Consider the following 57,047-nt stretch of genomic DNA (forward strand, 5'->3'; position numbering starts at 1 on the left):
GGGTCGCCTTCTTTTGCTTACTTTTCTTGGCGAGACAAGAAAAGTGAGCGGCTGCCGGGCCGCTCCCGGCGCGTCCTTCCGACCGGAGAATGATAAGAATTAAGCTAGAGCGCAGGAAGAAATTCCGTGCAGACTACCCAAAAGAAAATCCAAAAACTCAAACCCCAGGATCCCGCACCTTCTCCACCTGATCAAACTCCACGTTATAGAACTCACCCCCGCGCAACTCAGCCTTGCGCATATAAACCGTCTGCACGATATCGCGAGTAGAAGCATCGATGGAAACCGGCCCCCGCACGCTCTCCCAGCTCATTCCTTTCATGGCAGCCAGCAGCTTCTCACCGTCCGCATCGCCCCCGGTTTTCTTGAGCGATTCGTAGAGCAGATGCATCCCGTCATAGGCTCCAACGGAATGGAAGTTGGCGCGCATTCCCTTGTTGGCCTTGGCCATGGCATCCACATATTCCTTGTTGGCCGCAGAGGGATGCGCAGCCGAATATTGGTGACTGCTCACCACATCCTTGGCAGCTGCACCAATCCCGGCCATCAGGTCATCATCGAGCACATCGCCGGTGCAAATCAATCGAATTCCGGCAGCCGCCAATCCCCGCTCGGTGAACTGCTTCAACACGGCAGCGCCTTCCCCGGAAGGTACAAAAACGAACAAAGCCTGCGGCTTGGCGTCCTTCACCCGCTGCAGGAAGGGCGCGTAGTCCGGATTGCGCAAGGGCACACGCACGCTCTCCATGACCTTGCCACCGGCCTCGGAAAAAGTCTTCACGAATACTTTTTCAGCATCCAGCCCCGGCCCGTAATCGGAAACAAAGGTCACCACACTCTTGATCCCGTTCTTTGCAGCCCAGGAGGCCAACGGCGAAGTCACCTGCGCCAGCGTGAAGCCGGTCCGCACGATATAGGGCGAGCGCTGCGGGATGATGGAAGTCGCCGCTGCCGTCACGATCATCGGCACCTTGGCCTGCGTCGCAATGGGCGCGGCCGCCAGAGCAAGGGGCGTCAACCCGAAGCCCATCAGGACCTGCGCCTTGTCCCGCGCCACCAGCTCCTGCGCCAGCCGCTTGGTCACATCCGGAGAAACACCGCCATCATCCTTCAACAGGATCTCCACCTTGCGCCCGGCCACGCTGTCGCCGAACTTCTGCTGATACAGCTTCACCGCTGCCTCGATCTGCCGCCCGGTCGAAGCAAACGGCCCCGACATCGGCACGATCAGCCCGACTTTCAGTGCATCGGCTGCCCGTGCCATCAGGGGCGCGCCCATCGCAGCCAGTGCGGTTCCGGCCAGCACCAGGTGGCGGCGCCGGGTATCGATCATCTCGCTCATCATGTCTCCTCAGGTTTTAATTTGCATAAATGATTTACGACGCAGGACAATACTGCTTCAGAACATTACAGATCCAGCACCAGCAACGAACTGCGAGCCCGGGAACAGCAAGGCGTGAACTGATCATTGGCCGCCCTTTCCTCATCGGTCAGGTACTGATCACGATGATCAGGCTCACCCTCCAGCACGCGCGTGAGACAGGTCCCGCAGATGCCCTGCTCGCAGGACACCGGCACATCCACACCGTGTTCGCACAAAACCTGGATCACCGTGCGGTCGGCGGGAATGGTGTAGACCTGCCCGCTGCTGGCCAGCTTCACGTCAAACGCGCCATTGCCATCGGCCGTTACCGGCGCCGCACCAAAGTATTCGAAATGAATCTGCGACTCCGGCCAGCCGCGTGCACGGGCAGTCTCCACCACATGCGCGATGAAGCCGGCAGGACCGCAGACGTAAAGATGGGTAGCCGGATCAGCCTGTGACAGCAAGGCCTCCAGATCGAGCTTCTGCGCGGCATCACCATCGTCATAGTGATGCACCACGCGGTCCGCAAATCCCGACCCGACAATGCGCTCGCGAAACGCCTGGCGTGCAGGCGAACGGGCGCAGTAATGCATTTCGAAAGACGCCCCTGAAGCCGCCAGCGCCTCTGCCATGCACAGAATGGGCGTCACACCGATGCCACCCGCCAGCAACAGACTGTGCTGCGCCGGCACCAATGCAAACTGGTTGCGTGGCACGCCGATGGTGAGCAGATCACCAACCTTCAGCGCCTCATGCACCGCCACCGATCCACCGCGCGAATTGGCATCGCGCAATACACCGATCTGGTAGCGATGCTGCTCATGCGGCGCATTGCACAGCGAATACTGGCGCAGCAAACCGCCCGGCAGATGCACGTCGATATGCGCACCGGCGGTAAAACCCGGCAAGGGCGCACCATCCACCGAGACCAGCTCCAGTCCGACGATGCCGTCGGCTTCCTCGCGGCGCGCCGCGACCTTGACCTGCAATGTCGTCATCGTCACTCCTCAGGCCGCGGCAGCCTTGCCAGATTCGGCTTCGCGCGCCAGCCACTTGTCCAGCACCTTGCGCGACTGCACCCCACCAGCATCGATGTTGAGCGCCAGCAGGCGGCGCTCGGGATACTTAAGCAGATTGGCCTGCTGCAGCTCCAGCATCTCGCGGTCCTCGCCGAAGATCTTGCCCTGCCCTTCGCGGATGGTATTGGTCAGCTCCTTGTCCTCAGGACGGAAGTGCCGCGCCATGCCCCAGAAATACCAGTGCGACGTTTCGGTCTCGGGCGTGATGAAATCCACCACGATGGAAGAAGCCTTGTGCTCCGGTCCGGCCTCGTAACCGCCCTTGCCTGCATGCGCCACGCCCACTTCAATCATCACGTGGCTGGGCGGCGAGAAGCGGCAGATCTGCCAGCGATCCACCGGCACCTCATCGGCCAATCCATTGCCTCGCAAGGCCATGCGCCAGAACGGCGGCGGCATGATGTTCTCCATGAAGCGGCTGGTGATGACCTGTTCACCCTCCACCCGCGTATTGACCGGCGCTTCGTCAATCTCCTTCTGGCCGATGCTGGAGGCGTGCACATAAGTCTCGTGCGTGAGGTCCATGAGGTTGTCGATCATCAGGCGGTAGTCGCAGTTGATGTGATACAAGCCACCGCCATAGGTCCACTCGGGATTCTCAGCCCATTCCAGATGATGGATCTGCGCCGGATCGGCCTGCTCCTTGTCACCGGGCCACACCCAGACGAAACCGTAACGCTCCATCACCGGGAAGCTGCGTATGCAGGGGAAGCCGCGCACGCGCTGGCCCGGCATGCTGCGGGTCTGGCCATCGCAGCCCATCTCCAGGCCGTGATAGCCGCATACCAGCTGCCCTTCCCGCACGAAGCCCAGCGACAACGGCGCGCCGCGATGCGGACAGAAATCCTCAACGGCAGCAACCTTGCCTTCGGCACCACGATAGAACACGATCTTCTCGCCGCAGATCTGGCGGCCCAGGGGCTTGCTTTCGATTTCGTCGGGCGTGCAGGCGACGTACCAGGCATTCTTGGGGAACATGACGGTCTCCTTGGGTGAATTCCTCAACCGGCACCGGCCTTCCAAGGCCAGTGCCCTTCTTGATGGACTGCTCCAGCTTGTTCTTTTCCGCAGGCGGCTTGATCCAGATCCTGTCGGGTCTCGCATTTATCTGTTTTAATATTCAGTACACTGAATGTTAGAAAAGTATCCGCCAATCCGCAGCGCAAGTAAACGCGCTGGCGGACTTTTTTCGTTGCGCGTTGCATCAATTGATTGAGGGAAAACCTTGCGGACCGTACACTGCCGCATCGCTGTCATCACCCTGCAGCTCATCCATTACCTGATTGCATCCGACCTCATCCGCCATGCCACAGACCACGCCTCCCAAGGACGAAAGCCAGCTCATCGATCTCTACGAGCACCCCGGCCACCTGTTGCGGCGGGCGCAGCAGATTTCGGTGTCGATCTTCCATGACGAAACCGGCGGCATCATTACCCCGGTGCAATACGCGATCCTGCGCATGCTGTCGAACCATCCCGGCATTGACCAGGTGAGCTTGTCGGGACTGGTCGCCATCGACACTTCCACTGGTGCCACGGTCTGCGCACGGCTGGAAGAAAAGGGATTGCTGGTGCGCGAAGTCATTCCGCACAACCGCCGCCAGCGCGCATTGCGCATCACGCAGGCCGGCGAAGCCCTGCTGGAAGAACTGATCCCCGGCCTGCAGCGCCTGCGCAAGCGCATCCTGGCGCCCCTCGATGAAGCCGAGCAGCAACAGTTCATGCTGCTGCTGGACAAGCTGGTGCACGAGAACAATCCGCAGAGCCGTGCGCCGCTCGCACGCTTGCGCGACCAGGATTGCCAGGAAGACTGAACGCTAGGCCACTGCTACCAGCCGATCGAGTGTCTCGCCATCGTCCAGCAGGCTCTGGCTGTCCGAGGCATGCACGATGCGGCCGCGATCGAGCACGATGGCCCGCTGCGTCAGCGACAGCGCCATGCGCGCATGCTGCTCCACCACGATCACCGACATCCCTTCTTCGCTGACCAGGCGGCGGATTACCTTCAGCAGCTCCTGCACGATGATCGGGGCCAGCCCTTCCATCGGTTCATCCAGCAAGAGGATGCTGGGGCTCACCATCAGCGCGCGCGCAATGGCCAGCATCTGCTGCTCGCCCCCGGAGAGCTGGTTGCCCATGTTGTGGCGGCGCTCATGCAGGCGGGGAAAAATCGAATAAATCTTCTGCAAGTTCCATTTTCCGCCACGCTCCACCACCGTCAGGTGTTCCTCCACCGACAGCGAAGGAAACATGAAACGCTCCTGCGGCACCCAGCCCAGCCCGGCGTGCGCGCGCTTGTGGGTCGGCACGCGCGCGATGTTGCTGCCACGCCAATGGATGCTGCCGCCATGCAGGCGCGTCAGTCCCATGAGGGTGATCAACAGGCTGGTCTTGCCCACGCCATTGCGCCCCAGCAGGGCCAGGCTCTCGCCTTCCTGCATCGAGAACGACACGTCTTCCAGGACGATGGAGTCGCCATAACCGGCGCTCACCTTGTCCAGTGCCAGCAGATCAGGCATGTTCGGCCTCCCCCAGATAGACTTCCTTGACGCGCTGGTCAGCCGCAATCTCCGCCGGCGTGCCCTCCACCAGCACCTTGCCGCCGACCAGCACCGTGATGCGCTCGGCGAAGCGGAACACCAGCCCCATGTCATGTTCGATGAAGACGATGGTCACTTCACGCGGCAGCTGCGCAATCACTTCGAAGAGTTCGCGGCTTTCCGCCGAGGGAATGCCGGCGGCTGGCTCGTCCAGCAACAGCACCTTGGGCTGAGTCGCCAGCGCGAGTGCAATCTCCACCAGCCGCTGCTTGCCATAGGCCAGGCTGCGCGTGATGCTGTTGGCTTCCTGCCCCAGCTTGAGGGACTCCAGCAAGGCCATGGCTTCATCCACGACGTCGGTCTGGCTGGCCACGGTCTGGTACCACTTGTATTGCAGGCCGCGCCGCTCCTGGATCGCCAGGATCACCGACTCCAGAACCGTGAGTCCGGCAAAAAGCGTATTGATCTGGAAGGTGCGGGTCATGCCGCGCTTGACGCGTTCATGCTGGGCCAAGGCGGTGATATCCTCGCCACCGAACCATACCTTGCCCCCGCTGGGCGCAAAGCCGCCCGTGAGCAGATTGATGAAGGTGGTCTTGCCGGCGCCATTGGGACCGATCAAGGCGTGGCGCGCGCCGGGTGTGAAGGTCAGCGAGATATCGCTGTTGGCCACGAAGCTGCCCCAGCGTTTGCTCAGGCCTTTAGTGCGCAAGGTGGTATCGGCTGGATGCGGGCTCATGCGCGGCCTCCCTTGAAGAACTTGTCACGCAGCACCGCCAGCCCGCCGAGCAGGCCTCCGCGCGCGAAGAGAACGATGACGATCAGCAGCAGGCCGATCCAGAATTGCCAGTAGGCCGGATTGAGTCCGGACAGGTAATCCTGCGCCAGCATGTAGACCAGCGCACCAACCAGTCCGCCATAGAGGCGGCCGGTACCGCCCAGCACCAGGATGATGAGCAGCTCTGCCGACCGCGGGAAACCCAGCACATCCAGCCCGACAAACTGCGTGGTCTGCGCCAGCAGGGCACCGGCCACACCGGCCACCGCAGCGGCCACGGTGAAGATGACGACGAGGCGGCGATTGACATCGGCGCCGATGGCCGGCATGCGGCGGCCACCTTCGCGGATGCCGCGCAAGCCCAGCCCGAAGGGTGAATTCACCATCCGCCGCAGCACCACGAACAGCAGCAACAGCACCGCGAAACTGTAGCCATAGGCCACGCGTCCGTTGAGGTCGAACTCGAAGACCCCGAAGATCTTGCCCATCACCATGCCGGACAAGCCATCCACACCACCGGTGATGAAGGCCGCCTTGTTGGCCGCCTCGAACAGCATCAGTCCTATGCCCAGCGTGACCATCAGGCGCGTGAGGTCCGCTCCGCGTACCACCAGGAAGCTCACCAGGAAACCGGCGACGGCCGCCACGATGGCCGCCAGCAACAGCCCCGTGATCGGCTCGCCCCAGCCATGCACGGCCAGCAGCCCGGCCGTGTAGGCCCCCAGCCCAAAGAAGGCGGCATGCCCCAGCGAGACGATGCCGGCATAGCCCAGGATCAGATCCAGCGAGACGGCGAACAGGCCCACGATCATGATCTGGCTGATCAGCACCAGGTAATCGGGGAAGAGGAAATAGGCCGCCACCGGCAGCAGCCAGAAGAGGATCTCCAATGGCGTCCAGCGGTCATTGGGCAGGCGCAGTACAGGCTTGGCAGCCGCTCTGGTTGTAGTGCTCACGCTGCTCATCCGCGCCTCCGCATCAGTCCGGCCGGGAACAGGATCAGCAACACCACCATCAGGCCATAGATGACGAAGGCGCCGATCTCCGGCACATAATATTTTCCGGCGACGTCGAACACGCCCAGGATCAGCGCGGCCAGCAGCGGCCCCTTGATGGTGCCGGCCCCACCCACGGCCACCACCAGCAGGAAGTAGACCATGTACTTGACCGGGAAGGTCGGGTCCAACCCCAGTACGTCAATGCCCAGGCCGCCACCGAGACCGGCCAGCCCTGACCCCAGTGCAAAGGTCAGGCTGAACACACGGCTGACGTTGATGCCCAGCCCCGCTGCCGCCACCTGGTTGTCGACCGAGGCGCGGATCTGCGCACCGAAGCGGGTGCGCTCGATCAAGAGGCCCAGCGCCACCGTCACGATCACCACCACGCCGATCAGGAAGACGCGATACGCCCCCACATCCAGCCCCAGCAACGAGACCTGTCCGCGCAGCCAATCCGGCAGCACCACAGGCTGCTGGGTCGGCCCCCATTGCCAGGTGGCCCCGGCCACGGCCATGAAGGTCAGGCCGATGGAAAACAGCACCTGGTCGAGGTGGCTGGCCTTGTAGAGACGGCGATAGAGGGAACGTTCGAGGATCAGACCGACCGCGGCGGCCGCGATGAAGGCCAGTGGCAAGGTCGCCAGGAAAGGAACGCCGATGCGATTGAGCAGCGTCACGCAGACATAGCCGCCCAGCATGGCGAAGGCACCATGCGCGAGGTTGATGAAGTTCATCATCCCCATCGTCACCGACAGGCCCACGCTGATGAGAAACAGGAGGCTGCCGTAGGCAATGCCATCGAAGAGCACGCCAAAGAAGTTGCCTAGCATGGCACACCTCCCCGGCAAGGACGAGCGGGCGCAGCCGAACGCGGCGCGCAGTCATGATGCGAATGCATGATGCGGTTGGTCTCCTCTTCTGGCCTGCGGCTCTGTTTTTTGTGGCCGCTTGGGAATCGATATAAATTATTTTTCTATTGTGCTGCGCCTGCCTCAATTCATGCTTGATCAATTTTCACGAAGACCCTTGCGATCTTCATGGATGGCGCGACACGGTTGCCCGGCCGCGCCATCCCGAACGCATCACACGCGCTCGATCACCATCGCGATGCCCTGCCCCACGCCGATGCACATGGTGCACAGCGCATAGCGGCCGCCAGTGCGTTCCAGCTGGTAGGTGGCAGTGGTCGCCAGGCGCGCACCGCTCATGCCCAGCGGATGGCCGAGGGCGATGGCACCGCCGTTCGGATTGACGCGTGCGTCATCATCGGCCACGCCCAGTTCGCGCAACACGGCCAGCCCTTGCGAGGCGAAGGCTTCGTTGAGTTCGATCACGTCCATCTGATCAATCGTCATGCCCAGTTGCGCCAGCACTTTCTTGCTGGCCGGGGCCGGGCCCATGCCCATGATGCGCGGTGCGACGCCGGCCGTGGCCATGCCCAGGATGCGGGCGCGCGGCTTGAGCTGGTACTTCTCGACGGCATCGGCACTGGCCAGCAGCAAGGCGCAGGCGCCATCGTTGACGCCGGACGCATTGCCGGCAGTGACGGTGCCATCCGGCTTGACCACGCCCTTCAGGCGGGCCAGTGCTTCCATGCTGGTCGCACGCGGATGTTCATCCTGGGTCACGGTGATCGGGTCGCCCTTCTTCTGCGGGATCACCACCGGCACGATCTCCTGTGCCAGGTTGCCGTTGGCTTGTGCGGCGGCGGCCTTGGCCTGGCTGCGCACGGCGAACTGATCCTGGTCTTCGCGGCTGACCTTGAAATCGACGGCGACATTCTCGGCCGTCTCCGGCATGGCATCCACGCCATACTTCTGCTTCATCAGTGCATTCACGAAACGCCAGCCGATGGTGGTGTCCTGGATCGCCGCCTGGCGCGAGAAGGCACTGTCAGCCTTGCCCATCACGAAGGGCGCGCGGGTCATCGATTCGACGCCACCGGCAATCATCAACTGCGTTTCACCGGACTTGATGGCGCGCGCAGCCGTACCCAGCGCATCCATGCCGGAGCCGCACAGGCGGTTGATGGTGCTGCCCGGCACTTCCTGCGGCAGGCCTGCCAGCAGCAGCGACATGCGCGCCACGTTGCGGTTGTCTTCACCGGCCTGGTTGGCGCAGCCAAAGATCACGTCATCGACGGCCTTCCAGTCCACCTGCGGATTGCGCTCCATGAGCGCGCGCAGCGGCACCGCGCCCAGGTCATCAGCGCGCACGTCCTTGAGCGCGCCGCCGTAGCGGCCGATGGGGGTGCGGATGGCGTCACAGATAAATACGTCTTTCATGCATTCCTCACAGCGAAAACTGCAAACAAGTTAAGCGGAATCAGGCGGCCGGGCGCAGCGGTGCGCCGGTCAGTTCCTGCAATTGCGCAAAGGACAGGCCCTCGACAATCTCGCGCACCTGCAGGCCTTGCGGGGTCACGTCGATGACGGCCAGGTCGGTGTAGATGCGGTTGACGCAGCCGATGCCGGTGAGCGGATAGGAGCAGGCCTCCACCAGCTTGCTTTCGCCGGTCTTGGTCTGGTGGTCCATCATCACGAAGACCTGCTTGGCACCGATGGCCAGGTCCATCGCACCGCCCACGGCGGGGATGGCATCCGGTGCGCCGGTGTGCCAGTTGGCCAGGTCACCCTTGGCCGAGACCTGGAAGGCGCCCAGCACGCAGATGTCCAGGTGGCCGCCGCGCATCATCGAGAACGAATCCGCGTGATGGAAGTAGGAACCGCCGGTCAGGAGCGTCACCGGCTGCTTGCCGGCATTGATGAGGTCTTCGTCTTCTTCGCCGGGGGCCGGGGCCGGGCCCATGCCCAGTACGCCGTTTTCGCTGTGCAGGAAGATTTCCTTGTCCGCCGGCAGGTAGTTGGCGACCTTGGTCGGCAGGCCGATACCCAGGTTCACGTAGGCGCCCTCGGGGATGTCCTGCGCCACGCGGGCGGCGATCTCTTCACGGGTAAAGCGCTTCATTGCTGTGCCTCCTTGGTTTGCACGATCCGCTGCACGAAGATGCCGGGCGTGATGATGTTTTCCGGATCGAGCTGGCCCAGTTCCACCACCTCGGTGACTTGCGCAATGGTGACCTTGGCCGCCATCGCCATGATGGGACCGAAGTTGCGCGCCGTCTTGCGATACACCAGGTTGCCCCAGCGGTCACCGCGCAGCGCCTTGATGAGCGCGAAGTCGGCATGGATGGGCGACTCCAGCACGTAGTGCTTGCCATCGATGAGGCGGGTTTCCTTGCCTTCGGCCAGCATGGTGCCGTAGCCGGTCGGGCTGAAGAAACCGCCGATGCCGGCACCGGCGGCGCGAATGCGCTCGGCCAGGTTGCCTTGCGGGGTCAGTTCCAGTTCGATTTCACCGGCACGGTAGAGCGCATCGAAGACGTGGGAATCAGTCTGGCGCGGGAAGGAACAGATGATCTTCTTGACGCGCTTGGTCTTGAGCAGCGCCGCCAGACCCGTATCGCCGTTGCCGGCATTGTTGTTGACGATGGTCAGGTCGCGCGCGCCCTGGGCGATGAGCGCATCGATCAGGGCCGAGGGCATGCCGGCATTGCCGAAACCACCGATCATGATGGTGGCGCCATCATGGATGTCAGCCACCGCCTGCTCCAAAGAGTCAGAAATTTTATTGATCACGTTGCTCTCACTGTAGATGCGGCGCTTCCAGCTGCGCCTGCGGATTGCCTCGCTGACCTTGGTCTTGCCGTTCAGCCAGGCGGTTGGGACTCGTCTCTGCCGGTGTGGACGGGCATTCCGGAGGTATTTGCAGCGTGACGTTTTCTGCACCAGAATGTTCGATCACCGAACTAATGTTTGATTTTCGCACAAAAAGAGTTTAGCGATCCGGCTTGACGGCCGTCAAGAAAAACCCGCAGGATGTGTTCGCTTGCCGCACAAAACGTTAAAATCCTGACGCACTGAGGTATGGCGGGAAATCCGAGCTGCCCCGCTGATGCATCGTCCTGAACCATCCGACCAGAGAGTCCATTCGCGCCCATGTCCACCGCCCCTGCTGCCAAGACCCGCAAGACCGCCGCCAAGAGCACCGCTGCCGTCAAGGACGCCAAGCCGCTCAAACCCGCCCCGGCCGCCAGCCGGCGCAGCAAGGCGAGGGATCAGGAGCCGGCGGCCAGCGCGCCCGAGGCTGAACGCGAGCTGACCATCGCCGAAGAAATCGATGCCCTCACCGACCCCAGCTTCATGACCTCGCTGGCCCGGGGCCTGGCGGTGATCCGTGCCTTCAGCGATTCGCGCCGCAGCCTGACCATCGCCCAGATCAGCCAGAAGACTGGCATCCCGCGCGCTGCCGTGCGGCGCTGCCTGCATACCCTGAAGCAACTCGGCTATGCCGATTCGGACGTCAACAATTTTTCGCTGCGCCCCAAGATCCTGACGCTGGGCTACTCCTATTTGTCGTCCACCCCGCTGACCGTTTCTGCACAGCCCTACCTGAACAACATCAGCCGCACGCTCGGCGAGTCCTGCTCGCTGGCCGTGCTGGACGACAATGAAGTGCTCTACGTCGCTCGCTCGGCCACTTCGCGCGTGATGTCGGTGGCACTCAATACCGGCAGTCGCCTGCCCGCCTACTGCACTTCGCTGGGCCGCGCCATGCTGGCGCACCTGCCGGATGATCAGCTCAAAGCCTACTTCGAGAAGGTCAAGCTGCGCGCCCTGACCGACAAGACCGTGGTGTCGCAAAAGCGTCTGCGCGACATCCTGGCCGGTGTGCGTGCGCAGGGCTATGCGGTCATCGATGAAGAACTGGAAGTCGGCCTGCGCTCCATCGCCGTACCGGTACGCGGCGCCTCCGGCAATGTGCTGGCCGCACTGAACGTGGGTGCACAGGCCGCGCGCGTGTCGGTGGCACAGATGGAAGAAGAGATCCTGCCGGTGCTGCTGCGTGGCGCACAGGAATTGTCCGTGCTGCTGCCGTAAAAAACAGGTCCGCACTCCCCACCGGGAGGCGGACCGAAGACAAAAACAGACCCTGCCTTTGCCATGCTGCGGATGTCGGCGCCCCCTAGGGCCTGTTCACATTTAATCTGCGAGATGCGTTGCCCCCAGAAGGCGGGCTGGCAAGGCGCGCGTCAGGGCTGGTGGTGGTGCCACCAGCCCTGACGTGCAACGCGGCCAGCGCGCCTTCTGGGGGCAACCCTCCGGGAGAGGCCGCCAAGCGTCGCCTGCCGTTGTTGCAGCTCCTTGCCGTGGCACCACCACGGCGCGTCGCCGCGCCTAGGCAGCCAACGCTTGGCGACCTCTCGCACTCGCAGATTAAATGTGAACAGGCCCTAGCATCCGGGTGCGCCATCCTCCTCAAGACTGCTTTTCCATCACCGATCAGAATCAGAAGGTGTGACGAATGCCCGACATCACACCCAGCTGGTTCTTGCCCGCACCCACCGACCCGCCGGCATCGACGGCCACGGCCGACGTACCGCCGTTCTTGATGTAGCCCAGCGAAGTGTAGAGCGCCGTACGCTTGGACAGGTTGTAGGTCAGGCGTGCCACCGAGAGGGTGACATCGTTCGGGCTGTTCTTCACGTCCAGGCGCGAGACCTGCGCATCCAGCACCAGTGCGGTGGTCAGCGGATAGCTCACACCCAGGTAGTAGAGATCGGAATCGGTATTGGTGTTGTTGGCTGCGCGGGTACGGCGATCGACCACGCCGCCGCCGATCTTGACATCACCGATCATGAAGTAACCGTTCAAGGTGATGCGCTGATCGCTGTTGTCGCTGCTGGTGAGGCCACCGGAGGCGCCGGTGTTGCCATACAGGATGTCATAGGAGGAAGTCACGCCCCAGCCCTTGCCGTCGTAACCCAGCAAGCCCGTAACCTGGCGGCAGGCCTTGCTGTTGCCGGCCACTTCGCCGGCACAGTTGGTGGCGGCCGGACCGCCGGTGGCCGAGGTATCGCGTCCGAAGCTGTAGGTCGCGCCCAGCGTGAAGCCGCTGAAGCTGCCGAGGTAGCCGATGGAATTGTCGCTGCGGGCATTGGGCAGATAGGGGTCGATGCTGCCGATGGCGAAGATGTTGGGACCCATCACGTCCGTCTTGAGCTGCGAGATGTAGGTCATGTTGATCTGGCGGCCCAGGGTGACCTGGCCCCAATCGCTCTTCAGGCCCACATACGACTGGCGCCCGAAGATGCGGTTACCCTGTCCCATGGCGCCGGTGTCGGGAGCAAAGCCGCTTTCCAGCACGAATATTGCCTGCAGTCCGCCGCCCAGATCTTCCGTACCACGGAAGCCGATGCGCGACGGGAAGCTGCCCGTCAGCGACGGCATCTTGAAGACCGAATTGCCGTTGGCATTGGCGTTGGTGGTGTAGACCACGCCGGTATCGATGATGCCGTAAATGGTCACCGAACTCTGCGCCATGGCCGAGCCCGCCGCACCCGCGGTCATTGCACATGCGGCAGCGGCCAGGGCCACTGCACGCAGGGTGGTTGTTCTTGTCATTGCCATCTCCTCCTGATTTCATTGAATGGTGAATGGCCGGCTCGCTGCCGGCGTACGCCCTCCTCCAGGCGCACGCCAGCGATTCGCTGCTCGCCGGCCGGGTGACTTCCCTTGATGTCAGTCCCTTCGATTACCTCAACTGCCTGTTGCGAATTCCCGTCGCCGACGCGGCATCTTCCGGAAGCGCGGGCAAAAACGCCCCCTGCCCCATGGTCAACGCCATCGGCATGCGTGTTGCTGCGGCGTTTTCCACGCCACTTTGTAAATGCGAGTTGGTCGATGCCGACTAGCGGACATCGCAGAATGAAGCGTCTCGTCTCTGGCTTGTTTCTTATTTTTTATAACTTTTATTAGCCGTTCGGTAACCGCACATCGGTTTGTTTACCGAACGGATGGTGCGATACTATTGTCGGCACCGACGCTTTGTCAACAAGGCGAGCCAAGGAAGGGAAAACGATACGTCGTCCGTCCGCAACAGTCGGACCGGCGATGCGACAATCAGGACGGCAGCAGAACCGCCCGCGCAGCATCGCTCACTACAATCACAAAGGAGACTGAAAAATGAGGTTGAAAAAACTCGCAGGATTGGCCGTGATCACGGCCTCCGTCAGCTTGCTGACATCGCTGGCGCACGCTCAGGAAACCATCAAGGTCGGCCTGATCGCCGCCTTCTCCGGCCCCTTCGCCGATTACGGCAAGCAGATGGAAGGCGGCATCAAGGCCTACATGGCGCAGCATGGCGACACGGTCGCCGGCAAGAAAATCCAGGTCATCATCAAGGACACCACCGGTCCCTCGCCCGAGATCGCCAAGCGCCTGGCACAGGAACTGGTGGTGCGCGACAAGGTGGATTTCCTGGCCGGCTTCGGCCTTACGCCCGAGGCGCTGGCGGTAGCGCCCATCGCTGAACAAGCGAAGAAGCCGATGATCGTCATGAACGCGGCCAGCTCCGTCATCACCACCAAGTCCAGCTACATCGCGCGCTTTTCGATGACGCTGCCGCAGGTCTCGGGCCCCATGGCGACCTGGGCGCTGAAGAACGGCATCAAGCGCGTAGTCACGCTGGTGGCCGATTACGGGCCGGGCATCGATGCCGAGACCGCCTTCAAGACCAACCTGCTGGGCGGTGGCGGCCAGGTCCTGGAATCGATCCGGGTGCCGCTGCGCAATCCTGAGTTCGCGCCCTACATCCAGCGCATCAAGGATGCCAAACCGGAGGCCGTCTTCATCTTCGTGCCGGCGGGCGAACAGGGCATCGCCTTCATGAAGGGCTATCGCGAACGCGGACTGGCCGAGGCCGGCATCAAGGTCATCGCCACCGGCGACCTGACCGACGACCACGTGCTGCCCGCCATGGGCGACTCGACGCTGGGCGTGATCACCACCTTCCACTATTCGGCCGCGCATGATTCGCCGGAGAACAAGGCCTTCCTCAAGAGCTTTGCTGCCGCCAATCCGGGGGCGGGCCGTCCCAACTTCATGGCGGTGGCGGCTTACGACGGCATGAACGCCATCTACGAGGTCAGCAAAAAGCTGAACGGCAAGATCGATGGCGACCGTGCCATGGCCATCCTCAAAACCATGAAGTTCACCAGCCCGCGCGGCCCCATCGCCATCGACCCGGCCACCCGCGATATCGTGCAGACGGTCTACGTGCGCAAGGTGGAGAAGGTCGGCAGCGAGGTCTACAACGTCGAATTCGACAAGTTCGAGAACATGAAGGACACCGGCAAATAATCGCCTGTCGATACTTCGTGGAAACGCCGGTGATGCAGTGCACACCGGCGTTTTTCTTTGGGCCGCCCGCAGCCATGCAGGTTGGCGCGCCATCGGTCACCGACACGTCATCGTTGCGACGCGATGCAGCAATTCCTGCTGCACGCCTCGACACATTTTTCGTTCGTTAATCGCCCGCTTTTACTTTGTTCGCACAACACGAAAGTCACATGGGGCTTGCGTTTACCTCCACTTTACTTATACTGAATAAACGTTATAACTTATAACTAATTCAAACGCCGACCACGGCATGACCAGAGACAGCATGAACCAGCACAGCGACCTCCTCGACATCCAAGTTCACGGCGCCATTGCCGAGATCGGACTCAACCGCGCCGCCAAACGCAATGCCCTCAACGACCCGCTGGTGCGCGCCATCCGCGACTGCTTCCAGGATCTGCCGGAGGGCGTGAAGGTGGCCATCATCCACGGCATCGGCGAACACTTCTGCGCCGGCCTTGACCTCTCCGAACTGCGCGAGCGCGACACCACCGAATCCCTGCATCACTCGCGCATGTGGCATGCGGCCTTCGAGCAGATCGCCTTCGGCCGCGTACCGGTGATCGCGGTACTGCATGGCGCGGTCATCGGCGGCGGACTGGAGCTGGCTTCGGCGGCCCACATCCGCGTGGCCGAACCGAGCGCCTTCTACGGCTTGCCGGAAGGACAGCGCGGCCTCTTCGTCGGTGGTGGCGGCTCGGTGCGCATCTCGCGCCTGATCGGCGTGGCCCGCATGGCCGACATGATGCTGACCGGCCGCGTGCTGACGGCCGAAGAAGGCCACCAGGCCGGCATCTCGCAATACAGCGTGGCCGCCGGCACCGGTCTGGACAAGGCCCGTGAGCTGGCCGAACGCATCGCCCGCAATGCGCCCATGACCAACTACGGGATCATGCACGTGCTGCCGCGCATCCATGACCAGTCGATCCAGGATGGGCTGATGACCGAATCGCTCATGGCCGCCGTGGCCGGCAGCGATCCCGATACCAAGGGCCGCCTGGCGGCTTTCCTCGATCACAAGCAGAACAAGGTCAAGCCGACCTGAGCACGACCACAAAGAACAAAGCATCGCAGAAGAATCGGCCCTGCATGGCCGGACAAGAGCCACCACAGCGGCCAGCAAGTCAGTAATACAGCGCAAGACCACAACAACACAGCTGCCCGGCCACGACCGGGCGGGTGACACAACAGAGACATGTATGAACACTCCTCCTCGCTATCGCAGCTTCAGGTTCGGCATCGGCGGCGTTGACGTCGTGCCGGGTGCTGAGGGCATCTCCATCGTCAAGACCCGGCAGCCGCTGGGCGACTATCCCGCGCGCCTGACCGACAAGCTGATCCACTGGGCCACCGTCGATCCCGACCGCACTTACATGGCCCGCCGCGACAAGGATGGCCAATGGCGCCGCATCAGCTATGGCCAGGCCCTGCAAAGCGCACGCCGCATCGGCCAGGCGCTGCTGCAGCGCGGACTCTCGGCCGAGCGCCCGCTGCTGATCCTGTCCGAGAACGACCTCGAACACGCCATGCTGGTGCTGGGCTGCCACTATGCAGGCGTGCCTTATGCGCCGGTATCGTCGGCCTATTCGCTGCTCTCCAAGGATTACGCCAAGCTGCGCCATGCGGTGCAGTTGCTCGCGCCCGGCCTGATCTTCGCCGCCCATGGCGAGAAGTTTGCCGCGGCCGTCAATGCGGTGGCACCCGATATCGAATTCGTGGTCACCGAAGCACCGCCTGCCGGGCGCGAATGCACGCTGTATGCGGAACTGGAAGCCACCCGCGCGGGCGACGAAGTCGAGCGCGCCTATGCCGCCACCGGTCCGGACACCATCGTCAAGTTCCTCTTCACCTCGGGCTCGACCAAGATGCCCAAGGCGGTCGTCAACACCCAGCGCATGATGTGCAGCAACCTGCAGATGATCGTGCAGACCTTCCCCTTCCTGGCCGAAGAGCCGCCCATCCTGATCGACTGGCTGCCCTGGAACCACACCTTCGGCGCCAACCACAACGTCGGCATCGTGATCTACAACGGCGGCACCATGTACATCGACGAGGGCAAGCCCACGCCGCAAGGCCTGGCCACCACCCTGGCCAACCTGCACGAGATTTCGCCGACCGTGTATTTCAACGTGCCGGTGGGCTGGGAAGGCATCGCCCACGCGCTGGAGAAAGACCAGGCCCTGCGCGAAAAATTCTACAGTCGCCTGCGCATGCAGTTCTATGCCGGTGCCGCCCTGGCGCAACCGGTGTGGGACAAGCTGCACGCCACCGCCGAAGCCACCTGTGGCGAACGCATCGTGATGTGCTGCGGCCTGGGCATGACCGAGACCTCGCCTTCGGCGCTCTTCGTGGCCGACCTGGAAGTGCAGGCCGGACAGATCGGCATCCCCACGCCGGGCATGGAAATCAAGCTGGTCCCCAATGGCGACAAGATCGAGATCCGCTATCGCGGCCCCAACGTTACCCCGGGTTACTGGCGCGCGCCGGAACAGACGGCCGAGGCCTTCGATGAAGAGGGCTACTTCCGCTCGGGCGATGCAGTGCGCTGGCTGGACCCGGCTCATCCGGATCGCGGCTTCATGTTCGATGGCCGCGTGGCCGAGGACTTCAAGCTCTACACCGGCACCTGGGTCAGCGTCGGCCCGCTGCGCGCGCTGATTGCGCATGAAGGTGCACCCTATCTGCAGGATGCCGTCATCACCGGCCAGGACCGCAATGAAGTGGGCATGCTGATCGTGCCCAACATCGAGCGCTGCCGCCAGCTGGCGCGCCTGCCTGCGGAGGCCTCGCGGGCCGACGTGCTCAATGCGGCACCGGTACGCGATTTCTTCCAGGGTCTGCTGGAACGCCTGCAAACCCATGCCACCGGCAGTTCAACCCGCGTGGCGCGCGCGCTGGTCCTGATCGATCCGCCGTCCTTCGACCGTGGCGAAATCACCGACAAGGGTTCGATCAATCAACGTGCGGTGCTGACTCACCGCGCCGCCCTGGTGGAAGCGCTCTACGCCGGCACCGACCCGGCCGTGCTGACCGCACAGGCCGCGCTCTCCCCCGCTCACTGAGGAAGCAACAGACATGGCACAAGCAGCGTTCTATTCCGGCTTCAAGGACATCTGGCTCGTCGGTGGCGTGCGTACGCCCATGGTGGATTACTGCACCAGCTTCAGCCAGCTCTCGCCCACCGACATGGGCATCAAGGTGGCGCGCGAAGTACTGGCCCGCACCGGCATCGCCGCGACCGACATCGGCTCGGTGGTGGCCGGCAACATGGCGCCGGGCGATGCCTACCAGTACATGCTGCCGCGTCACATCGGCCTGTATGCGGGTGTGCCGATCACTACTCCGGCCATCATGGTCCAGCGCATCTGCGGCACCGGCTTCGAACTGATCCGCCAGGCCGGTGACCAGATCGAGCGCGGCTACACCGAGACCGCGCTGATCGTGGGCAGCGAATCGATGACGCGCAATCCGATTGCCGCCTTCGGCCATCGCACCGGTTTCAAGCTGGGCGCACCGGTGGAATTCCAGGACTACATGTGGGAAGCGCTGGTCGATCCGGCCCCCGGCATCACCATGCCGCAGACCGCCGAGAACCTGGCGAAAAAATATGGCATCACCCGCGCCGAGGTCGATGAATACGCCGCGTATTCCTTCGAGCGCGCGCTCAAGGCACAGGCGGCCGGCTTCCACGCGGGCGAGATCGTTCCGGTCGTCAACGAGACCTTCCGCCTGGATGGCTACCACGACCGTCACATCAAGCTGCAAGGCAAGATCAGCGAAGCCGCTACCGACACCCATCCGCGCCCTTCGCCGGTAGAGGTGCTGGCCAAGCTGCGCACGCTCTACCCGGATGGCGTACAGACCGGTGGCAACTCCTCGGCGCTGGTCGATGCAGCGGCCGCCACCATCGTCGCCTCGGGCGATTACGTACGCCGCCATGACAAGCAGCCGCTGGCACGCGTCGTCGCAGCCGCTGTGGCCGGTGTGCCGCCGGAAATCATGGGCATCGGCCCGGTGCCGGCCATCCGCACCCTGCTCGAACGCAATGGCCTGACGGTGGCCGACATCGGCTGCTTCGAGATCAACGAGGCGCAAGGCGCGCAGATCGTGGCGGTGGAACGTGAGCTGGGCATCGATCGCGACAAGCTCAACGTCAACGGCGGTGCCATCGCCCTGGGCCATCCGCTGGCCGCGACCGGCGTGCGCCTGTCGATCACGGCCGCGCGCGAGATGAATCGCCGGGGTGCGCGCTACTGCGTGGCATCGGCCTGCATCGGCGGCGGCCAGGGCATCGCCCTGCTGCTGGAAAATCCTTCGGCCTCCCACTGATCCGCTCATTCGACAAGGACACATTTCATGCAACTGCAAGGACAAGCCGCCCTCGTGACGGGCGGCGCCTCCGGACTCGGTGCCGAGACCGCGCGCCAGCTGGTCCAGGCCGGGGCCCGCGTTTCCATCCTGGACGTCAACATGGAAGCCGCCCAGGCTTTGGCCGAAGAACTGCGCTGCCACGCCGCACGCTGCGACATCACCGACAGCGCGTCGGTGACAGCAGCCCTCGATGCCGCACAGGAAGCCAACGGCGCACCACGCATCCTCATCAACTGCGCCGGCATCGGCGGTGCCAAGCGCATGGTCGGCAAAGATGGCAGCCCGATGCCGCTGGAAGATTTCAGCCGCATCGTCAACGTCAACCTGATCGGCACCTTCAATGTCATCCGTCTGACTGCCGCCCGCATGGCCGCGGCCGAGCCGCTGGCCGAGGGCGAGCGCGGCGTGATCGTGGCGACCGCCTCGGTCGCGGCTTTTGACGGGCAAGTCGGGCAAGCCGGCTATGCGGCGTCCAAGGGCGGCATCACGTCCATGACCCTGCCGCTGGCACGTGATCTGGCGCAACACGGCATCCGCGTGGTGACCATTGCACCGGGGCTGTTCCTCACGCCCCTGCTCTACAAGCTGCCGGAAGAAGTGCAGCAATCGCTGGCCTCGTCCATCCCATTCCCCAAGCGCCTGGGCAAGGCCGAGGAATATGCGCAGCTGGCCTTGCATATCGCCACCAATCTTTCGCTCAATGGCGAAGTGATCCGGCTCGATGGCGCATTGCGCCTGGCACCGCGCTGAGCACCGAGGAGAACGCATGAGCAAAACCATCATTCATCCGGTACGCGTGGAATTCGGCGATTGCGATCCGGCCGGCATCGTGTATTTCCCCAATTTCTTCCGCTGGTATGACGCGGCCTCGCGCAACTTCTTCCATGAATGCGGCGTGCCGCCCTGGCGTGATACGGAAAAGACACGCGGCATCATCGGCACGCCCGTGGTGGACATCAGTTCGCGCTTCGTGCGCCCGGCCACCTATGGCGACCGCATCGAAGTGCATTCCACCATCGTCGAATGGAATGACAAGACCTTCGTCATGAAGCACGAGATCAAGCGCGATGGCGAACTGCTGTGCGAAGGCCGCGACGTGCGCGTCTTCGCCATTCGCCATCCGGAGGATCCGGCGCGCATCAAGGCCATCCCCATTCCGGAAGACATCAGGGAGATGTGCAGTTAAGCAATACGGCAGCAAGCGAGAGGCGGCAACAAGCCGCCTCCGCCCACATCGAGCATTCGAACCATAACTACAAAGGAGACGGAGATGAAAACCAAACTGGCAATCAAGGCAGGGGTACTGGCAGCGATGCTGGCCTGTGCAGGGGCCGCACAGGCCGAGCTGACCATCGGCGTGGTGATGTCGCTGACCGGTCCGGGCTCGGGCCTGGGCATTCCGGCCAAGAACGGCTTTGCCCTGTGGCCGGAGACCATCGGCGGCGAGAAGGTCAAGCTGATCATCCTCGACGATGCCACCGATCCCACCCAGGCCAGCAAGAATGCGCGCCGCCTGGTGGCCGAGGACAAGGTCGACCTGCTCATCGGTTCGGCCGCGGTGCCGCCCACGCTGGCCGTAGCCGACGTGGCGCTGGAATCGCAGACGGTGCAGCTGGCCATCTCCCCTATCGAGACCGCTGAAGGAAAAGACGCCTGGACCTTCCGCCTGCCGCAATCCACGGCCGTCATGGCCGGTGGCGTGGTGGAGCAGATGAAGAAGATGGGCGTGAAGACCATCGGCTTCCTCGGCTACTCCGATTCCTACGGTGAAAACTGGCTCAAGGAAGTGCAGCGCCTGGCCACCGCCGCCGGCATGAAGATGGGCACGGTGGAACGCTTCTCGCGGGCCGACACCAGCGTGACGGCGCAAGCGCTGCGCGTGGTCAGTTCCAATCCGGATGCGGTGCTGGTGGTGGCCTCGGGCAGCGGTGCGGCCATGCCGCACAAGGCGCTCATCGAGCGCGGCTACAAGGGCAAGATCTTCCAGACCCACAGTGCCGCCTCGCGCGACCTGATCCGTCTGGGCGGCAAGGATGTGGAAGGTTCCTACGTCATCTCCGGCCCGGCCGTGGTGCCGGAGGCGCTGCCTGACAGCAATCCTTCCAAGAAACTGGCGATGGATTTCGTCACGCGCTACGAGAAGCAGTTTGGCGCAGGTACCCGCAACCTCTTCGCGGCCCATACCTATGACGCGCAGCTGGTGCTGCAGAAGGTGGTCCCGGAAGCGCTGAAGAAAGCCAAACCCGGCACCCCCGCCTTCCGCGCCGCCTTGAAGGAGGCGCTGGAAACCTCCGGCCCGATCCAGATCTCGCAGGGCACGCTGAACTACTCGGCCAAGGATCACTTCGGACTGGGTGACGATGCGCGCATCATGCTGACCATCCAGAACGGCAACTGGAAGGCGGTCAATCCGTAATCCGCCTGTCCTGTCCGCGCGGCGGCGCGAGGTCTCCAGCTTGCGCCGCCGTTTTCCAGCCTGACGTTTTCTGCACCACACCCGAAACATGGACTCCTCCATTGCCGCCATCCTGACCCTGGATGGCCTGACCAACGGCATCGTCTATGGCTTGATCGCCATTGCCCTGGTGCTGGTCTTCACGGTCACCCGCATCCTCTTCATCCCGCAGGGAGAATTCGTCGCCTATGGCGCGCTCACCCTGGCCATGCTGCAACAAGGCCAGCGCCCCGGTCCGCTGTGGCTGCTGCTGGTGCTGGCCGTGTGCGCGGCCGGCATGCAGGCCGCGCAGCTCTTGCGCGCAGGCCAGGCTGCGCTGTTGCCGCGCACCCTGCTGGGCACGCTGGGCGTGCCGCTGGCCATTGCCGCCCTCGTCTGGTGGGCCGCGCCCCAGCAATTCGCGCTGCCGGTGCAGGTGCTGCTGACCCTGCTGCTCATTACCGCACTCGGACCGCTGATGTACCAGGTGGTCTATGAATCGATGGCCGATGCCAGCGTGCTGCAACTGCTGATCGTCTCGGTCGGCATCCACCTGGCCATGACCGGACTGGGGCTGGTGTTCTTCGGGGCCGAAGGCTTCCGTACCCCGGCCTTCTGGGATGAACGCTGGAACCTGGCCGCGCTCACCCTGAGTGCCCAGACCGTGGTAGTGGTGGTGGCCGCTGCCGCGCTGCTGGTAGCGCTGTGGCTGTTCTCCGGGCGCACGCTGTATGGCAAGGCGCTGCGCGCCACGGCGGTCAATCGCCTGGGCGCACGGCTGATGGGAATCTCCACGACGCTGGCGGGCAAGTTGTCGTTTGCCGTCGCGGCGTTTATCGGTGCTCTGTCGGGCGTATTGATCGGCCCGATGAGCACCATTTTTTATGACTCGGGTTTCCTGATCGGTTTGAAGGGTTTCGTCGCCGCCACCATCGGTGCGCTGGCGAGCTTCCCAGCCGCCGCAGGGGGCGCGCTGCTGGTGGGCCTGCTGGAATCCTTCAGCTCCTTCTGGGCCAGTGACTTCAAGGAGGTGATCGTGTTCCTGGCGCTGTTGCCGATCCTGCTGTGGCGCTCGCTGGTCACACCCGCGCATGACGAGGACGAGGAATGATGATGAACAAACGACTCCCTCTCTATGCGCTGCTGGTCGTGCTGGCGCTGTTCCCGATCCTGCCCACGCCGCAGTTCTGGGTGATCCAGGCCAACTACATCGGCCTGTATGCGCTGGTGGCCATCGGCCTGGTGCTGCTGACCGGCATCGGCGGCATGACCTCGTTCGGGCAGGCGGCCTTCGTCGGCATGGGTGCCTACACCACCTCGTATCTGACCACCGTGCATGCCGTGTCCCCTTGGCTGACGCTGCCGATCGGCCTCTTCATCACGGGGGTCTCGGCCTATGTGCTGGGCCGCATCACGCTGCGCATGTCCGGCCACTACCTCCCGCTGGCCACCATCGCCTGGGGCATCAGCCTGTACTTCCTGTTCGGCAAGGTGGACTTCCTCGGCAAGTATGACGGCATCTCCGGCATCCCCGCGCTGCAACTGGCGGGGTTGGACCTGGCCAAGGAACGCCACCTGTATTACCTGATCTGGGCCATCGTGCTGGCCGCCGCATGGGTCTCGCTGAACCTGCTGGATTCGCGCGCGGGACGCGCCATCCGCGCCCTCAAGGGCGGACGTTCGATGGCCGAGGCCATGGGCGTGGATACGGGGCGCTACAAGATCCTCATCTTCGTCTTTGCCGCGCTGCTGGCCTCGGTGTCGGGGTGGCTCTTTGCGCACATGCAGCGCACCGTCAATCCCTCGCCCTTCAGCTTGGCGATGGGCATCGAATATCTCTTCATCGTGGTGGTCGGCGGCATTGCCCATATCTGGGGTGCGCTGCTGGGCGCGGGCGTATTGAAACTGCTGTCGGACCAGTTGCAGGTACTGCTGCCGGCACTGCTGGGCGATGGCGGCAGTTATGAAAGCATCGTCTTCGGCCTGATCCTGATCCTGTTGCTGAAATACGCACGCGGCGGCCTGTGGCCCTGGGTACGCGCGCTGTGGCTGCGTGCCTTCCCGGCCGTCCCGGCACCGCTGCGCGTGGCGACCGCCGCGCCGATGGACAAGCGCAACGGTCCGGCGCGTGGTGCACCGCTGCTGGAGGTGGACCAGATCAACAAGCGCTTCGGCGGACTGGTGGCGGTCAATGACGTGTCCTTCAAGGTCAAGGCCGGTGAGATCGTCGGCCTGATCGGTCCCAATGGCGCGGGCAAGTCCACCACCTTCAATCTGGTCACGGGCCTGCTGCATGCCAGCGGCGGACGCGTCAGCTTCAACGGGCGCGACATCGCTGGACTGCCGGCGCGCGCCATCGCACGGCTGGGCATTGCCCGCACCTTCCAGCACGTGCGCCTGCTGCCGGGCATGACGGTGCTGGAGAACGTGGCCCTGGGCGCGCACATGCGCAGCCGGCAAAGCTTCCTCAGCAATACGGTCAATGCCATGCTGCATCTGGAACGCGCCGAAGAGCAGGCGCTGCTCGATGAAGCCGCGCGCGCCCTGCATCGCGTCGGCCTGCAGCACCTGATGCATGAGCAGGCGGGCAACCTGGCACTGGGCCAGCAGCGCATCCTGGAGATCGCCCGCGCCCTGTGCTGCGATCCGCTGCTGCTGTTGCTCGATGAACCGGCCGCAGGCCTGCGCCATCTGGAAAAGCAGGCGCTCTCCAAGGTGCTGCAGGAACTGCGCGCCGACGGCATGAGCATCCTGCTGGTGGAACATGACATGGAATTCGTCATGGAACTGACCGACCACATCGTGGTGATGGAATTCGGCACCAAGATTGCCGAAGGCACACCGCAAGAGATCCAGCGGCATCCCGCCGTGATCGAAGCCTACCTGGGTGGAATCGAATGAGTGAACTGGTCCTCGACGTCGCGCAACTGCGCGCAAGCTATGGCAAGGTGCAGGCGCTGCACGACATCAACCTGAAGCTGGAACGCGGCAGCATCGCCACCGTGATCGGGCCCAACGGCGCGGGCAAGTCCACGCTGCTCAACGCCATCATGGGCGTGCTGCCGGCGCAGGGCACGGTGCGTTATCAAGGCAAGCCGGTGGAACGCTGGAGCCTGGAACAACGCGTGATGGCGGGCATCGCCCTGGTGCCGGAGCGGCGCGAACTGTTCTCCACCATGAGCGTGGAAGACAACCTGCTGCTGGGGGGATTTCGCCGTCTGCGCTTGCGGCAGGCACAGCCGCTGGATCAGCTGGCGACCGTCTTCGAGCTGTTCCCGCGCTTGAAGGAACGCCGCGCCCAGCAGGCCGGTACGCTCTCGGGCGGCGAGCGCCAGATGCTGGCCATCGGCCGCGCCATGATGGCCAAGCCGGAACTGCTGATGCTGGATGAACCCAGCCTCGGCCTGGCACCGCGCATCGTCAAGGAAATCCTGCATATCGTTTCCGAACTGCGCACGGCCGGTATCTCGGTGCTGCTGGTGGAACAGAATGCGCGCGCGGCCTTGCAGACGGCCGACTATGGCTACGTGCTGGAACTGGGCAAGGTCACCATGCAGGGCGAGTCCGCGAAACTGGCGGGCGATCCGCAGGTGATCCAGGCCTACCTGGGATTTGGCAAGAAGGCGGAAGCCGAGGTGGTGGCGGCTTCCTGAGGCTTGACGTTTTCTGCACCACGGTATGTTAAAAACACATAGAACGAGGAGACCGAGATGAAAAAGATTTTCCTGCTGCTGGCCGCCCTGACGCTGTCCTTCCAGGCGCATGCGGCCAGTGACGCCGACAACACCACGCTGGTGCCGCCGCAACCGAAGCTGGCCTTCCTGGCGCGCTTCTCGGTGGATCTGGTGGCGCCGATCTGGGAACTGGGGAAGACTTCCGACCTGGGCCGCCGCCGCATCATCCCCATCACCGGCGGCAGTTTCAAGGGACCGCTCATCAATGGCGAGATCCTCAACAACGGTGCCGACTGGCAGACCGTGACCGCCGATGGCCTGGCCATCATCGATACCCGCTACCTGCTCAAGCTCGATGACGGCGAGCTGGTCTACCTGCAAACCCGTGGCGTGCGCTACGGTCCGCCGGAAGTGATGGCCGAGGTCGCCAAGGGCAAGCCGGTCGATCCTTCGCGCTATACCTTCCGCCTGTTCATGAACTTCGAGACCGCCTCCAAGAAGTACGACTGGCTCAACCGCGCCATGGGTGTGGGCTACGCCATGCGCCTGGGCAATGCGGTGGTGTATGACGCCTACCTGCTCAATTGAGATGGACGGAGCCGATGACGATGCACTACACGCCCCCGCTGCGCGACTTCGCCTTCGTCCTCGATGAAGTGCTGCAGGCCCCGCAGGTCTTGCGGGCCTTGCCTGCGCACGCCGAGATCGATGGCGAACTGATGATGCAGGTACTGGAAGAAGCCGGACGCTTTGCCGCTGACGTGGTCGCGCCCTTGAACGGTATCGGCGATCGCGAGGGTTGCAGTCTCGAAAATGGAACGGTCACAACGCCCCCCGGATTCGAGCGCGCCTATGCGCAATTCTGCGCGGGCGGCTGGCCGGCCCTGGCCTGTGCGCCCGAGCACGGCGGCCAGGGCTTGCCGCATGTGCTGGACTGCGCGCTCTATGAAATGCTGAGCGCGGCCAATCATGGCTGGACCATGTATCCCGGCTTGCTGCATGGGGCCTATGCCTGCCTCGCGGCGCACGGCTCGCCTGAGCTGCAGGCGCGCTATCTGGAAAAGATCGCCAGCGGCCAATGGCTGGCCACCATGTGCCTGACGGAAGCGCAGGCCGGCAGCGACCTGGGGCAGTTGCGCACACGCGCCGTGCCGCAGGAGGACGGCAGCTATCGCCTCAGCGGCGACAAGATTTTCATCTCAGGGGGCGAACACGACCTGACGCCCAACATCATTCACCTGGTACTGGCCCGATTGCCGGATGCGCTACCGGGCAGCAAGGGGCTGTCGCTGTTCCTGGCGCCGCGCGTGCTGCACGATGGCAGCCGCAATGGCGTGCACTGCACCGGCATCGAACACAAGATGGGCATTCATGGCAGCGCCACGTGCAGTCTGCATTTCGAGCAGGCGCAGGCGTGGCTGGTCGGTGAAGCGGGACGCGGACTGGCGGCGATGTTCGTGATGATGAATGCGGCGCGCCTGCATGTAGGCGCGCAGGGACTGGGGCTGGCTGAAGCAGCCTGGCAGCGCGCCAGCGCTTATGCGCGTGAACGTCGCCAGTCGCGCGCACCGGGCTCATCCGGCAACGACCTGATCGTGCGCCATCCTGCCGTGCAGAAGCTGCTGATGGAACAGCGCTGCCGCATCGAGGGGGCGCGGCTGCTGACTTGCTGGGCCGGGCTCTTGCTGGATCTGGCCGAGCATGATCCGGATGCGGCCCAGCGCCGCCGCCATCATGAACGGCTGGAATTCATCACGCCGGTCATCAAGGCCTTCCTGACCGACCAGGGATTTCAGTGCGCCAGCCGTGCGCTGCAGGTCTTTGGCGGACACGGCTATGTGGTCGAGACCGGCATCGAACAATTCATGCGCGATGCCCGCATCACCATGATCTATGAGGGGACCAACGAAATTCAGGCGATCGATTTCCTGATGCGCAAGGTACTGGGCGATGAGGGGAAGCGGCTGGATGATTTCCTCACGCTGGTGCGTGCGGACATCGAGGAGGGAACCCTGCTTGGCGATCAGGCGCGATTTCTTGCGAACGCTGTGGATAAATTAAAGGGGTTCGCCAAGGGTATTGCCACGGCGGCGGTGCAATCGCCCTCCCTGCCCTACTACGTGGCCGATGAAATGCTGCGCCTGACCGGCCATGTGGCGCTGGGCTGGATGTGGCTGCGCGCCGGCCGCCGGGCGCTCTCGGCCATGGCCTCGGACGCGGCCTGGTACGGCGGCAAGCGGGATGCCGCGTGCTATCATTTCGCCTTTGTGTTTGCGGAAGTCCACCAGTTGTCCAGCGTGATCGAAGGCTGCCTGGCGACCGGGCTGCCGCCCCTTCCTACCGACCTGGACCACCATGCTGCCCAAGAAGCCGGCTGATTTCGATTCCGACGACGATGCAGCGCCAAGCGCGCCGCTGGACCAGCAACTGCTGCTGAGCCTGGTCGGCTACAACTGCCGCCGTGCCTACATCACCATCATGCCCTTGTTCGAAAAGCGGATGGCGAAGTTCGAATTGAGGCCAGTGGATTTCACGGTGCTGAGCCTGCTGAAGGCCAATCCCAACATCAACCAGAAGCGCCTGTCCAAGGCGATCAACGTCTCCCCGCCCAACCTGGCGACCTTGCTGGACAAGCTGGAGCAGCGCGGCCTGGTAGTACGCCAGCGCAATCCGCAGGATCGCCGTTCACAGGTGCTGGCGCTCACGCCGGCCGGCATGCGCATGTGCACCAAGGCCGAACAGACCGCCATCGAGCTGGAGCTCAAGGCCACCGAGATGCTTTCGGACGGCGAACGCGCTCAGCTCATCGGCTTGTTGCAGAAGATGTTCCTGCCGCAGTAAGCGGCATTTCTGATTCCATTCTCAACGCAGGAACACCAGCTCGGCGTAGCTGGGGTTGGCGTGCGCGCGCTGGTATTGCTTGAGGTCTTCGATGACCTGAGCGCGGGTCAGGCCTTGATGTTGCTGCTGATCGGCAGCGGCGGTGCGCGTTTGCTGCGCCGGAATGCTGATGGTCGAGGCGGGCTCGGCCTTGGCCGGTTCGGCGGCATAGGCTGCCTGTGCCGAGATGGCGGCTACGGCCAGCGTGGCGGCCAGGACGCGTTGGCGTGTGAAGATCTTGTTCATGTTCTGCTCCCTGGAATGCAAGCGGATGCTGCACGATGCGTATCGCTTATGGATGCTTCATTCCCATGCAGACATTCTATTGTTTCCATTCCGATGGAAAAACCGGTGATCCGGCAATGCTCTGTTGCGGCCGCTGAAAGAATGCTTTCAGGCATCTTGCCGATTTGCCAGCACTGGTATGACAAATGATGAGTTGCACGGCTTTTACCCGCCTCCATCGGGCTTTCCCCGCGACCAGCCACCCTCAGAATTGGTAAATCTTATAAATAATTTTCAGGGAACAGGCATGAAAATCGGTACCCGTCTTGGTGGCTCCTTCCTGCTGGTCACGTTGCTGGCTTGCTTACTCATTACGGCGTCTCTGCTCACGCTGACCCGGATCGGCCAACACTGGGGTGATTTTTCCGGCACGGTGCTGACCAAGCAGGACTACGCCACCCAGGGCTACATCAAGCTGGGCGACGGCGTACAGAACTTCAAGAACTACGTGGTGCGCGGCAAGGACTATGACAAGCACTTCCTGGCGGATATGGATGCCATTGCCCGCCTCATGAGCGACTACCGCAAGCTGGGCGTGGACAACCCCAAGGAAGAAGAGCTGCTGCAGAAGATCAGCACGGGCGAACGCAATTACCGTGAAGCCGTGGCCAAGGCGCAGGGGATGAAGGCGGCCGGGGCCTCGGTCAACGAGATCGATGCGTCCATCAGTGGTGCAGACAAGGTTCTGGGAGCAGGTTTCGCGGGCCTGCTGGCGATTGCGCGCGAGAACGCCAATGGCACTGGCCAGGAAATCTCCGGCGCCATCCGCAACGGCGAAGTGGTCGAGTTGGGCGTAGGCGCGGTGGTGGTGGTGCTGGCCGCGCTGCTGGCGCTGCTCGCCACCCGCTCGATTACGCGCCCCATCGGCGAAGCGGTGACCATCGCCAAGACGGTGGCGGCAGGCGACCTGGGCAGCCGCATCGAGGTCACGCGCAAGGATGAGACCGGCGAGCTGCTGCAGGCCTTGAAGGACATGAACAGCAGCCTGCAGCGCGTGGTCGGCGGTGTGCGCACCGGCAGCGATACCATCGTGACGGCCTCGACCCAGATCGCTGGCGGCAACCTGGACCTGTCGGCGCGCACGGAACAACAGGCCAGTTCGCTGGAAGAGACGGCGGCAGCGATGGAACAGATCACCTCCACCGTGCGCCGCAATGCCGATCATGCGCGCCAGGCCAATGCGATGGCGGGCTCGGTGTCGGAAGTGGCCTCGCGCAGCGGGCTGGTGGTATCGGACGTGGTGAGCACCATGGAAGAGATCCAGGCTTCTGCTCGCGAGATTGCGGACATCATCAGCGTGATCGACGGCATCGCCTTCCAGACCAATATCCTCGCGCTCAATGCGGCGGTGGAAGCGGCGCGTGCCGGCGAGCAGGGGCGCGGCTTTGCGGTGGTAGCGTCGGAAGTGCGCAGCCTGGCCCAGCGTTCGGCGACGGCGGCCAAGGAGATCAAGGATCTGATCGGCAACTCGGTGGAGAAGGTGGAAGCGGGCAGCCAGCTGGTCAGGAATGCCGGCGCGACCATCGAGGAACTGGTGGTGAGCGTGCGCAGCGTAACGCAGATCATGAGCGAGATCTCGGCCGCCAGCGGCGAACAGGAAGCCGGGATCGAACAGGTCAACCAGGCCATTGCGCAGATGGATACGGTGACGCAGCAGAATGCGGCGCTGGTGGAAGAAGCCGCGGCGGCCACCGAGGCGCTCAAGGAACAGGCGCGCAGGCTGGCGGAGTCGGTGAGCGTGTTCCGGTTGGGGGTGGGGAGGATGGCTTGAAAGGGGAAAGATGCGGCGTGCAACTATCGGAGGTGACCTGGCACGGGTTCGCTTTCAGGCGCTTGAAGGCAATCAATCCGACCTCCGCGCTGCTCAATCCATGATGCTGTGCCACATCGCGCCCAGCTCCTCATACTTCTTCATGACGTGGCGCTGGGCGGCGTCATAGATACGCTGTGCCTCGTCGGCTTCGCGCTTGATCTCGGCCATGGTTTTCTTTTTCAATGCGCTGGCCTGGTCTCTTGCCGCCTCGGCAGCAGCCTGCAATTTCTTCCTGGCCGCTTCAGCCTGTTCCTGGATCTCCCGCTTGGCCGCCAGTGCCTTGTCCTCAACCTCGCGTTTGGCGCGCGCGGCGGCATCCTCGACGGCATGGTAACCACTGACAATGCGATCGCGGGCGCGATCATAGGTACGCACCGTGTAATCCTTGATGTCACGCGCGTCTTCAGCCATGTCCGCAGCACGCTCCCCCACCTTGCGCTCGACCAGTTCCCCGATCTTGCGCGTGGCTGAGTCGCCCTCGCCCTGCAGAAACACCTGACGGAAGCGGGCATAGCCACCGGTGATGAAAATCGGTTCGTGCTTGCCCGCCACCCGGAAGCCGGCGCGGGAATCATGGATATAGTCATCGAAGAGCGTTACCGAGGCGGCCGGCGGCACCGGGCCTGCGCACATGATGTCGTAGAATTTTTTCTCTTCCGCAGTCAGGCGCTCCTTGGCCGCATCCGTCAGGACGCCCGCCAGCGGCGAAACACGGCGCACATACTTCCGGGCCATCTGCCCCATGCGCTGATCCAGATCCAGATTGCCACGCTCACGCCAGTCACGGATCATTTTCCCGAGTTCGACATCGGCCTCCAGCAGATCCTTCTTGTCGGAGGTCCCGGCATCCCGATAGAAGCGCTTGCTCAACAGCAAGCCGCCCTTCCCCTCATGCAGAGATCCTCTCCACCGAAGATACTGACGGGTATGGGCCTGCGTAAATTCGCGAATGCTGCCGGCCTTGATGCCGTTACCTGCCAGCCAGTCGTTGTAGGCCTTGACCAGGCGCGCATCGGTGGCGAAGCCCCGGGCGCTGGCAGGATCTTTGGCCAGCTCGGTCAGTGTCAGCAAAGGCACGCCGCCTTTGAGTGCGGCAAAGTGCATGTCAATGAGGGGAATCTGCGAAAGCTGTGGTGACAAGCCCCAGTCAGGCATGGATTTACCCTGCTCTCCCGGCAGATAGCCGCCACCCACGTCAGAGTGCATGCCGGGATAGCCGACATTCTTCCACCCTGTGGAGGACTCCAGCGGAAAACTGGCGCGTTGTTCGTGCAGCGCCACGAAATGCGCACACTCTTCAACCGCCGGCAGAATGGATTGCGTATTGTGCGCCCAGGCCATGTGGCCGAAGGTGATCGGCGTTACATCTCCGATGCCGACCGAGGCGACCGTATCGAAGATACCGAGGAAACCGATGCGAATTGGCACACCGGCGATTTCGAAGGCGCCGCCGGAAGGCGTGAAGAGTTCGTGCAGCCAATGCGTGAACGCACGAGCCTCAGCCGCTCCTCGGGAAAAGCCGAATACCGAAACGTTGATCTGCACGATCTTGCGCTGGCTGGATTTGACCGCGGCCGCCAGCTTGTCGATGATCTGCTTGTAGATGTCGGCGCGGCGCATCTGCTCCGGTGCGTTCAGCAGATAGCCGGGGATATTCCACTGTCCGACTTTCATGTCCGCCGTCGCTGCATAGGCGTTGCCACCCGCCAGCATGGAAGAACTCATGAAGTTGACGAGTTCGCGTCGTTGCCCGTTACCGCTGAAGAGACCGCTTCCTGTCAGATAGTTGTGGATTGCATCAAGCAGATAAGTGACGCCCCAATTGATACGGTCAGCGCCCATGAAGCCAAATGCGTTCCCGCCGATATCCGTTCCCAACTTGCTGGCATCGCCGATCTCTGCAAACGGGGTTCCGACGCCTTGCATGTAGATCTTGTAAAAGCCGTTGCTGGTATCACCGATGTAAGCGTCATAGAGGCGCGCGACATTGCTGTGCTTGTTGCGCTCTCGCTGCGTCTTGGTCTGCTTGTCTTCGACCCACTTGTCGTTATTGCCGGTGCCATCGAAGAACAAACCGACGAATACCTGTCCCTTGCACGCGGTGCTACCTGGCGCACGCAAACAGGCCAGTGCCTTGGCACGCTGCGAAGCCTCCCTGGCGGAGAATTTGCGTTTGCCATCCGATGGCACGGCCTTTCCTGTGTACAGCATGCTCATGATCAGTTTCCTTGGACTAGCTGGTCGCGGGCTTCATTTGGGCCTCTTCGCCCTTGAGGGGATAGTCGGGATGCCATGGGGCCAAATTCGTCACGAAGACCTTGACCTGCCCGCTCCGAAGAAAATGCACCGCAAAGTGACCGGCATTCTCCGGTGTGTATTGCGGGACCGGCACAGTCCAGGACGGCTCCTGCTTTTCTCCGGCACTGTTGTAAGTGCGGACATGGATGGTCGCCATGAGACCCGGCTTCCAGTCATGCGGCACACTGATGCAGCAAACTGCACCGCCACCTGATCCGGCAGCAATATAACCGCCACCAGAACGCATCCCGGGGATGACGGTGACATCAAAGTCTTCAATTCCGTGAGCGGTATGGTTGTAGGCCTGCATATCCATCGCCTCTGTGCGTTCCGGCGGCTCTCCGCATCCATTGAGAAGAAGCAGCAGAGCAAGGAACATGGGACGTACAAAAGAGCCCATGGGCATTCTGAAAAGATATTTCATTTAAATTATTTATCAATATCCAAGTAATTCACGGCTCATGCAAAAGACGTTCGCAGTCAATCTTCATCGAGCCCGGGCATCCGCAGCGTTCTCCCACAACGGCTGCCCGCTATCGTACACACGTTGCGGAAGCCCGATGAGAGCATCGCTGAATGCATCCGAGGAAGCCGGCGGATGCGCCATCACCTGCTTGAACTCGGGCTGTTCGAGACCCTTGCCCGAGGTGTACAAGGCCAGCAGCACGTAGGCGGTCTGGCGATCGATATCCTTCAGACCTGCAGAAACCGCCCGCTTCTGGTATTGCGCGACGAAGCGTTCCAGTTTTTTCGGTTCCACCAATGCCGTTTCATCGGGAATGACGAACTTAAGATGGGCCACCAGGGCCTTCAGATCGTCATTCGTCTGGGCATGCGCGGGCGGGCAGGACATGGCGAGCAGGAACACCATTCCCAGTACCAGTGCCCACTGCGGAAAAACAATCCGCTTCTGCCAGTGCTCATGCGACATGCTCATTCTCCCAAAGAGGTGGCCCCGCTTCCCAAACTTCCTCAGGCATGGCCTGCAAGGCATCGAAATAGCCTGTCAGGGAAGCAGGCGGATTCTGCATCAAGGCCTTCACGGCCGGATGCTCAACGCCAGCGCCGCTGGTGTAGAGCGCCAGCAATACGTACTGCGTCTGCCGATCGATATCATCCAGGCCAGCTTCGCGCGCACGCTGCTGATAGGCGGCGACGAATTCCACCAGCGTGCGCGGCGGCAATGCATTCGTCTCATCAGGGATCACGAAGCGCAAATGCGTGAGCAGGGCATCGAGATCACCGGCATCCACCAGCAGCCCGAACTGGCGGTCATCCAGCGTCACCAGCGGTGCGTCCAACGGCAAAGCCCGGCTGGGCGGCTGCACCTGCTCGCTCTGATAGAGCGTCCGGGCTTCGCCGAAACGGTCCACGAAAGCCAGGCTGAGCATGCCGCCGGTAAAGAGCGCCAGTTGATCCTTGGTCAACGCCTGCATCCAGATCGGCAGGATACGCGTGTCATACCAGCGCATCATCATGGCCTGTCCATCGCTCAGGCCCGCGTGATGGAAGTTGCGCAGATGCGCTGCAAAGTCATGCAGGCCAAGCGTACTTTCATACCAGCTCAGGCAGGGTGCGGCAAAGCCCAGCTGCGAAACCCAGCGCACAAGCACAAGCGCGCGCTGCTCATCCAGTCCGGAGAGGGGAAGCAGCAGAGGCGCAATCTCAGGCAGGGCTTCTTCGCGCTTGCCCTCGAACAGCGAGGCATAAGGGACGTGCATGGACTGCAGCTTGAGATGACTCGCCTCGGCCTGCGCCGTATCGAGCAGAAGGAAGGCATGGTGGCTTCGTTCACGACATGCCTGCGCCCAATGCAACAGCGCCAGCGGATCGTCATGTACATCACTCATACCATCACTCCCGGTGCGCCTTGTTTCATCGCATTGAGGATGCAGTCCTTGCAAACGCTATTGGGCATGGCCGGCATCGGTACCTCCTGCCGCACCGGCCCCTGGAACAGCTTCTGCGCAGCATGAATGGTGAGCTTGCCCGGACACTGCACGGTAATATTGCCGCCCTCGATAGTAATGTTGGCGCCACCCGCCGTAGACAGGGTAATCTTCTTGGCCGCCGCCCAATCCACGCTGGCATTGGCACTCACCACGCTCACCTGATCACGCGCCTGTAGCGCCAGCGTATCGGCTTGCGCTTGTACATCGATATTCTGTTGCGCGGCGATCATCTGCAAACCCGTTCCACCCTCGCCCGCTGCAACGGCCCCGGCCAGTACACCCAAGGCCTGTCCGCTGCGCAGGCGCAACTGGTTGCCGCTCACGTGCTGGCTATCGTGGCCGGACATCAGGCTCACCGTCTCGCCATTGGCCAGTTGCAGATGCTGGCCCGCGACCACGCCCAGGCCTTCCTTGGCGGCGATGCCGATCAGGGCCGAGGTGCTCTGCGGGACCTTGCCCTCGCCCGTCTGCGTGTTGACGGCGGCCACATCCTCGCCGCTCTTGTCTGGCGCGCCATCGACCATGCCGGCGGCCGCCGTGCGAATGGCTTCGAGGGGTGCAGCACCGTCATTGATGACGCTGGCATTGGCCTGCGCCGGGCCGACATGGCTGGCCATGGCGACGGTCTTGTGGGTCACCGCCGCCTGGTTGAAAGTCTTGCCCAACAACGTGGCCTGCTTCAGCAGGGCCATGCCGCCGGTATTGTCGCCCGCCGGATCGCGGCTGGTCGCAGCATGTTCGATCCGGTAGCTGGAAAACAGGATGCCGCTGCCCGCACGTAGTGCGCCATACGCATCGGTGCGCAGTTCCGCCCCCGTACCACGGAAGCTGCCGCGATAGTTGTCCGCCGCATGGATCAGGTGACCGAGATTGAGTTCGGAGGCCGCCTGCGAGGTCTTGAGCTGGATGCGGCCCTGGGCATCGGTATCGTCGAACAGCAACTGGTTGTAGCCGGCCCCGCCAAATTCCTTGGAACGGATGCCCCATTGCGCAGCGGCATTGCGATGGCCTTCGCCATCCTGACTGCCGCCGTGCCAGGTCGGCGCATTGCCGCCGGCCAGATTGCCCTGGCCACTGGGAGAAAGATCACTGGCACTGGTGAAGACCTTGTTGCGCTCCTGCTCGCCACCCTGCGCGGCTTCGCCTCCGGGCGTGGGTGCGGCAGAACCTTCACCCTGGCCGTTGTAGAGCGCGCCCAGAATGACCGGCCGATCGATGTCGTCTTCCAGAAACTGCACCAGCACCTCCTGTCCGATACGCGGCAGGAACTGCATCCCGTTGCCGCCACCGGCCGAGCGCTGTGCCACGCGCACCCAGCAGGTCGCGGCGGCATCGTTGTTGCGGCCCTGCCAGTGGAAACGGATGCGGACCCGGCCCAGGCGGTCGCAATGGATTTCATCGGCACCGTTGGCGGTGCTCTCGCCGTTGGGTCCGACCACGATGGCACTCTGGCTGCCTCGCGCGGTGGCACCCGCGTGACGATACAGTCCGGTGCCATCCGCCAGCACCGGACGCCACACCACATCGGCACGGATCGCCTCGAAGGCATTGGCATAGCCGAGCTTGCGGGCCTGGGCGATCACGGCATCGAGATCGGCACGCTCACTCACGGCCACTGAATCAGGCTGGAAACTGCCCTGGACGGTTTGTTGCAGGGACTGGCATGCCGCCAGGCATTCTTCCAGCAGCGGCGGCAGCGGGCCGAACAATTCGGCCAGCCCTTCCTGTGCATCCTTGGGTAAATTATTTACGCCAGCACTCACCACCGACAATACGGCGTATTCAGGTGCTTTGCCGGCCGCTGCAGACAAGCCCAGGGGACCTTGGGTCAGCGTGAAGCGGGTGCCCGGACGCAGCGTGCGCACCGTGCTGCGTGCCTGCCACAGTTTGTTGCGGGCCTCACTGGCTTCCAGGTGCAACTGGGCGTAGCGATCCGCTTCTGCGGCATTGCGATAGGCATACAGACCAGGGCTGTCATAGCTCTCCAGGCGCGGCGCATTCTGGTGGCCGAACGCATGGCGGGTCGGCATGCTGGTGGCGACCGCCTGCTTGCTCTTGTCATCGTAGGAGAGCAAGGTGAAGGAGGCCGGTTGCAAGGCGCGGCGCGCGGCCAGTGCCTGGATGCTGTCCTGCTCCTCGCGTGCGCCGCCGGCGTGGAAGCGGATACCCTGCCCGCCGAGGCCGGCGGCACTGCTGGCGTCTTCAGGGAAAGCGGTATTGCGGGACGAATCCGCAAACAGCACCAGACGATGGCCGGCGCTGGCCTCGCCGGATTCCTCGACACGCCACGACAACCCCTCGGCCGCCAGCACGCGGCTCACGAAGTCGAGATCGCTCTCACGGTACTGCACCGTGTAGCTGCGCGGTGGCAGGTCCTGCAGGAAGGGCATCACGTCGTCCGACCAATGCCAGTCGGCATGCGGGGTATAAGCAGCGAAGACATCCTCGATGATCTCGACAACACTCTTGTCCTGCCACACGCGGCTGTTGCGTGATTGGCTGAGAAGCCAGATCCACGGCACCAGCCGCAGCCGGTAACGGGCAAAACCGCCCTCACTGCCGAGCTTGGCGGCTTCGTTCACCAGCCCCGAGAAACTGGCGCTGGAGCCATCCGAGAGGCTCACCTGCAAGCTGGCACGCTGACCGATCAGGGTGTTGAGCGACAGTCCGGCATTCAGGCTCAGGACGATCACCTCGCGTACCCCGACGGCGTGCAAGCCTTCCGAGGCGGCGAAGGCCTCCACCAGCAGGTCGCCGGCAGCGACGCCCTCTCCCAGGGAGAGGCGGTAGAGACGGGTCGCGCTGGTGAATTGCACCAGCTGGTTCAGCAGCTCAGACATCGGTCACCGGTTGGTCAGAATAAGGAACACGTTTCAGATCAGGAGGGGCCACACTGCGCAACGCAAGCCGAGCCCGGTTCAGTTATCGGCCTGCGGCACCTTGCAAGCGGGATCGCTATCCCAACGACCCGAACAGATGCGCCAGCGGCAGAATTCACCTTCCACGAAGCCCAGCGCATGGCAGCGCTGCAGCAGCGAGGCGGTGCTTTCGCCATTCTTGCGCTCCACCACGTCGACGTTGCGGGCTTCCTTGGACTTGGTGTTGTTGGCGTGCGCCTGGGCGGACTTCTGCGGACTGCCATCTGCACTGGTGCCATTGCCAGCGTTGGCGGCAGTGCCGCCATTGTTGCTGCCATTGGCGTTGCGCTTCTTCTCGACCTCGCCGGAGCGGGCGACCAGCGCCTTGATCAGATCGACATCACTGTCGTTGCGGTTCTCTGCCTTGGCCGGCTTCTTCTTTTTGTCCTCGTGCTGGGCGGCCGGCTTGGCGGGCTTGTCGGATTTCTCGGGCTTGGCTTCCAGCGCGTTCTTCAGCGTCGCCGGCGGTGGCTTGACGCCATCCTCCAGGGCCGAAGTCAACTGGTCCGGTCCACGCGCTGCCGTTGCGGAAGATGACGCCGCATCGGGCGCGGGGGCGTTGGTGTCATTGATGACCGCGGTATCGGCGGGGGCCGCAGCCGGTGCGGCGGCGGCACCGGTGGCGGGCTCCGCAACGGCACCCGGTGCCGGGGTGGTGGTCGGCGCGGCAGAAGCCAGAGGCGGCACCGGCGGTGCCGCCGCGGCCTGCACGGAGGTGCTCGCGGCGTCATGGCTGTTCATGCGCAGCGCCGCCAGTGTGACGCCACCTGCCAGCAGCAACAGCAGCAGCACGATCAACAGCACACGGCGCGGCTTGCGCGCTTCCCCGCTGGTGCTGCTGCGGGCTTTGGTCTTTCCATCCGAAATCGAATTGAGGATGCGAACTTCATCCGCAGACGAAGTGTCGGATGCAGGCATCAAGCTCGGTCTTCTGGATGCAGGTTTCTCTTGGTTCGGAGGCTGCAAGGCCGTACTCCTGTGTTGTGCAACTTGAAACAAGTTGTTTGATTTTTATTAATTTTCCGTTTCCTGCCAGTCGCTCTCGGTCTCGCTGACGCGCCGGCTCAATTCCAGAAACGTGTCGGCGTCCGCACCGCAGTGCCACCCAGCGCCGGCCAGAATAAAAAGGGGATTCGTCGTGCTGTTCCTTCTCATCGCCGCCTATCTGCTGGTCACCGGCTTCGCCATGTGGCTGCTGCTGTTTCCATCCGGCAGAGTGCTGACATTACGCTTCCTGCACGCCCGGCTTGCCGGCCTGCGATCCCGCTGGGAACGCTGGAACAGAAGAGGCGATGAGGTGATTGCAGGGACCACATCCAGCGTCCGGAGTTCCCTGACAGCGAGTGTCGACTACGTGCGCAATAATTACGTAATTGTGTCAACGATTGCTGTCTTGCTGATTGGTCCAGCCATCGTTGCATTTCTATTAAGCGGCAAATCGATGCTGCAGGGTTTTGACGACACCCAGCGCGTAACCAATTCTCAAATCGCGGAACTTTTAAAAGGTGAGCAACTCGTACCACCGCCGCCCTTGCCGCCGGACATGTTTACCACTGCTGAGGTGATCCAGGTCCGTCCGATGCTGGTCAACGCCAGCCGCAACTGGCAACTGCTCAATCCTGAATACGCCCAACGCCTGCTCCTGGTCTTCAAGATCATGAAGGAAAAGCATGGTTACGAGATGGCGCTCATCGAGGGTTATCGCAGTCCGGAGCGCCAGACCATGCTGGCGGGGATGGGCAGCAACGTCACCAATGCAGCCGCGTTCCAGAGTTATCACCAGTACGGCCTGGCCGGCGACTGCGCCTTTGTGCGCAATGGCAAGCTGGTGATCAGCGAAAAGGATCCATGGGCCATGGAAGGCTATCGCCTCTATGGCGAGGTCGCCGAGTCGGTGGGTCTGACCTGGGGCGGCCGCTGGAAGCTGATGGATTTCGGCCACACCGAATACCGCATGCCGGGCGTGATGAAGAAATAGAGCTGGACGCGGCCCTGTACGTCGCCGTCCGACGAAAGACAGATCGTAGAAATACAAGGGGATACACCATGAGCAAGCCGATCATCGTCCTTGGAGACAAGACCTCGCACGGTGGCAGCGTCATCGAAGGTTCCGGCCAGACCCTGGTCGGCAACAAGCTGGTGGCGCGCATCGGCGACAAGGTCAGTTGTCCCCGCCATGGCACCACCACCATCGTCAGCGGCGATCCCACCATGGTGGTGGATGGCGCACCGGTGGCGCGCGACGGCGACAAGACCGCGTGCGGCGCGGTGCTCATTGCCGGCCAGGCCACCACGACACTCTGAGCGACACCACCCATCACGACAGGGGCAGGGCTTACTACAACAAAAAGAATCCGGAAAGCGAACGCTGATGAGCACATGGATAAAGCGGGGTCTGTTGACCGTCGCAGTCTTCTTGGTCACCTGGGTGATGTTCATCACCTATTGGTCCGGTGCCAACCACATGCCGGATGGCGGTGACGTCATTCTCTATCTTCTGGTGCTGCCGGCCGTCTTCCTGTTGCTGGTATGGGGCATCGCCAAGGGCAGAAGCGCCATGGCCGCAGCCGCTGCTGCCAAGGCCGCCGCTGCAGCCGCCGCACCGCCCCCGGCAGCAGCAGTGACCGAACCCGGCCATTCCCCCGAACGCAAATGGACCCTGGCCATCGTGGCCACCGCCCTGCGCTCGCCCTTCGGCGCGGATGCCGCCGATCTGCTCGAACAGATCAAGTCGCAATCGGTGCGCCTGCCCCTGGATGGCGAATTGGTGAACGATCAGGGCATGCCCATACTCGCCGGGCGCATTTCCGATGTTCAAGGTGAAGAAACACGCGAAATCTACCAGGCCTGGCAGCAGCATTTCCCCGAGCAGGAGCTGACACCACAGGACAATGCACACTGGCGCAGCCTGGCGCTGGCCGCAGACATCGCCCGGGAGCTGGGCGATCGGCTGCAGTGGCATCCCCTGCTGGAAGAATATCAAGACGCGCCGCGCCATCGCCAGGAGGAAGTCGGCTTGCCGCATCTGCATCTGCTGGTGCTGCTGCCCCCCACCTGGAGCAGCGAGCAGCGCATGCAGGCAGCCCGCTGGCTGGGTGAACAAGTTTGCCAGCAAGGCTGGCCACCGGAAAAGCTCAACGTCCTCCCGGCCGCCGCCGGCGAAAATGCGCATCCCCTGCTGCACCTGGACCGGCTGGTGGCGACCAGCCGCGATCCGCGTACGCAACAGCCCTCCCCTTACCTCGCCTCGTCCTACCTCGCCATGGTCATTGCGGCCCAGTCCAATCTGGATCCGGAGATCGTGCAAGCGTGGCAGCAGGACAAGCAATTGCTGCAAGGCGCACAGAGCATCGGCAAATCCCCGGCAGAAGCTGCAGCCGGGCTGATCCTGGCCGATACCACCCAGGCACTGGCCATGGGTACTACCGATCCGGTGCTGCTGCACCGGGCCAGCCTCGGCCGTCACGAACAGTCCGTCGACCAGGCACGCCGCGTACCGGGCGACCTGCTGATCCAGCTGGCGCAGGGCGCGCTGCGCGATGCGGCGATCGTGCCCGATCAACTCGCCCTGCTGGTCAGCGATGGCGATTACCGAGCCAGCCGCACCGATGAAATCATGAAGCTGGGCTACGCCGTGCTGCCCGAACTCGACCTCGGCAGCCAGTGCGTGAAGCTGGGTGCCAGCTGCGGTTCGGCTGGCCTGGCCACGGCGCTGTCGGCACTGGTGCTGGCGCACGCCGCCACCGACGACAGCGATCAGCCCAGCCTGTGCGTCTGCAACGAGGACGCCCATCAGCGCGCCGTAGTCGCCCTCAGCCGCGCACCCGCGATTGCAGCGACACCGGCACCCGTTTCCGATTCAGCTGCATCCACCGCAACCCCGGCATCCCCCGTCACTGCTTCAGCGACCGTATAACAAGAACTCCACACCAAAGCGCTCACATCATGCAACGACTCTGGCACATCCTCAGCGACACGCGCGTCCTCATCCTCCTCGGCTTCGCCGCCCTGGCGGCCTTCCTCTTCATCGGTGCCGACCAGCTCGAAGTGGCCCTGATCTGGGCGGCAGCCCTGCTCGGCCTGCTGTTGCTGGTCTGGCTGGGGTTCTGGCTCTACAAGCGCTGGAAAGTCCGGCGCGCCGCCGGCAAGCTGGAAAACGTGCTGGAACAGCAAGCCTCGCAAGCCGCCCCCGCCAGCAGCGACGGTGCGCGGCGTGACGACGTGAATGCACTGCGCCAGCGCATGCTGGACGCGATCAACACCATCAAGACGTCCAAGCTGGGACAGAAATCCGGTGCCGCCGCACTGTATGAATTGCCCTGGTACATGGTCATCGGCAACCCGGCGGCCGGCAAGAGTACCGCCATCGCCAACTCCGGCCTGCAGTTCCCCTTTGCGGACAAGGGCGGCAAGATCGTCCATGGGGTGGGGGGTACACGCAATTGTGACTGGTTCTTCACCACCGACGGTATCCTGCTCGATACCGCGGGCCGTTACTCGGTGTACGAAGAAGACCGAAATGAATGGTTCAGCTTCCTCGGCCTGCTCAAGCGCTATCGCAAGCAGGCACCGATCAACGGCATCATCATCGCGGTGAGCATCGCAGAGCTGACCGGCAACCGTCCGGAATTCGCCATCAACCTGGCCAAGAACCTGCGCCAGCGCGTGCAGGAGCTGACCGAGAAGCTGGAAGTGTTTGCGCCGGTCTATGTGGTCTTCACCAAGGCCGACCTGATCACCGGCTTCAACGAATTCTTCCTCGACACCGAACGCGGCGAACGCGATCGCGTCTGGGGCGCGACGCTCGCCTATGACCGCAAGCGCAGCGGACAGGAGGTCAGCAGCTTCTTTGACGAGCGCTTCGACGAGCTCTACGCCGGCCTCAAGGAAATGAGCCTGGCCAACATGTCCGTCAAGCGCGGCGAAAACCTGGCACCGGGCGTACTGACCTTCCCGCTGGAGTTCTCGTCCATCAAGGGTGTGCTGCGTTCCTTCGTGACCACGCTGTTCGAGGAGAATCCCTTCCAGTTCAAGCCGGTCTTCCGCGGCTTTTACTTCACCAGCGCGCTGCAGGAAGGCGCGACCGTCAGCGCCTCTTCGCAACGCATCGCCGATCGCTTCGGCCTGACGCTGGAACACAAGCCGCAGCGCGAGATCTTCTCCCAGCACGGTTTCTTCCTGCACAACCTGTTCAAGCAGGTGATCTTCGCGGACAAGCAGCTGGTGGCGCAGTACACCAGCCGCAACAAGATCCGCATGCGCTACGTCACCTTCTTCGCGGCGGTGACCGTATTGGGGGCATTGCTGGGCGGCTGGAGCTGGTCCTACATGGGCAATCGCCAGCTGGTGGCCAATGTGCAGGCCGACATGGACAAGGCCGTCAAGCTGCAGGAAAAGCGCCTGGACCTGCAATCGCGCTTCGAAGCGCTGGAGATCCTGCAGGATCGCATCGAGCAGCTGGATCGCTATCGTTCCAGCCGCCCGATCTCGGTGGGCCTGGGGCTGTACCAGGGCGATCTGCTGGAGCGCAAGCTGCGTGAGGAATACTTTGCCGGCATCAAGGAAATCATGTTGAAGCCGGTGTCCTCCAACATCGAAACCTACCTGATGGAAGTCAACGCCAATTCCGGCAAGCTGGAACCGATGGCCAAGCCGCCACAAGCCGGAGGCGTGACGACGGTGGCCGACAATGCGGCCCAGGCGGCCAACGCCCTGCGCACCTACAAGGACAGCTCGGCCACCAGTGTGGAAGATGCCTACAACGCGCTCAAGACTTACCTGATGCTGTCTGACAAGTCGCGTGCCGAATCCAGCCATCTGAGCGACCAGATCACCCGCTTCTGGCGTGGCTGGCTGGAGACCAACCGCGGCACCATGCCGCGCGAGCAGATGATCCGCAGCGCCGAACGCCTGATCAGCTTCTCGCTGGAGCAGATCAATGATCCGTCCTGGCCGACCGTGGAAAGCAAGCTGACCCTGGTCGACCAGACCCGCGAAAACCTGCGCCGCGTGGTGCGTGGCATGCCGGCGCGTGAACGCGTGTATGCCGATGTGAAGGCACGCGCCGCCACCCGCTTCGCTTCCATGACCGTGGCCCGCATCGTCGGCGACAAGGACAAGGAACTGGTCATGGGCAGCTACGCCATCCCCGGCACCTTCACCCGCGATGCATGGGAGAAGTTCGTGCAGGATGCCTTCAAGGAAGCGGCCAACAAGGAACTGCAGAGCGCCGACTGGGTGCTCAAAACCTCCACCAAGGATGACCTGACGCTGGAAGGCAGTCCCGAGCAGATCCAGAAGGCACTGGTGTCGCAGTACAAGACCGAATATGCACGCGAGTGGCAGAAATTCCTGCAGGGCGTGAGCATCGTCGAACTGCGCAACCTGGACGACGCCACCAATGCCATGAACCGTCTGGGCGACCCGCTGACTTCGCCGCTCAACAAGGTGATCAACACCGTCTACGACGAAACCTCGTGGGACAACCCGTCCCTGGTCGATGCCGGTCTGGCCAACGCCAGCAAGGGCTTCATGGGCTGGTTCAAGGAAACCATCCTGCGCCGCTCGCCGGCCCCGGTACCGACCCAGCTCAATACCGACGGCAGCACCGCCATCCCGATGGGACCGGTGGGGCGCGAATTCGCCGGCGTGGCACGCCTGGTGGTGAGCAAGGACAAGGGCAATTCGCTCATGCGCGGCTACATGGAGAATCTCTCCAAGCTGCGTACCCGCCTGAACACCATCAAGAACCAGGGCGACACCGGCCCCGGTGCCAAGCAGCTGATGCAGCAGACGCTGGAGGGCAACGGCTCGGAACTGTCGGATTCGCTCAAGTTCGTCGATGAAGAAATGCTGCCCGGCCTGAACGACCAGCAGAAGACCACGCTGCGCCCGTTGCTGGTCCGTCCGCTGGTGCAGGGTTTCAATGCACTGGTGCGTCCGACCGAAGGCGAAGTCAACAAGATCTGGCGTGCTCAGGTGTACGAACCGTTCCAGAACAACCTGGCCGCCAAGTATCCGTTCTCGCCCAATTCCAAGATCGAAGCCAACAGCGGCGAGATCGGAACGGTGTTTGGCGAGAACGGTGCGATCTCCAAGTTCGTGACCACGGCCATGGGTCCGCTGGTGGTGCGCCGGGGCGACACGCTGTCGCCGCGCAAGTGGGCCGACATGGGCATCACCCTGTCGCCGGCGATCACCACCAGCTTCGCCGACTGGATCAGCGCCCCGGGCGGTGCTGGTGCGGGTGGCGGCGCTGCGGAGGCGCAGACGGTGTTCCAGATCCAGCCCCAGCCGGCACCGGGCGCTCTGGAATACACCATCGAGATCGATGGCCAGCAACTGCGCTACCGCAACACCCAGGCGCAGTGGACCAACTTCGTGTGGCCCAATCCGCAAGGCGCTCCGGGTGCCAAGGTGACGGCCGTGACCTATGACGGCCGCACGGTGGAAGTGGCCAACCAGCCCGGACGCTTCGGCCTGGAACGCCTGATCAACACGGCCCAGCGCAAGCGCAAGGACAACGGTGCCTTCGAACTGTCGTGGACCAATGACGGCGTGACGGTGGTGGTGAACCTCAAGATCATCAGCAGCGCCGAAGTCTCCGGCAACAGCAACGGTGCCGCCCGCGGCACGGCCGCCCTGCGTGGCCTGAAGCTGCCGGAAACCATCGCTGGCGGCGCACCGGAAGCGCCGGCGCCTGCCCCGGCGCAGGTCCCGACGCCAGCGCCGGCCACTGCGCCCGCTGGCGCTCCGGCAGCGCAAGTGCAATCGCAAACTCAATCCATGACTACAGGGGCTAAGCAATGAGTGCAACCGGCACCCCCATCAAGATCGGCTATTTCGGCAAGATTCCGGCGCGCGGGGATTTCATCAAGGCCACTGACAACGCCGCCCTGATCACGCTGCTGGACAACTGGCTGGCACAGACCATGGAGCTGCTGTCGCGCGATGCGCGCTGGAAGATCATCTACGACGGCGTCAAGCCGCTGCACTTCGTGGTCATGGGACCACGCAGCCGGCGTGCCGTGGCGGGCCACCTGCGTGCCAGCGGCGACCAGTCGCAGCGCCGCTTCCCGTTCATTTCGATGAGCGCCTTCGATATCGAGGATCCGGTCGCTTTCGTCAGCAACAGTCCGCTGATCCTCTCGCGTCTCTGGGCGCGGCTGGAATCGCTCACGCAAGGCGTACTGACGGCACCCGATCCGGCCCAGCCGCTGCAGACCCTGGCCTCAACCACGCTGGAACTGGACATCAACAGCGCCGGCTACACCGCGGCCTTTGCCGACTTCCTGGATCTGCAGACCACGGGCTCGCTGCAACAGATGCTGGCCGAAGCCGGCTTCACCGGCAATCTGCGCCAGTTGTTGCTGGCGCTGGGACTGCTGCTGCAGCCGGTCATGGCCAGCACCTCCAGTCGTCTGGACAAGAACCTGATCCTGCCGCTGCCACGCGACCCGATGTATCGCAGCCTGGTGGCCAGTTTCTGGATGCACCTGATCACGCCCTTCCTCACCCGGGCCGATTTCGAGCTGGCGCTGTTCCTGACGCGGCTGGATGATCAGCCGGCCATGTTCCTCGGTTTTTCGGGCGCTTCGCCGCGCACCTTGCATTCGGTGATGGACATCCAGGCCGGTGCCGAGCACAACATCCCCTTCGACGATGCCGACTGGGTGGAAGAACATGTGGGCAGCGACTACGGCATCCAGAAACTGTCCAGCTACCTGGCCCATCCCGACCTCTCGCTGACCTCGGCCCTCGCCTCATTCCGCGAAGCTTTCATCGGAGCCTGAATCTTGAAGACGAACATTCTTTCCCAAACCCGCCGGCTGACATTGTTGAGCGCGGCCTGGCTCGCCTGCTCAGTCGTTCATGCACAGAACGTTGCGCCGCCGGTCGCCACGCCCGCACCGGGCCAGGTACTGGTGACCGGCACCGTCCCCGATGAAGCCAGCAAGGCGGCCGCGCTGGCGCGACTACGCGAAGTCTATGGGGCCGACCGCGTGGTCGACCAGATTGCGGTCGGCCAGGTGGTGCTGCCGGCCAACTGGAACAATCACGTGCAGAAGCTGATTTCGCCCAACCTCAAGGCCGTCAGCCGTGGCCAGCTGAAGATCGATGGCACCAGCGTCAGCATTTCGGGCGAAGTGTCCAATGAGGCGCAGCGTCAGCAGATCGCCAGCGACATGGCCAGCAGCCTCAATTCTTCCTATACCGTGAACAACGGCTTGCGGGTTTCCACTTCGGAACAGGGTCTGCTGGACAACGCCCTGGCCAACCGGGTGGTGGCCTTCGAAAGCGGACAGGCCACCCTGACGCCCGAAGGCAAACGCATCCTCGATGAGATCGCTGCGACCATGCTCAAGCTCAAGGGCCGGCACGTGGAAATCATCGGCAACACCGACAATGAAGGCCTGCGCGCCAGCAACATTTCGCTGTCGCTGGCACGGGCTGATGCGGTCAAGGCCTACCTGAGTGCCAAGGGGGTCGATGAAAGTCTGCTGACGACCTCGGGCCAGGGTCCGGATCGTCCGGTCGCTTCCAACAATACGGCTGAAGGGCGTGCCAAGAATCGACGGATCGAATTCCGTATTGCCAAGTAAGACAAGACGCGGGCGAATCTCGCCCGGCATGAAAAAAAGGAACCGCTTGTTTTGCGGTTCCTTTTTTCTTTGGGCGCGTCGCCAGGCGATGTTCAGTCCTGTGGCGGCGGTTGCAATCCCAGCAGTTCTTCAACGTGGGACAGTGCGGCGTTGTCCTTGATGACGGTTTTGAGCCAAGCGTGCAAGGGCATCTCACCCCATTGTGCGGCCTTGTCGGCCAGGTGCGCGACCGGGCTGTGGGGCTCGGTGCGGCGGAAGAACTCTGCCACGGCGCGCAGTTGGGCAATGGCTTCGGCACGCGTGCGGATCGGTCCCTGATGCTGGACCGGCGCTGCAACAGGGCTGCCCTGCTCACTCAATTGCGCGGCCACGGCCGCCGTATTTTCATCGGCCACGGCGATCTCTGCAGGAGCTACCGAACGCAGGCCGGTATCTGCTGCGAAGCGGGCGATGGTGTCGTGCACCAGGGTGATCGCTTCGCGGGCGGAGGAGAAGCCGGGACCATCGACACCGAGGCGCTGATCCACGGATTTTTCCAGTTGTTCCAGGCATTGCAGGCAGTACTGGGTATCGGCCAGCATGGCTTCATAGAAGGCATGTGAGCTGCGCTTGCGGGCCGATTCCATGACGGCCAGCTTGACGCCCTCTTCCGGCTGGCCGCCTTCGTTGGCGATCCGTTCAGCATTGGCCGCGCGGGTGCGGGCGGCGTCGAAGTCGAGCAGGGAGAAGGCGCTGCCGCGGCCTTCGGTCAGGGGGATTTCGCGCGACATCTGCACCGAGCGCGACAGCAGCCAGGTCAGGTTACCGACACGGCGGTCGTGGTCGCCGTCTTCCGACAGCGGATAGAGATGATCCCAGAACTGGTCGAACAGCCCGGCCACGAGCAGGAACCCATCCCCCAGACCACGCAGGCCGCGCGTCTTGCAGGCGGCTTCGCTGTACCAGACGGCCAGGCGCAAGTCCTTGCTGCGGGTTTCGATGAGCTGGGCGCAGCGCTGCTCGACGAAGATCCAGTCGGCTTCCTTGATGTCGGTGACCCATTCGCCCTGGTCCAGGGTCGGATCATCAAAGCGGCGCGCCTCGGCAATGGCGTCCAGGTCGGCGGTGAAGGAGAGGTCTTCGCCACCGGGATGGTTGTCATTGATGGGCTTGAGCAGCGGGTCGACGGCAGAGGTGGGTGGCTTGACGCCGAGCAAGGATTTCAGGGTGGGCAGTTTCATGGTCGATGCGATCCCGATCAGTTATTTTCTTGTCATGATGATCCCCGTTGTTTCAGCATGCGCGTGCTGGAAGTGACGGGCCTTGGAGGGGGTTGGACAAGGGTTGGGGGCGGGTGTTCGCGATTGCAGAAGAATAAGGGTGAATAAATGCAGTTCAACTTCTTGCGACCATTACTGGCTGGACTCACTGGAAAGAATTTTCCGGGAATCTTGGATAGTCACTGCTGCGTAACGCAGCGGAAAGTGGCACCGAACCGAATTGGCTTGAATCCCTGCTCCTGGAATAACTTGTCAACTTTCTCATCGACGCCATCGGGACGTCTTCCCGTGCGCGCCATTGTCATTGCTGGCACTGAGCTGCTGGCTTGAGCGCCACGCACGACTTTGAGATCACCAGCAGCGGGTCCTGCAGGGTCGAGCTTTGAGGAGTGTGCATAGTAATTATCGTCATACCAATCTCGTACCCACTCCAATCCACTCTTGGCGAAATCACCCAGCCCCGACGAATTCGCGGGTTCGCTTCCTACGGGCACAGGGAAAAATGGATCCTGACTGATCGCCTCTGCCTGTTCATGAGAAATTACATTCACCCCGTTTCGGAAGCTGCCATCATTTGTGGCGAAGATATAGAACTTGCCACCATCCCGAGCGGCATATTCCCACTGAGCTTCGGTCGGCAAGTTCATCTTTTGTCCCAGTTTCTCTCCCAGCCACGCGCAGTAATCTTGCGCTTCCTTCCAGAGGACCATGGCTGGAAAGCGTCCGCTATCCGGAAGACGAGCGATTCTCTCCGAAGTGGCATCGGCCTCGCGGTCATTTACCTTGCGCCGGTTGTTCTGGCTTGCAAACACGTTGTACTCATCATTGCTGACCTTCCATTTGAGCATGGAGAAATCTGAGAGCCGTACCTCATGCAAGGGCTGCGCATTGGCTTCTCCTGTGTATGGGAGCCTCTCGGATGAGTGCCGCTCACCGAAATCCCCCATCAGGAAATCGCCGCCTTTCACTGGCAGCAGATTGTTGCGGCTAGTTTCGACAAGCCGCGCCACGGTATCATCCTTTGCAGTGGAGTCATCGCCGTGGCAGCCTGTGATACCCAGTGAGATGATGCAAGTCAGCATCAATATGCGCATAGAAATCATCACCACACGACCTTCTGTCTTTCCTTCATACATTTCAGTAACCATCTTGTTGGAGACTACTGGGAGAGCTCTATAGGGAGCGGCTTTCGGCATCGATGTCCGGAGGCCACTTGGGTAACGGAGCGAATCGCATGGCAACGTAGTGAGACAGGCCCAACGGCAGCCAGATCCAGAAAAACCAGATCGTCAGGAAAATGATCGGATAGTCCAGCCACCGCATCTTGCTGCGGAAGCGCCGGCCCTCCTCGGTTGGGGAAAGGTAAGGCATGAAATGAAACAGGCTCTTGACGAAGCCGACACTCTGCTCCCGTGTCATCAGCACTGGAATACGGGACGGGCCGTAGGCCATGAACCGGCGGGCATAGGACCACAATTGATACAGGGTCTCGACACCAACGTCATTACCCTTGAGTGAAATACGGTCAATGACCGCGTTGGTTGCTGGTTTACAGATCACCAGCACCAACTCATGCCGAACGGAGTAAGTCTTCCCGGTAAATACTGAAGACTTGGCAATCTCCGCCTCGATCTGATCCCAGTCATAGATCTTGATTTCCGTTCGCCAGCGCTTAAGACGTTGCAATGACGCCGTATATTCGTAGATGTATATTTTTCTGGTGTTCCGATTGAACCGGATCGGGGTGTCTCTCGGAAGCCGACAGTCGTGCAGAGCGAATACGCCCGCTGCCACGATACCGCCAACCAGCATGACGCAAAAAATAAGTCCAAGCACTGGAATGAGGTTGAAATAAACATCCCTCAACTTAATAAGAAGAGGGATAAATACGCCAATAACACTCAGAAGAAACAATCCTCCTACTAAGATACCTAGTCCCCTGATGACAGACGATGTGCGTGAAATTTCCAGGTAATTTTCATCGACGTGATTCAGATCCTCATCAAGGAGCGGACTATCCAAGCGCACATCAAGATCTATTCCCGACTCGCGCGCAGCGAGGTCCTCGTACCAAAGAGGATTTTTCGGAGTAAATCGGCTTGTATTACTTATCGTCACATTTCCTCCGCTCAAATCTGCGAGCAAATCAACATCGATGATTTCGCTACCTGTATGGTGCTGGCAAACAAGCATTGCTATTTTCGCAACGATCCGCAGGCGCGCTGTGCCGTGAGAGATATCTCGATTTGTTCTAGCCGGTGAAAAGGCCCGCAGGAATCAGTTCACGAGAAATCCATTCCCAATTCACATTGCGGCCCTGACTGGAGGGCATCAGCTCGCCTTGTTTGGCCTCTATCCGATAATCCACAGAATCGGCTACCAACCAAAAACCATCCAGGGGACAGCGCTCTCCAGTTCTCGCCCGCATCCTGGATACAAGCAGACTTTCGTTCTGCTCGCTTGAGCATTTCTCACTTATTTTCTCGACAGCATCTTTGAGCGCAATAAAGAAATCCCATGTTCCAAAATCTCTATCGGTAAAGGGTGTGATATCCATCATGTAGAGCTGAAGATACCGTTGCGAAAAATAAGAAACTTCGTGCAATAACGCGCCAGTTTTATCGTGCATCCGCACTGTTGAATATCCGGGAATGGCACTGCCGTCCCTTCTCTCCGCCGGGACAATCTCGAATTTCAGCCCATCGCGCAGATCTTCAAAACGTGCATCTGAAAGGTGGCGGAACAACGTGTATTCGGTGCCGTCCGGAAGTCTGAAGAGCAAGATCCGGTCCGCTGTCCAATATAGGCAATAACGCTTGCCATCGACTTCAGTAAAGCTTCCTCGAACCGGAAGGGTGAACCTTGCCATGATCTCAAGCTCAGGCGTCACTCTCGGCTTTTCTGGATAACGCCAGAGCCCGGTTGCTGGGTCGAAATCGATAATGTCATCCCCGGTCACATGATCAAAGACCAGCATCTTCATTTCCTTCATCTGCTCATCCGGGTTTGCGGCGACCTTCGCGGTTTTTGAGAGCGCGTACCTCGTTGAGGAAAGCGGTCATTCCATTGACTCTTGATCTTCCGGGAATAGCTCATGTGGAATGATGTCTTCAGATAACCACTCCCAAGTCACCTCCCTATCGAATGAGCGTGGCATGGGAGACCCTGCTTCAACATATTCTTTATCGTCGACCAAATCCGCGACTAACCAATAACCAGTTTGCGGACACGCCACTCCTGACTTGATGCGAATCCGACTGGTATCAACATCAGCTATTTTTTCTGCGGATATACACATTCCAGATATCTTTTCAATTCCGTTCTTCAGGCTGACAAAAAAATCCCACGAGGCTAGATTTCTATCGGTGAACGGAGTGACGTCGGCGAGATAGAGTTGCAGATAATAATTTGAATTGTAGGTAATCGTATGAAGCAAGCCTCCATCCTCGTCTCGCAAAAACATGGTTGAGTATCCGGGCACAAGACTGCCGTCATTCTTTTGCGCCGGGACCAGATCCAATTGCAGGCCGTCTCGCAAATCCTCAAACAGGGCTCCAGCCAGATGGCGGAAAAGTGCAAATTGCTTGTTGTCCGGCGTGACAAACATCAATACACGATCTGCTGTCCAATAGGCGTAGAAGCGCTCGCCTTCTACTACAATGTACGAACCCATTATGGGTAGAGCGAAGTGAGCAATGAGATCTATGTCACTGCCTCTCCAAGGAGTATCAACGTACCGCCACAGTCCGGTAGTCGGTTCAAAATCAATGACGTCTCTGCTGGTGTGGTGCTGGCAAATCAGCATAAGCGTGATCTTGAGCCACTACGTTGAATCCTGCCGCGGCTACAATCAGGCATGACAGGTTATAAGAAGAATTCTGAAGGAACAATATCAACCGATAGCCATTCCCAGACCACATCCCGCCCGAGCGAGGTCGGCATGGGCTTTCCTTCTTCAATTCTTTTCTTATCGTCGAATAAGTCCGCGACAAGCCAAAATCCTGTCCTGGGGCAGGTTGCTCCTGTGGGTGCACGAATACGATCCAGGTCCGGACCGATCAGCTCAGGATTTTCTACGCACTTGCTGGCAATTTCTTCTACGCCACGCATCAACCCCACGAAGAAGTCCCATGTTCCGAGATCGCGATCAACTGATGCAGTGAAATCTCCGAGATAGAGATCGACGAAGAACTGAGCGTGATAGGAGACCTCATGCAGTATCTCGTCACGACTGTTGAGCAGGCGAAAGGTCGAATAGCCTGGAACTGCAGACCCATCCTTCTTTTCGGTGGTCACCAACTCCATATGCAGTCCATCCCTTAGATCTTCAAAAAGAGCCTTTTTCAAGTAACGAAAGAGCTTATATTCCTTATTCTCGGGTGTGACAAATTTCAAAATTCGATCTGCTGTCCAATAAAGGTAATAGCGTTTTCCATCCACCTCGGTGTAGCTACCACGGATTGGCTCGACCACGAATCCCATAATCGACGTATCTGTACCGCCTCGAGATGTCTCTGCGTAATGCCATAGGTAAGTGCGGGGAGACAGCTCAATCACATCGCCAGCGGTATGGTGGAGGTACAGCAGCATGATTCAGTTCTCTTTGCCTTCCGGACGCGTTTGACCATGAAATAGGATCTCACGATCCGATGGATGCTTGCGGCTACCCTTCATTTTCATCCAGGAAAAGTTCTCGAGGAACGATATCCAAAGATATCCATTCCCATGCCACATCACGTCCCAACGATAGAGGCATGATGTCTCCTTGCTTGCATTCGATTTTGTCATCGACAAGATCTGCGACAAGCCAGAATCCACTTTCCGGGCAGGTTTGGCCAGACTTTGACCTGATGCGTACGACATCCGCTATTGTCCCTGGACACGGTACGCACTTCTTCCTGATTTTTTCCACGCCGTCCTTGAGCGCCACAAAAAAATCCCAAGTCGATAGAGTCCGGTCGGTGAATGGGGTCAGGTCGCTCATGTATAGATCCAGATAGTATCGTGAGTTGTACGATACTTCATGGAGGATACGACCATCCTTGTCTGCTAGACGAACCGTAGAGTACCCTTGCTTCTCGCTCCCATCATTGTTCTGCGTAGGTGCGATAACTATCTGCAAGCCATTGCTCAAATCTTCGAAGAGCGCTTCTTTGAGATGTCGAAACAATGGATATGTCTTGATGTCCGGCGTTATCAAATTCAATATGCGATCTGCCGTCCAATAGAGGTAGTAGCGTTTTTCATTTACCTCTGTGTAGCTTCCTCGAACGGGCAGCGAAAATCGGGCCAGAATTTCCAGATCGGAGGTTCGTTGCTCTTCTTCCGGGTATCGCCAGAGTCCATTTTCTGGCGCAAAATCGATGATTTCGCTACCTGTGTAGTGCTGATAAACAAGCATTGCCATTTTCCTCAACGATCCGCACCTGCGATGCACAGTGAGATGATGCGAGTCAGCATCAATATGCGCATAGAAATCAACGCCACACGACTTTCTGTCTTTCCTTCATACATTTCATTAACCATCAAACCATACCAGCACCAGCGCCAAACAATAGTCCGGCCAACGCATCTTTTCCCGGTATAGCCTGCCTTCATAGGTAGGCGAGAGATATGGCATATAGCTGAACAGGCTGTTCACGAATCCTACTTCCTGTTGCTTTACATGCAGCATGGGCAGGCTGCGGGTACCATCCGCCATGAATCGACGAAGGTAAGACCAGCGCTCATAGAGCGTCAGACCGGTAACGTCATTTCTCTTCAAGGCAATGCGGTCGATGACCTCATGCGTTCCCGGCTTGCATATGACCAGATGCAGCTCATACCGAACGATGTACGCTTTGCCAGAAAACCCTGAAAACTTGGCAATTTCCGCCTCTACGCAGCTCCAGTCGTAGACCTTGACTTCCTTATGCCAACGTTTGAATGAAGAAAGCGAAGCGATGTATTCATAGGAATAGATCTTCTGCGTCCTGCGATTAAACCGGACAGGGGTATCTGCAGGTAGCCGACAATCGTAGATGATGAGAAAAAATGCTAGTACGGAAGTGCCCAGCAACATCAAGATGGCAAATACACCCAACACAGGAATGAGGGTAAAAAACTGCAGCCCAATGGTGCCGATCAGGGGAAAAATAACTGCGCCGACAAACAAAAAGAATATCAAGCCTATGAAGAGTCCGCCTCCGCGCAATACCGACGATGTACGTGAAATTTCTACATAATTATTATCGACATGGTTGAGATCTTCATCCAGAAGCGGACTATCCAGATTTTCTTCGAAGTTTATCTCCGATGCCCGAGGGGCCAGATCCTCGTACCAGAGGGAATTCGGTGGATTAAACCGCGATGTACTCATGAAAGAATTTTCTGTTTCTCACGCCGACTCTCTTCATCCACTTCTGCAGGCCAACACGGCTCTGGAGCAGACTTCATTGCAACGTAATGGCAAAGCCCAAGAGGCAGCCAGATCCAGAAGAACCACATCATGACCAGCGCCAGCAGCCAGTCGACTGCCCCCATGCGGTTGCGAAACTGGGAGCCTTCCGTCGACGGGTCGAAATAGGGCATATACGAAAACAGGCTGCGACGCAGAGTTACACCTTGGTGCCGCGGCTGGACTTTCGGTAAATTGACGGTCCCCTCGGCCATATAGCGACGAATGTAACCCCAAAGCACCTCCAAGCCGCGTACGGTCATGTCGTTCCCTTTAGCGTGAGGCGATCAACCACTTGATTGGTGCCGGGTTGACAGGTCACAAGAACCAGCGCATAGCGGACGACATAGGCTTTTCCGTTGTAACCGGACTGCTTGGTAATCTCGGCCTGCACGTCCTGCCAGGAAAATATCTTTAGTTTCGACCGACGGGGTGGGAACGGCATCAAGGGGTGGGAACGGCATCAAGCGAATTGGATAATCATAGGCATAGACCTTGCATTTATCGCGGTCGAAACGTACCGGCATATCACGCGGAATGCTGCAGTCCAGAATCATACTGAAAATGGCACATGTCATTCCCAAAGCAAGCAAACTCCAACTAATGATGGGAAAGATCAGCGCGTCATCTGGCCCGATGCTCGCCGCTACCAGGTGCATCACTACCCAAGAGAAGAACACAAGCATCACGGTGCCCACCATCAGCAAACCGCGCCGGATCACAATGCCCGCGCGCGACACTTCCAGATAGCTTTCGCTGATTGCATTGATGTCGTCTGCGAGCGTAGGGGACTCTAGATTTCGACCGAAGTCTGCCTGATGGTCGGGTAAATCCTCGTACCAATGTTGATTGATCGGATTAAAACGGGACGGGGTGCTGCTCATCTACAAATCCTCATTCACAACTGTTCCTCTCTGGCTGGACATTTCTTCGCCGTCTAACCGGTCAATCAGGACTCAGCAGATTCCGAAACAGGTATCTACTGAACCTCAGTTGTCCAAAGAACGATGGCTCAATTTTTTCCAACGGCCCCATCAATCCAAGCGTTCCGGCCAACTTGGCTCTGGAGCACACCTCATTGCAACGTAGTAGCACAGCCCTAACGGCAGCCAAATCCAGAAGAACCAGATCATCAGAAACGCAAGAATCAACTCTACCGCGCCCATACGACTACGATAGAACCGCCCTTCTTCTCCCGGAGCGAGATAGGGCATGTAGAAGAACAGGCTATTCAACAAGGAAATCCGCCGCTCACGCACATGTAGCGTCGGCAGATTGGATGGGCCTTGCTCCATGTACCTTCGCACATAGGACCAGATAGACTGCAAGCCTTGGGTTGCAATGTCGTTGCCTCTGAGGGTGATCCGCTCAAGCACCTCCGTGGTTCCTGGTCGGCAAACTACCAACACCAAGGCGTATCTCACCATATAGACCTTGCCGTTGAATCCGGCCTGTTTGGTCAACTCGGCCTCGATGTCCGTCCAGTCGAAAGTCTTCAGCAGAAGTTTTCGGTGTGCGAAAGGATTGAGACTGAGGCTGAAATCCTGTACGTGAATCTTTCCAGCACGACGGTCAAAACGTACAGGAAGATCACGTGGAATTCGACAGTCCAGCCAGATCAGGAACAGGCTGTAGCCGGCGAGGGCGAGGTTCTGAATCGTCAAGATCGTTATCACCAATACAGATCTGGGAGGCGTGAAGATAGACGTGAAGACATGTGGCGCGAACCAGCACAGTATCAGCAAGACCGCCATTCCGATGAAAATGAAGCCACCACGCAAGATGGAAGATGCACGAGAGATCTCAAGTTTACTTTGATCGACACCGATCACATCCTCTTGCAGAGCCATGACGGCAACTTCTTCCTCAGCCAGCGCCGCTCGGGCCGGGAGGTCCTCATACCAGAGGGAATTGGGTGGATTAAAACGCGACGTACCCCTGGCCATTAAAGCTCCTCGTTGACTACCGTACCCGTCAGACACGACATGTCGCTGCTATCGGGCCAATAATTGACCTTCAAGCTGATTTCCGAAAACTCGCGTGAATCAATGGAAGCAAATGCGCGCTCAATTGCAACGGCCACATTGCCCTTTTCATCAAAAGTATATGTCCGTACATAGGGGT

At 61.2% G+C, this 57,047-nt stretch carries 52 protein-coding genes and 1 pseudogene (1 of these 53 running past the window's edge); 23 read left to right on the forward strand and 30 right to left on the reverse strand.

Features of this window, described 5'->3' with window-relative positions; translation table 11 throughout:
* Positions 1 to 157: 157 nt before the first annotated feature.
* The 3 genes from MKD49_RS11885 to MKD49_RS11895 all read right to left on the reverse strand — a co-directional run bounded on the left by MKD49_RS11885 (position 158) and on the right by MKD49_RS11895 (position 3,423).
* On the reverse strand, positions 158 to 1,345 hold the full coding sequence (locus tag MKD49_RS11885) for an ABC transporter substrate-binding protein (protein WP_371925466.1): 1,188 nt from the start codon (positions 1,343 to 1,345) through the stop codon (positions 158 to 160).
* A 62-nt stretch (positions 1,346 to 1,407) separates the two neighbouring features.
* On the reverse strand, positions 1,408 to 2,364 hold the full coding sequence (locus MKD49_RS11890; protein ID WP_252696380.1) for a PDR/VanB family oxidoreductase: 957 nt from the start codon (positions 2,362 to 2,364) through the stop codon (positions 1,408 to 1,410).
* A 9-nt stretch (positions 2,365 to 2,373) separates the two neighbouring features.
* A complete protein-coding gene (locus MKD49_RS11895; RefSeq protein ID WP_252696381.1) occupies positions 2,374 to 3,423 on the reverse strand; it encodes an aromatic ring-hydroxylating dioxygenase subunit alpha in 1,050 nt (349 codons plus the stop codon).
* Between the two features lie 326 nt (positions 3,424 to 3,749).
* On the opposite strand from MKD49_RS11895, the gene MKD49_RS11900 reads away from it, so the two are divergent.
* Complete coding sequence (locus MKD49_RS11900; protein ID WP_039784009.1) at positions 3,750 to 4,259, forward strand: MarR family winged helix-turn-helix transcriptional regulator; 510 nt, start codon at positions 3,750 to 3,752, stop codon at positions 4,257 to 4,259.
* Positions 4,260 to 4,262: 3 nt separating this feature from the next.
* Here the strand turns inward: MKD49_RS11900 and MKD49_RS11905 are convergent, their stop codons facing one another.
* From MKD49_RS11905 to MKD49_RS11935, 7 genes are all read right to left on the reverse strand, one after another.
* A complete protein-coding gene (locus MKD49_RS11905; protein ID WP_252696382.1) occupies positions 4,263 to 4,964 on the reverse strand; it encodes an ABC transporter ATP-binding protein in 702 nt (233 codons plus the stop codon).
* Positions 4,957 to 5,724 carry an ABC transporter ATP-binding protein gene (locus tag MKD49_RS11910; protein WP_252696383.1) on the reverse strand — a complete coding sequence of 256 codons (768 nt, stop codon included), beginning with the start codon at positions 5,722 to 5,724 and terminating at the stop codon, positions 4,957 to 4,959. Before MKD49_RS11910 ends, MKD49_RS11905 begins: the two co-directional genes overlap by 8 nt.
* Complete coding sequence (locus MKD49_RS11915) at positions 5,721 to 6,728, reverse strand: branched-chain amino acid ABC transporter permease (RefSeq protein WP_252696384.1); 1,008 nt, start codon at positions 6,726 to 6,728, stop codon at positions 5,721 to 5,723. Before MKD49_RS11915 ends, MKD49_RS11910 begins: the two co-directional genes overlap by 4 nt.
* Positions 6,725 to 7,591, reverse strand: coding sequence for a branched-chain amino acid ABC transporter permease (locus MKD49_RS11920; protein ID WP_252696385.1), 867 nt, complete (start codon positions 7,589 to 7,591; stop codon positions 6,725 to 6,727). Before MKD49_RS11920 ends, MKD49_RS11915 begins: the two co-directional genes overlap by 4 nt.
* A 252-nt stretch (positions 7,592 to 7,843) precedes the next feature.
* On the reverse strand, positions 7,844 to 9,046 hold the full coding sequence (pcaF, locus tag MKD49_RS11925) for a 3-oxoadipyl-CoA thiolase (protein ID WP_252696386.1): 1,203 nt from the start codon (positions 9,044 to 9,046) through the stop codon (positions 7,844 to 7,846).
* Between the two features lie 40 nt (positions 9,047 to 9,086).
* On the reverse strand, positions 9,087 to 9,728 hold the full coding sequence (locus MKD49_RS11930) for a CoA transferase subunit B (RefSeq protein ID WP_088756063.1): 642 nt from the start codon (positions 9,726 to 9,728) through the stop codon (positions 9,087 to 9,089).
* Positions 9,725 to 10,399: a 3-oxoacid CoA-transferase subunit A gene (locus tag MKD49_RS11935; protein WP_034336231.1), complete on the reverse strand. Its 675-nt coding sequence runs from the start codon at positions 10,397 to 10,399 to the stop codon at positions 9,725 to 9,727. Before MKD49_RS11935 ends, MKD49_RS11930 begins: the two co-directional genes overlap by 4 nt.
* 360 nt (positions 10,400 to 10,759) lie before the next feature.
* Between MKD49_RS11935 and MKD49_RS11940 the strand changes: the two genes are divergently transcribed.
* Positions 10,760 to 11,701: an IclR family transcriptional regulator C-terminal domain-containing protein gene (locus MKD49_RS11940; RefSeq protein ID WP_252696387.1), complete on the forward strand. Its 942-nt coding sequence runs from the start codon at positions 10,760 to 10,762 to the stop codon at positions 11,699 to 11,701.
* Positions 11,702 to 12,109: 408 nt separating this feature from the next.
* Here the strand turns inward: MKD49_RS11940 and MKD49_RS11945 are convergent, their stop codons facing one another.
* Complete coding sequence (locus tag MKD49_RS11945; RefSeq protein WP_209535212.1) at positions 12,110 to 13,225, reverse strand: porin; 1,116 nt, start codon at positions 13,223 to 13,225, stop codon at positions 12,110 to 12,112.
* A 32-nt stretch (positions 13,226 to 13,257) separates the two neighbouring features.
* On the opposite strand from MKD49_RS11945, the gene MKD49_RS11950 reads away from it, so the two are divergent.
* The 14 genes from MKD49_RS11950 to MKD49_RS12015 all read left to right on the forward strand — a co-directional run bounded on the left by MKD49_RS11950 (position 13,258) and on the right by MKD49_RS12015 (position 28,321).
* A complete protein-coding gene (locus MKD49_RS11950; protein WP_252696388.1) occupies positions 13,258 to 13,515 on the forward strand; it encodes a hypothetical protein in 258 nt (85 codons plus the stop codon).
* Positions 13,516 to 13,786: 271 nt separating this feature from the next.
* Positions 13,787 to 14,962: an ABC transporter substrate-binding protein gene (locus tag MKD49_RS11955; RefSeq protein WP_134134494.1), complete on the forward strand. Its 1,176-nt coding sequence runs from the start codon at positions 13,787 to 13,789 to the stop codon at positions 14,960 to 14,962.
* Between the two features lie 304 nt (positions 14,963 to 15,266).
* Complete coding sequence (locus MKD49_RS11960) at positions 15,267 to 16,046, forward strand: crotonase/enoyl-CoA hydratase family protein (RefSeq protein ID WP_252696389.1); 780 nt, start codon at positions 15,267 to 15,269, stop codon at positions 16,044 to 16,046.
* A 154-nt stretch (positions 16,047 to 16,200) separates the two neighbouring features.
* Entirely contained in the window at positions 16,201 to 18,063 is a 1,863-nt protein-coding gene (locus tag MKD49_RS11965; protein ID WP_252696390.1) for a feruloyl-CoA synthase, read from the forward strand.
* A 13-nt stretch (positions 18,064 to 18,076) separates the two neighbouring features.
* Entirely contained in the window at positions 18,077 to 19,330 is a 1,254-nt protein-coding gene (locus MKD49_RS11970; RefSeq protein WP_252696391.1) for a thiolase family protein, read from the forward strand.
* Between the two features lie 27 nt (positions 19,331 to 19,357).
* Positions 19,358 to 20,122 carry an SDR family NAD(P)-dependent oxidoreductase gene (locus tag MKD49_RS11975; protein WP_252696392.1) on the forward strand — a complete coding sequence of 255 codons (765 nt, stop codon included), beginning with the start codon at positions 19,358 to 19,360 and terminating at the stop codon, positions 20,120 to 20,122.
* Between the two features lie 16 nt (positions 20,123 to 20,138).
* Positions 20,139 to 20,558 (forward strand): thioesterase family protein, encoded by a 420-nt coding sequence (locus MKD49_RS11980; RefSeq protein ID WP_039783928.1) that lies wholly within the window; start codon positions 20,139 to 20,141, stop codon positions 20,556 to 20,558.
* 84 nt (positions 20,559 to 20,642) lie between these two features.
* Complete coding sequence (locus MKD49_RS11985) at positions 20,643 to 21,788, forward strand: ABC transporter substrate-binding protein (RefSeq protein ID WP_121045754.1); 1,146 nt, start codon at positions 20,643 to 20,645, stop codon at positions 21,786 to 21,788.
* An 88-nt stretch (positions 21,789 to 21,876) separates the two neighbouring features.
* Positions 21,877 to 22,917, forward strand: a complete 1,041-nt coding sequence (locus MKD49_RS11990) for a branched-chain amino acid ABC transporter permease (RefSeq protein WP_034334616.1) — start codon at positions 21,877 to 21,879, stop codon at positions 22,915 to 22,917.
* Positions 22,914 to 24,707, forward strand: coding sequence for an ATP-binding cassette domain-containing protein (locus tag MKD49_RS11995; protein WP_134134491.1), 1,794 nt, complete (start codon positions 22,914 to 22,916; stop codon positions 24,705 to 24,707). Before MKD49_RS11990 ends, MKD49_RS11995 begins: the two co-directional genes overlap by 4 nt.
* Positions 24,704 to 25,459, forward strand: a complete 756-nt coding sequence (locus MKD49_RS12000) for an ABC transporter ATP-binding protein (protein WP_121045751.1) — start codon at positions 24,704 to 24,706, stop codon at positions 25,457 to 25,459. Before MKD49_RS11995 ends, MKD49_RS12000 begins: the two co-directional genes overlap by 4 nt.
* A 57-nt stretch (positions 25,460 to 25,516) precedes the next feature.
* A complete protein-coding gene (locus tag MKD49_RS12005; RefSeq protein WP_252696393.1) occupies positions 25,517 to 26,068 on the forward strand; it encodes a DUF3237 domain-containing protein in 552 nt (183 codons plus the stop codon).
* A gap of 14 nt (positions 26,069 to 26,082) precedes the next feature.
* Positions 26,083 to 27,858, forward strand: a complete 1,776-nt coding sequence (locus tag MKD49_RS12010; protein ID WP_252696394.1) for an acyl-CoA dehydrogenase — start codon at positions 26,083 to 26,085, stop codon at positions 27,856 to 27,858.
* Positions 27,836 to 28,321: a MarR family winged helix-turn-helix transcriptional regulator gene (locus tag MKD49_RS12015; protein ID WP_034334628.1), complete on the forward strand. Its 486-nt coding sequence runs from the start codon at positions 27,836 to 27,838 to the stop codon at positions 28,319 to 28,321. The genes MKD49_RS12010 and MKD49_RS12015 overlap by 23 nt, the downstream gene beginning before the upstream one ends.
* A gap of 21 nt (positions 28,322 to 28,342) precedes the next feature.
* Here the strand turns inward: MKD49_RS12015 and MKD49_RS12020 are convergent, their stop codons facing one another.
* Complete coding sequence (locus tag MKD49_RS12020; protein ID WP_204727124.1) at positions 28,343 to 28,606, reverse strand: DUF4148 domain-containing protein; 264 nt, start codon at positions 28,604 to 28,606, stop codon at positions 28,343 to 28,345.
* Between the two features lie 286 nt (positions 28,607 to 28,892).
* On the opposite strand from MKD49_RS12020, the gene MKD49_RS26520 reads away from it, so the two are divergent.
* Positions 28,893 to 30,416: a methyl-accepting chemotaxis protein gene (locus MKD49_RS26520; RefSeq protein ID WP_134134486.1), complete on the forward strand. Its 1,524-nt coding sequence runs from the start codon at positions 28,893 to 28,895 to the stop codon at positions 30,414 to 30,416.
* Between the two features lie 93 nt (positions 30,417 to 30,509).
* Here MKD49_RS26520 and MKD49_RS12035 read toward each other — a convergent pair whose 3' ends face one another.
* From MKD49_RS12035 to MKD49_RS12060, 6 genes are all read right to left on the reverse strand, one after another.
* Positions 30,510 to 32,675 carry a DUF2235 domain-containing protein gene (locus MKD49_RS12035; protein WP_252696395.1) on the reverse strand — a complete coding sequence of 722 codons (2,166 nt, stop codon included), beginning with the start codon at positions 32,673 to 32,675 and terminating at the stop codon, positions 30,510 to 30,512.
* A 16-nt stretch (positions 32,676 to 32,691) separates the two neighbouring features.
* A complete protein-coding gene (locus tag MKD49_RS12040; RefSeq protein WP_252696396.1) occupies positions 32,692 to 33,180 on the reverse strand; it encodes a DUF3304 domain-containing protein in 489 nt (162 codons plus the stop codon).
* A gap of 63 nt (positions 33,181 to 33,243) precedes the next feature.
* Complete coding sequence (locus MKD49_RS12045; RefSeq protein WP_252696397.1) at positions 33,244 to 33,687, reverse strand: hypothetical protein; 444 nt, start codon at positions 33,685 to 33,687, stop codon at positions 33,244 to 33,246.
* Entirely contained in the window at positions 33,677 to 34,660 is a 984-nt protein-coding gene (locus tag MKD49_RS12050) for a DUF4123 domain-containing protein (protein ID WP_252696398.1), read from the reverse strand. The genes MKD49_RS12045 and MKD49_RS12050 overlap by 11 nt, the downstream gene beginning before the upstream one ends.
* A complete protein-coding gene (locus MKD49_RS12055) occupies positions 34,603 to 37,548 on the reverse strand; it encodes a type VI secretion system Vgr family protein (RefSeq protein ID WP_252696399.1) in 2,946 nt (981 codons plus the stop codon). The genes MKD49_RS12050 and MKD49_RS12055 overlap by 58 nt, the downstream gene beginning before the upstream one ends.
* Before the next feature lie 78 nt (positions 37,549 to 37,626).
* Positions 37,627 to 38,544: a hypothetical protein gene (locus MKD49_RS12060; RefSeq protein WP_252696400.1), complete on the reverse strand. Its 918-nt coding sequence runs from the start codon at positions 38,542 to 38,544 to the stop codon at positions 37,627 to 37,629.
* Between the two features lie 220 nt (positions 38,545 to 38,764).
* Between MKD49_RS12060 and MKD49_RS12065 the strand changes: the two genes are divergently transcribed.
* From MKD49_RS12065 to MKD49_RS12090, 6 genes are all read left to right on the forward strand, one after another.
* Positions 38,765 to 39,604, forward strand: coding sequence for a M15 family metallopeptidase (locus MKD49_RS12065; RefSeq protein ID WP_134223440.1), 840 nt, complete (start codon positions 38,765 to 38,767; stop codon positions 39,602 to 39,604).
* Between the two features lie 68 nt (positions 39,605 to 39,672).
* Positions 39,673 to 39,930: a PAAR domain-containing protein gene (locus MKD49_RS12070; protein ID WP_034334647.1), complete on the forward strand. Its 258-nt coding sequence runs from the start codon at positions 39,673 to 39,675 to the stop codon at positions 39,928 to 39,930.
* 67 nt (positions 39,931 to 39,997) lie between these two features.
* Positions 39,998 to 41,542 (forward strand): hypothetical protein, encoded by a 1,545-nt coding sequence (locus MKD49_RS12075; protein WP_252696401.1) that lies wholly within the window; start codon positions 39,998 to 40,000, stop codon positions 41,540 to 41,542.
* Positions 41,543 to 41,571: 29 nt separating this feature from the next.
* The gene (tssM, locus tag MKD49_RS12080) at positions 41,572 to 45,435 is read left to right on the forward strand and encodes a type VI secretion system membrane subunit TssM (protein WP_252696402.1); all 3,864 of its coding nucleotides are present in this window, start codon (positions 41,572 to 41,574) and stop codon (positions 45,433 to 45,435) included.
* Positions 45,432 to 46,418, forward strand: coding sequence for a type VI secretion system-associated protein TagF (tagF, locus tag MKD49_RS12085; protein WP_252696403.1), 987 nt, complete (start codon positions 45,432 to 45,434; stop codon positions 46,416 to 46,418). Before tssM ends, tagF begins: the two co-directional genes overlap by 4 nt.
* 45 nt (positions 46,419 to 46,463) lie before the next feature.
* A complete protein-coding gene (locus MKD49_RS12090) occupies positions 46,464 to 47,228 on the forward strand; it encodes an OmpA family protein (RefSeq protein ID WP_371925473.1) in 765 nt (254 codons plus the stop codon).
* 92 nt (positions 47,229 to 47,320) lie between these two features.
* On the opposite strand, the gene tssA is transcribed toward MKD49_RS12090, so the two are convergent.
* The 12 genes and pseudogenes from tssA to MKD49_RS12150 all read right to left on the reverse strand — a co-directional run.
* A complete protein-coding gene (tssA, locus tag MKD49_RS12095; RefSeq protein ID WP_252696405.1) occupies positions 47,321 to 48,448 on the reverse strand; it encodes a type VI secretion system protein TssA in 1,128 nt (375 codons plus the stop codon).
* A 218-nt stretch (positions 48,449 to 48,666) separates the two neighbouring features.
* Positions 48,667 to 49,623, reverse strand: coding sequence for an SUMF1/EgtB/PvdO family nonheme iron enzyme (locus MKD49_RS12100; RefSeq protein WP_252696406.1), 957 nt, complete (start codon positions 49,621 to 49,623; stop codon positions 48,667 to 48,669).
* Between the two features lie 37 nt (positions 49,624 to 49,660).
* Entirely contained in the window at positions 49,661 to 50,680 is a 1,020-nt protein-coding gene (locus MKD49_RS12105; protein ID WP_252696407.1) for a DUF6708 domain-containing protein, read from the reverse strand.
* A gap of 58 nt (positions 50,681 to 50,738) precedes the next feature.
* On the reverse strand, positions 50,739 to 51,470 hold the full coding sequence (locus tag MKD49_RS12110; RefSeq protein ID WP_252696408.1) for a hypothetical protein: 732 nt from the start codon (positions 51,468 to 51,470) through the stop codon (positions 50,739 to 50,741).
* A 75-nt stretch (positions 51,471 to 51,545) separates the two neighbouring features.
* Positions 51,546 to 52,292 carry a hypothetical protein gene (locus MKD49_RS12115; RefSeq protein ID WP_252696409.1) on the reverse strand — a complete coding sequence of 249 codons (747 nt, stop codon included), beginning with the start codon at positions 52,290 to 52,292 and terminating at the stop codon, positions 51,546 to 51,548.
* A 59-nt stretch (positions 52,293 to 52,351) separates the two neighbouring features.
* The gene (locus MKD49_RS12120) at positions 52,352 to 53,077 is read right to left on the reverse strand and encodes a hypothetical protein (RefSeq protein WP_252696410.1); all 726 of its coding nucleotides are present in this window, start codon (positions 53,075 to 53,077) and stop codon (positions 52,352 to 52,354) included.
* Between the two features lie 73 nt (positions 53,078 to 53,150).
* Positions 53,151 to 53,888, reverse strand: coding sequence for a hypothetical protein (locus MKD49_RS12125; RefSeq protein WP_252696411.1), 738 nt, complete (start codon positions 53,886 to 53,888; stop codon positions 53,151 to 53,153).
* 117 nt (positions 53,889 to 54,005) lie between these two features.
* Positions 54,006 to 54,845, reverse strand: a complete 840-nt coding sequence (locus MKD49_RS12130; protein WP_252696412.1) for a DUF6708 domain-containing protein — start codon at positions 54,843 to 54,845, stop codon at positions 54,006 to 54,008.
* Positions 54,842 to 55,317 (reverse strand): annotated as a pseudogene (locus MKD49_RS12135) (DUF6708 domain-containing protein). The gene MKD49_RS12130 and the pseudogene MKD49_RS12135 overlap by 4 nt, the downstream one beginning before the upstream one ends.
* Positions 55,211 to 55,807: a DUF6708 domain-containing protein gene (locus MKD49_RS12140; RefSeq protein WP_252696414.1), complete on the reverse strand. Its 597-nt coding sequence runs from the start codon at positions 55,805 to 55,807 to the stop codon at positions 55,211 to 55,213. Before MKD49_RS12140 ends, MKD49_RS12135 begins: the two are co-directional and overlap by 107 nt.
* Before the next feature lie 150 nt (positions 55,808 to 55,957).
* On the reverse strand, positions 55,958 to 56,869 hold the full coding sequence (locus tag MKD49_RS12145) for a DUF6708 domain-containing protein (RefSeq protein ID WP_252696415.1): 912 nt from the start codon (positions 56,867 to 56,869) through the stop codon (positions 55,958 to 55,960).
* On the reverse strand, positions 56,869 to 57,047 hold the 3' portion of the coding sequence (locus tag MKD49_RS12150; protein WP_252696416.1) for a T6SS effector BTH_I2691 family protein. The gene runs 3,046 nt beyond the window's last position; the window shows 179 of its 3,225 coding nt (coding positions 3,047-3,225); its start codon lies beyond the right edge, outside the window — the gene reads right to left on this strand; its stop codon occupies positions 56,869 to 56,871. Before MKD49_RS12150 ends, MKD49_RS12145 begins: the two co-directional genes overlap by 1 nt.

Origin of the sequence: Herbaspirillum sp. WGmk3 (assembly GCF_023952535.1) — a bacterium.
In the GTDB taxonomy this organism is placed as follows: domain Bacteria; phylum Pseudomonadota; class Gammaproteobacteria; order Burkholderiales; family Burkholderiaceae_D; genus Herbaspirillum; species Herbaspirillum huttiense.

What these genes read in the sequence shown, in the direction of transcription:
- MKD49_RS11885 (WP_371925466.1), bottom strand. Translation starts at nt 1,345, where the DNA reads ATGATGAGCGAGATGATCGATACCCGGCGCCGCCACCTGGTGCTGGCC.
- MKD49_RS11890 (WP_252696380.1), bottom strand. Translation starts at nt 2,364, where the DNA reads ATGACGACATTGCAGGTCAAGGTCGCGGCGCGCCGCGAGGAAGCCGAC.
- MKD49_RS11895 (WP_252696381.1), bottom strand. Translation starts at nt 3,423, where the DNA reads ATGTTCCCCAAGAATGCCTGGTACGTCGCCTGCACGCCCGACGAAATC.
- MKD49_RS11900 (WP_039784009.1), top strand. Translation starts at nt 3,750, where the DNA reads ATGCCACAGACCACGCCTCCCAAGGACGAAAGCCAGCTCATCGATCTC.
- MKD49_RS11905 (WP_252696382.1), bottom strand. Translation starts at nt 4,964, where the DNA reads ATGCCTGATCTGCTGGCACTGGACAAGGTGAGCGCCGGTTATGGCGAC.
- MKD49_RS11910 (WP_252696383.1), bottom strand. Translation starts at nt 5,724, where the DNA reads ATGAGCCCGCATCCAGCCGATACCACCTTGCGCACTAAAGGCCTGAGC.
- MKD49_RS11915 (WP_252696384.1), bottom strand. Translation starts at nt 6,728, where the DNA reads ATGAGCAGCGTGAGCACTACAACCAGAGCGGCTGCCAAGCCTGTACTG.
- MKD49_RS11920 (WP_252696385.1), bottom strand. Translation starts at nt 7,591, where the DNA reads ATGCTAGGCAACTTCTTTGGCGTGCTCTTCGATGGCATTGCCTACGGC.
- pcaF (WP_252696386.1), bottom strand. Translation starts at nt 9,046, where the DNA reads ATGAAAGACGTATTTATCTGTGACGCCATCCGCACCCCCATCGGCCGC.
- MKD49_RS11930 (WP_088756063.1), bottom strand. Translation starts at nt 9,728, where the DNA reads ATGAAGCGCTTTACCCGTGAAGAGATCGCCGCCCGCGTGGCGCAGGAC.
- MKD49_RS11940 (WP_252696387.1), top strand. Translation starts at nt 10,760, where the DNA reads ATGTCCACCGCCCCTGCTGCCAAGACCCGCAAGACCGCCGCCAAGAGC.
- MKD49_RS11945 (WP_209535212.1), bottom strand. Translation starts at nt 13,225, where the DNA reads ATGACAAGAACAACCACCCTGCGTGCAGTGGCCCTGGCCGCTGCCGCA.
- MKD49_RS11950 (WP_252696388.1), top strand. Translation starts at nt 13,258, where the DNA reads ATGGCCGGCTCGCTGCCGGCGTACGCCCTCCTCCAGGCGCACGCCAGC.
- MKD49_RS11955 (WP_134134494.1), top strand. Translation starts at nt 13,787, where the DNA reads ATGAGGTTGAAAAAACTCGCAGGATTGGCCGTGATCACGGCCTCCGTC.
- MKD49_RS11960 (WP_252696389.1), top strand. Translation starts at nt 15,267, where the DNA reads ATGAACCAGCACAGCGACCTCCTCGACATCCAAGTTCACGGCGCCATT.
- MKD49_RS11965 (WP_252696390.1), top strand. Translation starts at nt 16,201, where the DNA reads ATGAACACTCCTCCTCGCTATCGCAGCTTCAGGTTCGGCATCGGCGGC.
- MKD49_RS11970 (WP_252696391.1), top strand. Translation starts at nt 18,077, where the DNA reads ATGGCACAAGCAGCGTTCTATTCCGGCTTCAAGGACATCTGGCTCGTC.
- MKD49_RS11975 (WP_252696392.1), top strand. Translation starts at nt 19,358, where the DNA reads ATGCAACTGCAAGGACAAGCCGCCCTCGTGACGGGCGGCGCCTCCGGA.
- MKD49_RS11980 (WP_039783928.1), top strand. Translation starts at nt 20,139, where the DNA reads ATGAGCAAAACCATCATTCATCCGGTACGCGTGGAATTCGGCGATTGC.
- MKD49_RS11985 (WP_121045754.1), top strand. Translation starts at nt 20,643, where the DNA reads ATGAAAACCAAACTGGCAATCAAGGCAGGGGTACTGGCAGCGATGCTG.
- MKD49_RS11990 (WP_034334616.1), top strand. Translation starts at nt 21,877, where the DNA reads ATGGACTCCTCCATTGCCGCCATCCTGACCCTGGATGGCCTGACCAAC.
- MKD49_RS11995 (WP_134134491.1), top strand. Translation starts at nt 22,914, where the DNA reads ATGATGATGAACAAACGACTCCCTCTCTATGCGCTGCTGGTCGTGCTG.
- MKD49_RS12000 (WP_121045751.1), top strand. Translation starts at nt 24,704, where the DNA reads ATGAGTGAACTGGTCCTCGACGTCGCGCAACTGCGCGCAAGCTATGGC.
- MKD49_RS12005 (WP_252696393.1), top strand. Translation starts at nt 25,517, where the DNA reads ATGAAAAAGATTTTCCTGCTGCTGGCCGCCCTGACGCTGTCCTTCCAG.
- MKD49_RS12010 (WP_252696394.1), top strand. Translation starts at nt 26,083, where the DNA reads ATGACGATGCACTACACGCCCCCGCTGCGCGACTTCGCCTTCGTCCTC.
- MKD49_RS12015 (WP_034334628.1), top strand. Translation starts at nt 27,836, where the DNA reads ATGCTGCCCAAGAAGCCGGCTGATTTCGATTCCGACGACGATGCAGCG.
- MKD49_RS12020 (WP_204727124.1), bottom strand. Translation starts at nt 28,606, where the DNA reads ATGAACAAGATCTTCACACGCCAACGCGTCCTGGCCGCCACGCTGGCC.
- MKD49_RS26520 (WP_134134486.1), top strand. Translation starts at nt 28,893, where the DNA reads ATGAAAATCGGTACCCGTCTTGGTGGCTCCTTCCTGCTGGTCACGTTG.
- MKD49_RS12035 (WP_252696395.1), bottom strand. Translation starts at nt 32,675, where the DNA reads ATGAGCATGCTGTACACAGGAAAGGCCGTGCCATCGGATGGCAAACGC.
- MKD49_RS12040 (WP_252696396.1), bottom strand. Translation starts at nt 33,180, where the DNA reads ATGAAATATCTTTTCAGAATGCCCATGGGCTCTTTTGTACGTCCCATG.
- MKD49_RS12045 (WP_252696397.1), bottom strand. Translation starts at nt 33,687, where the DNA reads ATGTCGCATGAGCACTGGCAGAAGCGGATTGTTTTTCCGCAGTGGGCA.
- MKD49_RS12055 (WP_252696399.1), bottom strand. Translation starts at nt 37,548, where the DNA reads ATGTCTGAGCTGCTGAACCAGCTGGTGCAATTCACCAGCGCGACCCGT.
- MKD49_RS12060 (WP_252696400.1), bottom strand. Translation starts at nt 38,544, where the DNA reads ATGCCTGCATCCGACACTTCGTCTGCGGATGAAGTTCGCATCCTCAAT.
- MKD49_RS12070 (WP_034334647.1), top strand. Translation starts at nt 39,673, where the DNA reads ATGAGCAAGCCGATCATCGTCCTTGGAGACAAGACCTCGCACGGTGGC.
- MKD49_RS12075 (WP_252696401.1), top strand. Translation starts at nt 39,998, where the DNA reads ATGAGCACATGGATAAAGCGGGGTCTGTTGACCGTCGCAGTCTTCTTG.
- tssM (WP_252696402.1), top strand. Translation starts at nt 41,572, where the DNA reads ATGCAACGACTCTGGCACATCCTCAGCGACACGCGCGTCCTCATCCTC.
- tagF (WP_252696403.1), top strand. Translation starts at nt 45,432, where the DNA reads ATGAGTGCAACCGGCACCCCCATCAAGATCGGCTATTTCGGCAAGATT.
- tssA (WP_252696405.1), bottom strand. Translation starts at nt 48,448, where the DNA reads ATGAAACTGCCCACCCTGAAATCCTTGCTCGGCGTCAAGCCACCCACC.
- MKD49_RS12100 (WP_252696406.1), bottom strand. Translation starts at nt 49,623, where the DNA reads ATGTATGAAGGAAAGACAGAAGGTCGTGTGGTGATGATTTCTATGCGC.
- MKD49_RS12105 (WP_252696407.1), bottom strand. Translation starts at nt 50,680, where the DNA reads ATGCTTGTTTGCCAGCACCATACAGGTAGCGAAATCATCGATGTTGAT.
- MKD49_RS12110 (WP_252696408.1), bottom strand. Translation starts at nt 51,470, where the DNA reads ATGAAGATGCTGGTCTTTGATCATGTGACCGGGGATGACATTATCGAT.
- MKD49_RS12115 (WP_252696409.1), bottom strand. Translation starts at nt 52,292, where the DNA reads ATGCTGATTTGCCAGCACCACACCAGCAGAGACGTCATTGATTTTGAA.
- MKD49_RS12120 (WP_252696410.1), bottom strand. Translation starts at nt 53,077, where the DNA reads ATGCTGCTGTACCTCCACCATACCGCTGGCGATGTGATTGAGCTGTCT.
- MKD49_RS12125 (WP_252696411.1), bottom strand. Translation starts at nt 53,888, where the DNA reads ATGCTTGTTTATCAGCACTACACAGGTAGCGAAATCATCGATTTTGCG.
- MKD49_RS12130 (WP_252696412.1), bottom strand. Translation starts at nt 54,845, where the DNA reads ATGAGTACATCGCGGTTTAATCCACCGAATTCCCTCTGGTACGAGGAT.
- MKD49_RS12140 (WP_252696414.1), bottom strand. Translation starts at nt 55,807, where the DNA reads ATGAGCAGCACCCCGTCCCGTTTTAATCCGATCAATCAACATTGGTAC.
- MKD49_RS12145 (WP_252696415.1), bottom strand. Translation starts at nt 56,869, where the DNA reads ATGGCCAGGGGTACGTCGCGTTTTAATCCACCCAATTCCCTCTGGTAT.